46 protein-coding genes, 2 tRNA genes and 1 pseudogene (1 of these 49 cut by a window edge) are annotated in these 57,671 nt (G+C 60.8%); 13 read left to right on the top strand and 36 right to left on the bottom strand.

All coding sequences use genetic code 11. The annotated features are described in order from the left end of the window. Positions 1 to 103: 103 nt before the first annotated feature. Positions 104 to 1,387: an FAD-binding oxidoreductase gene (locus KZX66_RS05905; RefSeq protein WP_248077481.1), complete on the bottom strand. Its 1,284-nt coding sequence runs from the start codon at positions 1,385 to 1,387 to the stop codon at positions 104 to 106. 103 nt (positions 1,388 to 1,490) lie between these two features. Beyond that, positions 1,491 to 2,981, bottom strand: coding sequence for an aldehyde dehydrogenase family protein (locus tag KZX66_RS05900; protein WP_223495273.1), 1,491 nt, complete (start codon positions 2,979 to 2,981; stop codon positions 1,491 to 1,493). A gap of 153 nt (positions 2,982 to 3,134) precedes the next feature. Between KZX66_RS05900 and gcvA the strand changes: the two genes are divergently transcribed. Continuing rightward, complete coding sequence (gene gcvA, locus KZX66_RS05895) at positions 3,135 to 4,022, top strand: LysR family transcriptional regulator (protein ID WP_137220175.1); 888 nt, start codon at positions 3,135 to 3,137, stop codon at positions 4,020 to 4,022. A 114-nt stretch (positions 4,023 to 4,136) separates the two neighbouring features. Here gcvA and KZX66_RS05890 read toward each other — a convergent pair whose 3' ends face one another. From KZX66_RS05890 to KZX66_RS05880, 3 genes and pseudogenes are all read right to left on the bottom strand, one after another. Further along, positions 4,137 to 5,276, bottom strand: coding sequence for a DUF6396 domain-containing protein (locus tag KZX66_RS05890; protein ID WP_248077476.1), 1,140 nt, complete (start codon positions 5,274 to 5,276; stop codon positions 4,137 to 4,139). A gap of 291 nt (positions 5,277 to 5,567) precedes the next feature. Further along, a complete protein-coding gene (locus KZX66_RS05885) occupies positions 5,568 to 6,857 on the bottom strand; it encodes a DUF6396 domain-containing protein (RefSeq protein WP_248077473.1) in 1,290 nt (429 codons plus the stop codon). Then, a pseudogene (locus KZX66_RS05880) lies at positions 6,857 to 8,668 on the bottom strand (phospholipase D-like domain-containing protein). The gene KZX66_RS05885 and the pseudogene KZX66_RS05880 overlap by 1 nt, the downstream one beginning before the upstream one ends. A gap of 306 nt (positions 8,669 to 8,974) precedes the next feature. On the opposite strand from KZX66_RS05880, the gene pncB reads away from it, so the two are divergent. Next, positions 8,975 to 10,189: a nicotinate phosphoribosyltransferase gene (gene pncB, locus KZX66_RS05875; RefSeq protein WP_137220173.1), complete on the top strand. Its 1,215-nt coding sequence runs from the start codon at positions 8,975 to 8,977 to the stop codon at positions 10,187 to 10,189. Between the two features lie 3 nt (positions 10,190 to 10,192). Next, positions 10,193 to 11,020: an ammonia-dependent NAD(+) synthetase gene (nadE, locus tag KZX66_RS05870; RefSeq protein WP_137220172.1), complete on the top strand. Its 828-nt coding sequence runs from the start codon at positions 10,193 to 10,195 to the stop codon at positions 11,018 to 11,020. 90 nt (positions 11,021 to 11,110) lie between these two features. Here nadE and azu read toward each other — a convergent pair whose 3' ends face one another. Then, a complete protein-coding gene (gene azu, locus KZX66_RS05865) occupies positions 11,111 to 11,557 on the bottom strand; it encodes an azurin (protein WP_137220171.1) in 447 nt (148 codons plus the stop codon). Positions 11,558 to 11,888: 331 nt separating this feature from the next. Between azu and KZX66_RS05860 the strand changes: the two genes are divergently transcribed. After that, positions 11,889 to 12,071 (top strand): hypothetical protein, encoded by a 183-nt coding sequence (locus KZX66_RS05860; RefSeq protein ID WP_137220170.1) that lies wholly within the window; start codon positions 11,889 to 11,891, stop codon positions 12,069 to 12,071. An 84-nt stretch (positions 12,072 to 12,155) separates the two neighbouring features. Here KZX66_RS05860 and KZX66_RS05855 read toward each other — a convergent pair whose 3' ends face one another. The 13 genes from KZX66_RS05855 to rnr form a co-directional block, all read right to left on the bottom strand. Beyond that, positions 12,156 to 13,046 (bottom strand): transglutaminase family protein, encoded by an 891-nt coding sequence (locus tag KZX66_RS05855; RefSeq protein ID WP_248077470.1) that lies wholly within the window; start codon positions 13,044 to 13,046, stop codon positions 12,156 to 12,158. Then, positions 13,046 to 15,532: a circularly permuted type 2 ATP-grasp protein gene (locus KZX66_RS05850; protein ID WP_248077464.1), complete on the bottom strand. Its 2,487-nt coding sequence runs from the start codon at positions 15,530 to 15,532 to the stop codon at positions 13,046 to 13,048. The genes KZX66_RS05855 and KZX66_RS05850 overlap by 1 nt, the downstream gene beginning before the upstream one ends. Positions 15,533 to 15,680: 148 nt before the next feature. Further along, positions 15,681 to 18,971 carry a transglutaminase family protein gene (locus KZX66_RS05845; RefSeq protein WP_248077458.1) on the bottom strand — a complete coding sequence of 1,097 codons (3,291 nt, stop codon included), beginning with the start codon at positions 18,969 to 18,971 and terminating at the stop codon, positions 15,681 to 15,683. A gap of 176 nt (positions 18,972 to 19,147) precedes the next feature. Beyond that, entirely contained in the window at positions 19,148 to 19,597 is a 450-nt protein-coding gene (locus KZX66_RS05840; RefSeq protein ID WP_248077456.1) for a hypothetical protein, read from the bottom strand. Then, on the bottom strand, positions 19,590 to 20,513 hold the full coding sequence (locus KZX66_RS05835; RefSeq protein WP_248077454.1) for an NAD synthetase: 924 nt from the start codon (positions 20,511 to 20,513) through the stop codon (positions 19,590 to 19,592). Before KZX66_RS05835 ends, KZX66_RS05840 begins: the two co-directional genes overlap by 8 nt. A 121-nt stretch (positions 20,514 to 20,634) precedes the next feature. Next, positions 20,635 to 22,938, bottom strand: a complete 2,304-nt coding sequence (locus KZX66_RS05830) for a YgiQ family radical SAM protein (protein WP_248077452.1) — start codon at positions 22,936 to 22,938, stop codon at positions 20,635 to 20,637. 96 nt (positions 22,939 to 23,034) lie between these two features. Continuing rightward, complete coding sequence (dnaB, locus tag KZX66_RS05825; RefSeq protein ID WP_017526410.1) at positions 23,035 to 24,432, bottom strand: replicative DNA helicase; 1,398 nt, start codon at positions 24,430 to 24,432, stop codon at positions 23,035 to 23,037. A gap of 110 nt (positions 24,433 to 24,542) precedes the next feature. Next, positions 24,543 to 24,989, bottom strand: a complete 447-nt coding sequence (rplI, locus tag KZX66_RS05820) for a 50S ribosomal protein L9 (RefSeq protein ID WP_003171376.1) — start codon at positions 24,987 to 24,989, stop codon at positions 24,543 to 24,545. Positions 24,990 to 25,007: 18 nt separating this feature from the next. Next, positions 25,008 to 25,901, bottom strand: coding sequence for a hypothetical protein (locus tag KZX66_RS05815; RefSeq protein ID WP_248077450.1), 894 nt, complete (start codon positions 25,899 to 25,901; stop codon positions 25,008 to 25,010). Between the two features lie 36 nt (positions 25,902 to 25,937). Beyond that, positions 25,938 to 26,168 carry a 30S ribosomal protein S18 gene (rpsR, locus tag KZX66_RS05810; protein WP_003171373.1) on the bottom strand — a complete coding sequence of 77 codons (231 nt, stop codon included), beginning with the start codon at positions 26,166 to 26,168 and terminating at the stop codon, positions 25,938 to 25,940. Between the two features lie 29 nt (positions 26,169 to 26,197). Continuing rightward, positions 26,198 to 26,620, bottom strand: coding sequence for a 30S ribosomal protein S6 (rpsF, locus tag KZX66_RS05805; protein ID WP_003171371.1), 423 nt, complete (start codon positions 26,618 to 26,620; stop codon positions 26,198 to 26,200). Between the two features lie 208 nt (positions 26,621 to 26,828). Next, on the bottom strand, positions 26,829 to 27,593 hold the full coding sequence (gene rlmB / locus KZX66_RS05800; RefSeq protein WP_248077446.1) for a 23S rRNA (guanosine(2251)-2'-O)-methyltransferase RlmB: 765 nt from the start codon (positions 27,591 to 27,593) through the stop codon (positions 26,829 to 26,831). Continuing rightward, positions 27,590 to 30,220, bottom strand: coding sequence for a ribonuclease R (rnr, locus tag KZX66_RS05795; protein WP_248077443.1), 2,631 nt, complete (start codon positions 30,218 to 30,220; stop codon positions 27,590 to 27,592). The genes rlmB and rnr overlap by 4 nt, the downstream gene beginning before the upstream one ends. Positions 30,221 to 30,445: 225 nt before the next feature. Between rnr and KZX66_RS05790 the strand changes: the two genes are divergently transcribed. The 4 genes from KZX66_RS05790 (at position 30,446) to KZX66_RS05775 (ending at position 33,507) form a co-directional block, all read left to right on the top strand. Further along, positions 30,446 to 30,532: transfer RNA gene (locus KZX66_RS05790), tRNA-Leu, on the top strand. 153 nt (positions 30,533 to 30,685) lie between these two features. Next, positions 30,686 to 30,772: transfer RNA gene (locus tag KZX66_RS05785), tRNA-Leu, on the top strand. A 144-nt stretch (positions 30,773 to 30,916) separates the two neighbouring features. Continuing rightward, positions 30,917 to 31,942, top strand: coding sequence for an iron ABC transporter substrate-binding protein (locus KZX66_RS05780; RefSeq protein WP_248077440.1), 1,026 nt, complete (start codon positions 30,917 to 30,919; stop codon positions 31,940 to 31,942). Next, positions 31,942 to 33,507, top strand: coding sequence for an iron ABC transporter permease (locus tag KZX66_RS05775; protein WP_248077437.1), 1,566 nt, complete (start codon positions 31,942 to 31,944; stop codon positions 33,505 to 33,507). Before KZX66_RS05780 ends, KZX66_RS05775 begins: the two co-directional genes overlap by 1 nt. Positions 33,508 to 33,587: 80 nt before the next feature. Here KZX66_RS05775 and KZX66_RS05770 read toward each other — a convergent pair whose 3' ends face one another. The 12 genes from KZX66_RS05770 to KZX66_RS05715 form a co-directional block, all read right to left on the bottom strand. After that, positions 33,588 to 35,522, bottom strand: a complete 1,935-nt coding sequence (locus tag KZX66_RS05770; protein ID WP_248077434.1) for a methyl-accepting chemotaxis protein — start codon at positions 35,520 to 35,522, stop codon at positions 33,588 to 33,590. 140 nt (positions 35,523 to 35,662) lie between these two features. Continuing rightward, entirely contained in the window at positions 35,663 to 36,952 is a 1,290-nt protein-coding gene (locus KZX66_RS05765; protein WP_248077431.1) for an adenylosuccinate synthase, read from the bottom strand. Between the two features lie 54 nt (positions 36,953 to 37,006). Further along, positions 37,007 to 38,194, bottom strand: a complete 1,188-nt coding sequence (locus KZX66_RS05760; protein ID WP_248077428.1) for an ATP phosphoribosyltransferase regulatory subunit — start codon at positions 38,192 to 38,194, stop codon at positions 37,007 to 37,009. Between the two features lie 293 nt (positions 38,195 to 38,487). Beyond that, entirely contained in the window at positions 38,488 to 39,354 is an 867-nt protein-coding gene (hflC, locus tag KZX66_RS05755) for a protease modulator HflC (protein ID WP_010213607.1), read from the bottom strand. Further along, positions 39,354 to 40,529, bottom strand: a complete 1,176-nt coding sequence (gene hflK, locus KZX66_RS05750; protein WP_017526418.1) for an FtsH protease activity modulator HflK — start codon at positions 40,527 to 40,529, stop codon at positions 39,354 to 39,356. Before hflK ends, hflC begins: the two co-directional genes overlap by 1 nt. 96 nt (positions 40,530 to 40,625) lie before the next feature. Further along, entirely contained in the window at positions 40,626 to 41,927 is a 1,302-nt protein-coding gene (hflX, locus tag KZX66_RS05745; RefSeq protein ID WP_248077425.1) for a ribosome rescue GTPase HflX, read from the bottom strand. A 12-nt stretch (positions 41,928 to 41,939) separates the two neighbouring features. Continuing rightward, positions 41,940 to 42,200 carry an RNA chaperone Hfq gene (hfq, locus tag KZX66_RS05740; RefSeq protein ID WP_003188059.1) on the bottom strand — a complete coding sequence of 87 codons (261 nt, stop codon included), beginning with the start codon at positions 42,198 to 42,200 and terminating at the stop codon, positions 41,940 to 41,942. 94 nt (positions 42,201 to 42,294) lie between these two features. After that, complete coding sequence (miaA, locus tag KZX66_RS05735; protein ID WP_248077423.1) at positions 42,295 to 43,266, bottom strand: tRNA (adenosine(37)-N6)-dimethylallyltransferase MiaA; 972 nt, start codon at positions 43,264 to 43,266, stop codon at positions 42,295 to 42,297. Continuing rightward, a complete protein-coding gene (gene mutL / locus KZX66_RS05730; protein ID WP_248077717.1) occupies positions 43,266 to 45,167 on the bottom strand; it encodes a DNA mismatch repair endonuclease MutL in 1,902 nt (633 codons plus the stop codon). Before mutL ends, miaA begins: the two co-directional genes overlap by 1 nt. A 14-nt stretch (positions 45,168 to 45,181) precedes the next feature. Next, positions 45,182 to 46,603 carry an N-acetylmuramoyl-L-alanine amidase gene (locus KZX66_RS05725; RefSeq protein ID WP_248077421.1) on the bottom strand — a complete coding sequence of 474 codons (1,422 nt, stop codon included), beginning with the start codon at positions 46,601 to 46,603 and terminating at the stop codon, positions 45,182 to 45,184. Positions 46,604 to 46,618: 15 nt separating this feature from the next. Then, the gene (tsaE, locus tag KZX66_RS05720; RefSeq protein ID WP_068937583.1) at positions 46,619 to 47,089 is read right to left on the bottom strand and encodes a tRNA (adenosine(37)-N6)-threonylcarbamoyltransferase complex ATPase subunit type 1 TsaE; all 471 of its coding nucleotides are present in this window, start codon (positions 47,087 to 47,089) and stop codon (positions 46,619 to 46,621) included. Then, positions 47,077 to 47,937: an NAD(P)H-hydrate dehydratase gene (locus KZX66_RS05715; protein WP_248077419.1), complete on the bottom strand. Its 861-nt coding sequence runs from the start codon at positions 47,935 to 47,937 to the stop codon at positions 47,077 to 47,079. Before KZX66_RS05715 ends, tsaE begins: the two co-directional genes overlap by 13 nt. A gap of 63 nt (positions 47,938 to 48,000) precedes the next feature. Between KZX66_RS05715 and queG the strand changes: the two genes are divergently transcribed. Beyond that, on the top strand, positions 48,001 to 49,065 hold the full coding sequence (gene queG, locus KZX66_RS05710) for a tRNA epoxyqueuosine(34) reductase QueG (protein WP_248077417.1): 1,065 nt from the start codon (positions 48,001 to 48,003) through the stop codon (positions 49,063 to 49,065). Here the strand turns inward: queG and KZX66_RS05705 are convergent. Further along, entirely contained in the window at positions 49,062 to 49,676 is a 615-nt protein-coding gene (locus KZX66_RS05705) for a trimeric intracellular cation channel family protein (RefSeq protein ID WP_124361016.1), read from the bottom strand. The two genes, queG and KZX66_RS05705, sit on opposite strands and share 4 nt — an antisense overlap. Before the next feature lie 70 nt (positions 49,677 to 49,746). Then, a complete protein-coding gene (gene orn / locus KZX66_RS05700; RefSeq protein WP_003188046.1) occupies positions 49,747 to 50,289 on the bottom strand; it encodes an oligoribonuclease in 543 nt (180 codons plus the stop codon). 108 nt (positions 50,290 to 50,397) lie between these two features. Here orn and rsgA point away from each other — a divergent pair, with 108 nt between their 5' ends. Beyond that, the gene (gene rsgA / locus KZX66_RS05695) at positions 50,398 to 51,429 is read left to right on the top strand and encodes a small ribosomal subunit biogenesis GTPase RsgA (protein ID WP_003171340.1); all 1,032 of its coding nucleotides are present in this window, start codon (positions 50,398 to 50,400) and stop codon (positions 51,427 to 51,429) included. Between the two features lie 67 nt (positions 51,430 to 51,496). On the opposite strand, the gene motB is transcribed toward rsgA, so the two are convergent. Together motB and motA are read right to left on the bottom strand one after the other, a co-directional pair. After that, positions 51,497 to 52,513 carry a flagellar motor protein MotB gene (motB, locus tag KZX66_RS05690; protein ID WP_248077416.1) on the bottom strand — a complete coding sequence of 339 codons (1,017 nt, stop codon included), beginning with the start codon at positions 52,511 to 52,513 and terminating at the stop codon, positions 51,497 to 51,499. A gap of 3 nt (positions 52,514 to 52,516) precedes the next feature. Further along, entirely contained in the window at positions 52,517 to 53,368 is an 852-nt protein-coding gene (motA, locus tag KZX66_RS05685) for a flagellar motor stator protein MotA (protein WP_017526429.1), read from the bottom strand. Positions 53,369 to 53,535: 167 nt separating this feature from the next. Between motA and KZX66_RS05680 the strand changes: the two genes are divergently transcribed. From KZX66_RS05680 to asd, 3 genes are read left to right on the top strand one after another with little or no spacing between them, the layout of a single operon-like run. Further along, on the top strand, positions 53,536 to 55,071 hold the full coding sequence (locus KZX66_RS05680) for an HDOD domain-containing protein (RefSeq protein ID WP_248077413.1): 1,536 nt from the start codon (positions 53,536 to 53,538) through the stop codon (positions 55,069 to 55,071). Positions 55,072 to 55,128: 57 nt separating this feature from the next. Further along, the gene (locus KZX66_RS05675; RefSeq protein ID WP_248077410.1) at positions 55,129 to 55,944 is read left to right on the top strand and encodes a rhodanese-like domain-containing protein; all 816 of its coding nucleotides are present in this window, start codon (positions 55,129 to 55,131) and stop codon (positions 55,942 to 55,944) included. A gap of 15 nt (positions 55,945 to 55,959) precedes the next feature. Further along, entirely contained in the window at positions 55,960 to 56,820 is an 861-nt protein-coding gene (asd, locus tag KZX66_RS05670) for an archaetidylserine decarboxylase (RefSeq protein ID WP_248077408.1), read from the top strand. Positions 56,821 to 56,880: 60 nt separating this feature from the next. On the opposite strand, the gene serB is transcribed toward asd, so the two are convergent. After that, positions 56,881 to 57,671 carry the 3' portion of a phosphoserine phosphatase SerB gene (gene serB, locus KZX66_RS05665; RefSeq protein ID WP_248077406.1) on the bottom strand. The gene runs 424 nt beyond the window's last position, so 791 of the gene's 1,215 nt are visible here — the last part of the coding sequence; its start codon lies beyond the right edge, outside the window — the gene reads right to left on this strand; its stop codon occupies positions 56,881 to 56,883.

Here is a 57,671-nt window from a genome sequence, read left to right as displayed (position 1 = left end):
GTAACGGAAGTGCACATTTACAGTGCAGGACTGCTACGACTTGCACCAATACAGATGGGTAGCCGGCTAAGAAAATGCAGGCTTTTGTGCGGTATTTCGCTGATCAGATGACGATCCTCAGGCATTGGCCGGCGTGATACAGCGAAAAACCAGCCTCATACAAGCAACTGCGCAAGCCAACGCCGGCCAACGGCTGCATCGGCGCGAAGGGAATCGGCAGTGCCTGGGGATTCTGGTGACACAAGTAGTCGGCAAACGCCTTGCCGACCAGGCTGCCGGTGGTCACGCCGCGCCCGTTATAACCGGTGACGGCGACCAGGCCGGGGGCCGGCTCGAACAGGCGCATCAAGTGGTCCGGAGTGAAGGCAATGCAACCGGTCCAGGTGTATTCCCATTGCACCGATTTGAGGTACGGGAAGTAGTGCTGCTGCACCCGATCGGCCCACGCTTTGAGGAACCAGGCCGGTTTCTGGTTACCGTTGCCCAGGCTGCCAAGCAACAGACGGCCATCGGCATCGCGGCGGATGCTGCTCAACACCTGGCGTGTGTCCCACGAGCCCTGGCCGCCTGGCAGAATCTGCCGGGCGGCTTCATCGGTCAGCGGGGCCGACGCGACCTGATAGTAATAACCGGGGAAAAAGTTACGCCGCAGTTCGGTCCATTCGCCTTCGGTGTAGGCGTTGGAGGCGATCACCACCTGTGCCGCCTGCACCGCGCCGTGCGGGGTCTGCACCGACCAGCGCGTGCCCTGGCGCTCCACCTGGGTCACCGGGGAATGATCGAACAGTTGCCCGCCGAGGCCGACCGCCGCGTTGGCCAGGCCCGAGGTGTAGGCCATCGGGTTCAACGTACCCGCCCGCCTGTCCAGCAACGCAGCGGCGATTTTTTTAGTGCCGGTAGCGGTCTCGCAGGCCTGCCCGGTGAGCAGTTCGACCGGCGCACCACGGCGCTTCCATTGTTCTTCACGACTGCGCAAGTCCGCCTCGCCACGGGCGTTGTGCGCCATGTGCAAAGTGCCCTCACGGCGCAATTGGCAATCGATGTTGTATTTGTCGATCAGGCTGAACACCAGTGAAGGTGCCGCGCCCAACATGCGGTTGAGCTGGCTGCCCACCGCTTCGCCGAAACCGGCTTCGATGTCATCCGGGGGAATCCATAAACCGGCGTTCACCAGCCCGACGTTGCGCCCCGAGCCGCCGTGGCCGGTGCGATGGGCCTCCAGCACGGTGACGCTTTTACCTTGTTCCAGCAAATGAATGGCCGCCGACAAACCGGTGATGCCGGCGCCGATCACACACACGTCCACCTGGACTTCGCCCTTGAGCGCAGCACGGTCCGGCCGGCTGGGAGTGAGGTGTTCCCACAAACATGTTTCACGTAGTGCCATTGCCAGACTCCGATGAGACCCAACAAACCTCTAACTGCAAATGCGCTCAGCGATGGGAGGTGGCATGCCCCCTCCCACACTCATCTCACTGCGACTTCAGGTATCAGTCGAAGGTAATGCCCTGGGCCAACGGCAACTCCAGTGAATAGTTCACGGTGTTGGTCTGGCGACGCATATACCCACGCCACGCATCCGAGCCCGACTCACGCCCGCCGCCCGTCTCTTTCTCACCGCCAAACGCGCCGCCGATTTCCGCGCCGCTTGGGCCGATGTTGACGTTGGCGATGCCGCAGTCGCTGCCCACCGCCGACATGAACTGCTCGGCCTCGCGCACATCGGTGGTGAAGATGCACGACGACAGGCCTTGGGGTACGGCGTTGTTCAGGCGCAGGGCTTCGGCGAAGTCGGTGTAGCCGACCACGTAGAGAATCGGCGCGAAGGTTTCGGTGCATACCACGTCGCTTTGCTCAGGCATTTCCACAATGGCCGGCGACACGTAGTAAGCGTTAGGGAATGTGTCTTGCAACTGGCGCTTGCCACCGAACACCTTGCCGCCTTCGCTCAGGGCTTGCTCAAGGGCGTCCTGCATGTTGTCGAAGCCGTGCTTGTCGATCAGCGGCCCGATCAGGTTGCCTTGCAGCGGGTGGCCGATGCGCACTTTGGAATAGGCCGCTTTGAGGCGGGTGACGATTTCTTCCTTGACCGACTCATGGGCGATCAGGCGGCGCAGGGTGGTGCAGCGCTGACCAGCGGTGCCGACGGCGCTGAACAGGATGGCGCGCACCGCCATGTCCAGGTCGGCGCTTGGGCCGAGGATCATCGCGTTGTTGCCGCCCAGCTCAAGGATGCTGCGGGCGAAACGTGCCGCGACTTTGGGTGCCACTTCGCGACCCATGCGGGTGCTGCCGGTGGCGCTGATCAGGGCCACGCGTGGGTCATCCACCAGCGCAGCGCCGGCATCGCGGCCGCCGATGATCACCTGGCTCAGGTAGGGCGGCGCGTCACTGAAGTCCTTTAACACGCGCTCGAACAACGCCTGGCAGGCCAGGGCGGTGAGCGGGGTCTTTTCCGACGGTTTCCAGATCACCGCGTTGCCGCACACCAGCGCCAGGGCGGTGTTCCACGCCCATACGGCCACCGGAAAGTTGAAGGCGCTGATCACGCCGACCACGCCCAGGGGGTGCCAGGTTTCACGCATATGGTGGCCGGGGCGCTCGGAAGCGATGGTCAAACCGTACAGCTGACGCGACAGGCCAACGGCGAAGTCGCAGATGTCGATCATTTCCTGCACTTCGCCCAGACCTTCCTGGGTGATCTTGCCGGCTTCCCAGGACACCAGCTCGCCCAAGTCGGCCTTGTATTGGCGCAGCACATCGCCGAATTGGCGTACCAGCTCGCCGCGACGCGGGGCCGGGACTTTGCGCCAGGCCTCGAATGCATGCTCGGCGCGACTGACCTGCTGCTCGACCTCGGCGGCACCTTCCCAGTGCACATTGCCGATACAGCTGCCATCAATCGGCGAATGCACGGGCTGTTTGCCCGCCTGGTACAGCGCCGGGTTCACCCCGAGACGATCAAGCAATGCGGCAACCATGGGTCACTCCTTCAATCTGCAAGCAAAAAATCGCACCGCGCCATGCACGGCGATCCAGGGCTTATTTGTAGCTGGCCCAAGACTTGCCAACAAACGACGATTAGGCGAGATATCATTCCGTTTATTCATGCAAAGCATAAAAAGAGGCACGCCGTGCTGAACAAAAGACATTTGCCCTCGATCACCGCCCTGCAGTGTTTCGAAGCCGCCACCCGCCACCTGAGCTTCACCCGCGCCGCCGAGGAACTGAACCTCACGCAAAGCGCGGTGAGCAAACAGGTGGCGCAGTTGGAGGAGTTGCTGCAGCACCTGCTGTTTCGCCGCGTGCGCCGACGCTTGCAGATGACCCCGGCGGGCGACCTGTACCTGGTGGAAGTGCGCAAGATCCTCACGCAGGTGGAGATGTCCACCCACTACCTGCGCTCCTACGGCGGCGAGACTGAAGTGTTGCGCGTGTCCACGCCCTACACTTTCGGAGCGCGTTGGCTGGTGCCGCGGCTCAAGGGCTGGCGGCTGCGGCATCCACAGATCCATCTGGACCTGTGTAACGAGCAGGAGCCGGACGAGTTGCTGCAAGGCAAGGCCGACATAGCCTTCTATTTCGGCCAGGGCGCGCGTCCCGGCACCGAGAGCCGGAAGCTGTTCAGCGAAGAGCTGGTGCCGGTGTGCGCCCCCGAAAGCCTGCCGACAACGCCTCTGACCGACCCCACCCAACTGAGCCAACTGGTGCTGCTGCAAAACGCTTCACGGCCCCAGGGTTGGCACGACTGGTTCGCCAGCCAGGGTTACCAGACCGAGCACAGCTACCACGGGCCGCGCTTTGACACCTTCTATATGTGCATTCGCGCCGCGCAGGTGGGCTGTGGCGTGGCGCTGTTGCCACGGTTTCTGGTGGAGGAGGAACTGGCCGACGGCAAGCTGGTGATTCCCTGGCAGCACGCGATGCCGAGCCAGGACGCTTATTACCTGGCGTATCCGGAACATTCAGCTGAGGTGCCCAAGGTGCGCGAGTTTGTGAAGTGGATGCTGGCTCAGGTCTGACTTTGGAATGCACTCCAAGTGTGGGAGGGGGTTGCTCCCGATAAGGCCAGCAGCCTCACTGAAAAAATCACTGGCAAAAACCCACAAAGCTGGCGCAGTCCGCTATTGCCGCGCTCAACAGAAAGAATGTAAGGACGTCTTGATCTTCCAGTAACCGCCCTGCGAGCAAGGTTTGCCACTGGAACAGGTCGGCCCGAGAAAACTATTCTCGCTGAAGGCGGGCGAGCCCGGCATGGGTTTGCCCGTCGCCGGGTCGAGGACCATTGCCTTGGCCAACTGCCTGATCAACGACTCGCTGGGCTTTTCTGGCGGGATATTAGCCAGGCGTGCTTCCAGCCATTGCAGCTTGCCGTCCCAGGCGGGCAGTTCTGCGGGAGGTAGCGGGAGGATTTCGTTGATTTCGGGGACTTTGGGGTCGGCGTAGGAGTAATTTGCGAGAATTCGCCAGATTTTTTCATAGCGTTCGGCGCGTTCGAGGTCTTGCTGCTGGTTGAGGTAGTACAGCGTATCGGAGGGAAGAGGACCGCGAAATGCCTCTTCTAGTCGACCCGCAGAAGTTTCATCACCAGCAGCCACTCCCAATTGGAATACCTCAAGAGCAGCCTTGTATTCGCCCTCGATTTTGAGGCCAATACCTAAAGAAACTGCTGCCTCACCATTGCCCTGTTCAGCCGCGCAGCGGCGCATTTGCCGAGCTATATCTGGTGCAACTTTAATCGGCGCCAACTTATCTCCGACGACTTTCTGAGCCACGGCACTGCCCTCATCGGCCGCCTTGCGGAAGTAGCGCAACGACATTTCCTCGTCTTGCTTTAACCCCGCGCCCCCCTGCTGCAGGAATATCCCGACAAAGTAATAACCTGTCGCCACACCCGCATCGATCAGTTGCTGACTCAGGCGCAGATGTTCATCGCCACGGAGCTTGAACTTTCCACGCATCGCGCCGTTCTGCAGATTGATATTGGCCTTGTAATGTTTGTTCTCGGCAGCAATGCGATACAGCCGCTCAATTTCGGCATCGACGGTCTTGTCTTGTTTGAGCTGGTTGTTTTTTTGCAACCAACGGGCGTATTGGAATAGCACATCGGCTTCCCTGGATGGATCGGGAATGGTTTCGTGCACACAGGTAAAGGTCAGTTTTTGCTTGGCCTCAGTAATCGGATTCATTGGAATGTCCTGACTCAGCTGTGTTAGGAGGCCGCCGTTGTTACAGGCCGCCAGCAGCAAGCTTGATAGCAGAAGGGCTGGGCGCATCAATTGAGGTCCTTCAGGGTGGCTTTTTCGTAATAAAAACCGACGAGCGCAGATTTAGGTGTCAACTCTTTCGATTGGCGTTTTTTGTTTTCCTTGATGATGCCCGTGCAATCGGGTCGCGTTGTTCACTGCGTTCAGATAAACCTGCTCGGTATCACGCAGAAAGAAACTACCGCAAACTCGGCATGCCCGACCGCGGCGCAGACAGTCCTGCAAAAATTACTGGCCCCCCCGCAAAGCTGGCGCAGCCTGCTATTGCCGCGCTCAGCAAGAATGTAGGGGCGTAGCCCTTCATCCGAGCAGCCCCCATGTCACGCCTCTATCCGATTGCACGTATTTATCCGACAGGGGCCAACACCGTGGCCGGTAGAAGTCCACCAGGGCCTGCGGCATGATCTCGCCCTGTTCGAAATAGCGGGGCGCGTTTCTTTCCACCAGTTGATAAAACGCGTCAACGCCAGACCACTTGATCTTCCAGTAACCGCTCTGCGGGCAAGGTTTGCCACTGGAACAGGTCGGCCCGAGAAAACTATTCTCGCTGAAGGCGGGCGAGCCCGGCATGGGTTTGCCCGTCGCCGGGTCGAGGACCATTGCCTTGGCCAACTGCCTGATCAACGACTCGCTGGGCTTTTCTGGCGGGATATTGGCCAGGCGTGCTTCCAGCCATTGCAGCTTGCCGTCCCAGGCGGGCAGTTCTGCGGGAGGTAGCGGGAGGATTTCGTTGATTTCGGGGACTTTGGGGTCGGCGTATGAGTAATTTGCGAGAATTCGCCAGATTTTTTCATAGCGTTCGGCGCGTTCGAGGTCTTGCTGTTGACCGAGATAGTAAAGCTGATCGGACGGTGGCGGATTACGAAAGCCTTTGTGCAAGCGGGACGCCGAGGTACTGGTACCTGCAGCCACTCCCATTTGGAATGCTTCGAGGGCATTTTGGTATTCACCTTCAATTTTAAGGTCAATACCTAAAGAATTTGCAGCCTCACCATTACCCTGGGCAGCAGCGCAGCGGTACATTTGAAGTGCAACTTTCGGGGCGATGTCGATAGGCTCGAGCTTTTCTCCAATTAAGTATTGAGCCAGGGCACTGCCCTCATCGGCCGCCTTACGGAAGTAGCGCAACGACATTTCCTCGTCTTGCTTTAACCCCGCGCCCCCCTGCTGCAGGAATATCCCGACAAAGTAATAACCTGTCGCCACACCCGCATCGATCAGTTGCTGACTCAGGCGCAGATGTTCATCGCCACGGAGCTTGAACTTTCCACGCATCGCGCCGTTCTGCAGATTGATATTGGCCTTGTAATGTTTGTTCTCGGCAGCAATGCGATACAGCCGCTCAATTTCGGCATCGACGGTCTTGTCTTGTTTGAGCTGGTTGTTTTTTTGCAACCAACGGGCGTATTGGAATAGCACATCGGCTTCCCTGGATGGATCGGGAATGGTTTCGTGCACACAGGTAAAGGTCAGTTTTTGCTTGGCCTCAGTAATCGGATTCATTGGAATGTCCTGACTCAGCTGTGTTAGGGGGCCGCCGTTGTTACAGGCCGCCAGCAGCAAGCTTGATAGCAGAAGGACTCGTCGCATTAGTCGAGGTCCTTCAGGGTGGCGTTACCGTAATAAAATTCGATGAGCGGAACGCTTGGAGTTATTTTTTTTGATTGGCGTTTTTTGTTTTCGGTAATGATGTCTGTCCAAGCCTCAAACGCATCCTTTGGATCATCCTGCGCCCCCCTCCCGTCCGTATGCAGATCCCACAACCGCCGCCTCAACGCCTGCGTCACACTCATCCACTCATGGGCAATATTCAGCTCGCTATCGACCTGCATGCTGCGAGTGTTGATATTCGCCGAGCCCAAGGTGGTAAATACGTCGTCGACGATCATCAGCTTGGAATGGATGTACACCGGCACCCACGGCTTGCCGGCCGGCGAATCAGGTGCCACCAGTGAGCAGATGTGAACCTTCAAGCCCGGTACCTCCTGCGCAATAATCGTGCTGTCCTCAATTTCCTTGATTTTCTGATCCAGTTCGGCCTGCCACTTGGCCAACTCCCTCTGCCCGACGTGATCGCGCGGATCAGGTGTCGGCCTGGGCGGTGCGGCGCCTTTTACCTGTTAGAGACGCCGTAGTTTGGTTACGTTCGCAATCGTGTCGGCGCGCCCCAGGCTTTCAAGCATGCGCTGGGTATTCACCGTGCCCGCCCCGATGCCGTCATCGGTCGCATTGGTGATCACGAACAGGTGCAAAGCGCCATGCACACCCGGATCGCGCCCCCCGCCGGTCTGATCCGACGCCGCCTTCTTGATAGCCTCGGCCAACGGCGGCCAGCGAAAGTACTGGTTCTCTATGTAGATAAATTGGGTCGCGTTGTTCACTGCGTTTAGATAAACCTGCTCGATATCGCGCTTGCCCGCTTGCGCCTGAGTGCGCAGCACTTGGGCCATTTGGCGAGTGACGCCGGGGCTGCATTGCAGTTGCGGCCCGATTTGCTTGGCTTGGCGAAGATCAAGCAGATCCTCGCCGGTCTCCTTAAGCCAGGCGCTGGCGAAGTTATGGTGCAGGTGTTCCAGAATCGGCCCACTGACCTGGCTGGAAATATCCTGGCGCGGGGTGGCACCTCGCGGGCCGCGATTGGGTGCGGGTTTGCTGCCCTCTGAGCGGTTCAAAGCCGAGTGTTTGTCCGTGTCCCAATATGCATCGAGCATGTTGTGGCCCATGACAAAGCCAACAGCTCGATCCGGCAGTTCGTAATCGACCAGCACGCTCTTTTGGTGATGGCTGGCCGTCCACCTCAGCGCATGACGCATCCTTGTACTGATCTCGGGATCAAGGCGTTCGTCTTTCACACTACGGGCGATCTCGGCCCTTTCATTCAGGTCGAAACCGCGACTTACAAATACCGGAAGTCGCCTCGCCCCCTGCGGGACGGCCTTGTCGTCCGACACCGCGCAATCAGCGAACCATCGACGGTCTTCGTCGTATTGTGCCTGGGTCGATGTCTGCAGCGCCCGATCGCTGATGCGCACCGTACCTTTACCGGGCAGGTTCGCCTCGCCCGCGAAGCCGGCAGAGTTGAGCGGCATTTCCCACACCAATACGCGAACCTTGACCCCTTCACGAGCCTTGTTTTTGAGCAGTTCACCGATGCTCGGGGCAATGCCATTGCGGACAAAGTACATCGACGGTTGGAAGCCCCAGCAGATGATGTCGACCGTTTTGGTGGCCTGGGCGATCGCTGAATGCACGGCCTTGAAGGTTTCTTCGCCATTGATCAGAGGTTGATAGGTGGCTATCGCGGGCGGGTATTCAGTGTTCTGCACGTACCAGCGCGGGGTGCAGGTCACTTGCTGGGTATGTCGCAGCGCGACGGGGCTAACGATGTCGGGTCCATTCATTGCTCTGTTCCCTGGACTTAGTGAAAGCCCAGAGAGTAAAGAGAGGTTATCCGTGACGAATGTCAGACGGTTCGCCTTTCCCAGCGGGACGCGTCTCGATTCTTAATGTTTGACGCGTTTATCTTGCTGAGGGAATAGCCCATATCAGAAAGAAACTACCGCAAAACTCGGCATGCCCAACTGCGGCGCAGGCAGCCATGCAAAAAATCACTGGCAAAACCCCACAGGTCTATGCGCCACTAGCCCCCTTCCCTAATCGTGCGTAAAGGCTGGCGCCCAGCGCCGACCCGTCTGGAGATTCCCGTTATGAGCGAGAGTGTGTTTGCCGATCGCATCGTGCAGAACCTGCTCGACACCGACTTCTACAAGCTGACCATGATGCAGGCGGTGCTGCACAACTATCCCAACGTGGAAGTTGAATGGGAGTTTCGTTGCCGCAACAGCGAAGACCTGCGCCCGTACCTGGCGGAGATCCGCTACCAGATCGAGCGCCTCGCCGAGCTGAGCCTGAGCCCGGATCAGTTGGGCTTCCTGGAACGCATCAGCTTTATGAAGCCGGACTTTTTGCGCTTTCTGGGGCTGTTCCGCTTCAACCTGCGCTACGTGCAGACCGGTATCGAGAACGGCGAGTTGTTCATCCGCCTGCGCGGGCCGTGGCTGCATGTGATCCTGTTCGAAGTGCCGATGCTGGCCATCGTCAGCGAAGTGCGTAACCGCTACCGCTATCAGACCGTAATCCTCGAACAGGCGCGCGAGCAGCTGTACCGCAAGTTCGACTGGCTGACGGCCAATGCCGGCAGCGATGAACTGTCGGAGCTGCAAGTCGCTGACTTCGGCACCCGCCGGCGTTTCTCGTACCGGGTGCAGGAAGAAGTGGTGAATGTGCTCAAGCACGACTTCCCCGGTCGCTTCGTCGGCACCAGCAACGTGCACCTGGCCCGCGAGCTGGACATGAAACCCCTGGGCACCATGGCCCACGAATGGATCATGGCCCACCAGCAACTCGGCCCGCGCCTGATCGACAGCCAGATCGCCGCCCTCGACTGCTGGGTCCGCGAGTACCGTGGCCTGCTGGGCATCGCCCTGACCGATTGCATCACCACCGACGCGTTCCTGGGCGACTTCGATTTGTACTTCGCCAAGCTGTTCGACGGCCTGCGTCACGACTCCGGTGACCCGGTGCAGTGGGCCGAAAAAGCCATCGCCCACTATCACAAGCTCGGGATCGAGCCGATGAGCAAGACCCTGGTGTTCTCCGACAGCCTGTCGCTGCCCAAGGCCCTGGAGATTTTCCGCGCGTTGCGTGGTCGCATTAATGTAAGTTTCGGGATCGGCACCAACCTGACCTGTGACATTCCAGGGGTGGAACCGATGAGCATCGTGCTTAAAATGACCGCCTGCAATGGTCAGCCCGTCGCGAAAATCTCCGATGAAGCGGGCAAGACCCACTGCAGCGATCCGAATTTTGTCGCCTATTTGCGTCACGTTTTCAAAGTACCTGCCATCGCCAGCAAGGAGTGAATCATGCAAGCCGTACAGCGCGAGATTGCGCAGCAGCTCAAGGTGCAAGCACCGTTCAAAGACCAGGCCGCCCTTGAGGCCGAGGTGGCCCGGCGCGTGGCCTTTATCCAGGACTGCCTGCGCAACTCCGGCCTCAAGACGTTGGTGCTGGGCATCAGCGGCGGTGTCGACTCCCTTACCGCCGGCCTGTTGGCCCAGCGTGCCATGCAGGAACTGCGCGCCAGCACCGGTGACCAGGCGTATACATTCATTGCCGTGCGCCTGCCCTACGAAACCCAGTTCGACGAAATCGACGCCCAGGCCTCGGTGGACTTTATCGATCCGGACGAACGCCACACCGTAAACATCGGCCCGGCGGTGAAAGCCCTGGCCAATGAAGTGGCGGCGTTTGAAGGCAAGGCCGCGGTGTCGCGGGACTTCGTGCTGGGCAACACCAAGGCACGCATGCGCATGGTGGCGCAGTACACCATCGCCGGCGCGGCCGGTGGGCTGGTGATTGGTACTGATCATGCTGCGGAAGCGGTGATGGGCTTTTTCACCAAGTTCGGTGATGGCGCCTGCGACCTGGCACCGTTGAGCGGGCTGGTGAAAAACCAGGTGCGCGCGATTGCGCGTCACTTTGGTGCGCCGGAATCGCTGGTGGAGAAGGTGCCGACGGCCGACCTGGAAGATCTGTCACCGGGCAAGCCGGACGAAGCGTCACATGGCGTGACCTACGCCGAGATCGATGCGTTCCTGCACGGTGAGCCAGTACGGGAAGAAGCGTTCCGGATCATCTGCGAGACGTACCGCAAGACCGAACACAAGCGGGTGATGCCGTTTGCGCCGTGAGGTGAGCCAGATCGTTCTGTGTTGATTGTCAGATAGCATTCGCGAGCAAGTCGAAGCGTCGGCTTGCTCGCGACACACCATAACGCGGTGTTACTTGATGACCACAGTGCCTTTCATCATCGAGATGTGGCCTGGGAACGAGCAGAAGAACATGTAATCCGTACCGGCAGCCAGCTTCGACACATCGAAGGTCACCGAGTCTTTTTCGCCGGCACCGATGATCTTGGTATGGGCGATGATGCGGGTGTCACCTTCTTTCAGGTAGTTCTTGTCGATACCGGCAGCCATGCCGTCAGTGGCCACCGGCTGCATGTCGGCAGCGCTGGTCAGCACCCAGTTATGGCCCATGACGTTCTTCGGCAAGCTGCCGGAGTGTTCCAGGTTCACGGTGAACGTCTTGCAGCTTTTGTCGATCGTGATTTCTTTGGTGTTGAAAGACATTTGGTCAGTGGAGTCGACAGTCACTTTGCACTCTGCAGCAAGCAACTGGCCGCTCGCCAGAGTCAGCAGGGAAACAGCAACGAGTTTGGCAAACATGTGAATCTCCAAGGCAGGGTTTAAAAAACGCGGATTGCGGTAGGGTGCCTCAAGCAGGCTTGAATTCTTATGATCTGAATCAACAGATTGTATACAACTTTAGGCTATCAGACTTATCAACACAATCTACCAGCCAAAGTCGCAGGACCCGCCTATGATCGGCCCATCACCCACCGGAGCCTGAGCCATGCACTTCAATCAATTCTTCAACGGCCTGCTGGCCGCATATGCCTGCGGTAAGTGAAGGCCAAGCGCGCTGCTAAGCTGCTACCATAGCGACCCAAGGCAGCTGCGCGCCGCCACCCTCACCTTCGACCCTAGAGGATCGCCCATGGCCAAACCTAATTACTCCTTCGCCAAACGTCAGAGAGACTTGGCCAAGGAACAGAAGAAAGAGGAAAAGCTGCAACGCAAGAAAGCCGCTGCTGATGAAGAAGCCGGCGCACTGAACGCAGACGTCGATGCTGAAGAAACGAGCGACGAGACAGAAACACCAAAAGATCCGGCTGAATAATTTCTTGATGGTGAGCGGGTTGTCGAATCGTCGCGCCGCCCGCTCGCTATAAAAACCTCCACAGAAACGGCTGCGCCGCGTGGATCACTCCAGTGGCATCACCGTCACCCGCACTTCCGGGTCATGGCTGCCGCCCCCCAGAATCACCCCGCGCAACGGCGACACATCGGAAAAATCCCGGCCCCAGGCCAGGGTGATATGTTCCAGTGCCGGCTGCACGTTGTTCGTCGGGTCAAAATCCACCCAGCCCGCCATCGGACAAAACACCGAAACCCATGCATGGGATGCGTCGGCGCCGATCAGCCGTGGCTGGCCGGGCGGTGGCTGGGTGAGCAGATAACCGCTGATATAACGCGCCGCCAGGCCCCGTGAGCGCAGGCAGGCGAGCATCAGGTGGGCGAAGTCCTGGCACACGCCACGACGGCGCTCCAGCACTTCCACCAACGGCGTGGCGACCTGAGTGGCCTCGGCGTCGAAGGTGAATTCGCTGAAGATCTTTTGCATCAATGCCTGCACGCCCACCAGCAAAGGCTCGCCGGGCGGAAAGCAGCTTTCGGAGAACTCGACGAAGGTTTTCTTCAGGTGCACGTAGGGCGATTCGAAGCGATAGCGGCAGGCTTCGATCGCCTCGGGTGACAGCGGCTGGCTGCTGTAGGTCAGGCTGTCCCGGGTCTGGTCCCAAGGCGGCGACTGCTGAAAGTCCAGCACCGGCCGCGCCAGCACTTCTACGGTCAGCGCGGCATTGACCAGCAATTCATCATGGGGCCGCTCGAACGCCAACCGCGTGATCGGGTTGCCGAACACATCCAGTTCATCCCGGCGCGACGACGGCAGCGGGCTGATATCCAGCTGCTGAGCGCTGCAACGCTGCCAGGCGCAAGGGCGCGGCCACAAGTGCGCCAATTGCTGGGCCAGGGACACCGGACTGTCGTAGTGGTAATGGGTATCGTGAAAAATCTGGTAGCGCGCACTCATCACAACGACACCGTTTGCTGGCTGACATCATCCACATGGGCAAAATGGCGCAGCGCCAGGCGATCCGACACTTGCCCGCTTTCATCGGCGACCGCTTGCAGCAGGTCGGCCAGGCCATCCAAGGCGGCGTGTACGCTGACCTCGCCAAACAGCGCGTTCTCCAGGCAGCCCAGGTCGAAGCGCGCCAGGCGCTCCACCAACGGCGCCAGGCCGGTCTCACGGGGTACGCCAAAATCATCATTGAGACGACGCAGGGTGCGATTGACCAGCTTGAGCTGGAACAGCACCGCATGGGGGTTCTGCTCGTCAAGCAGCAACAGGTCGAGCACCGGGATCAACTGTGGCACCGCCAGGTAGCGTGAGCGGTAAGTGATGCTGCTGTTGCCCAGTTCCAGCAACCACTCCAGCCCGGCCTGATCGAACACGGCCACGCCGCGCAGGAACGCGGCCAGGCTGCTGCTGAGAAACTGCAGGCGCTCGATGCGCCGGCCCATCATCAAAAAGCGCCAGCCTTCGTCGCGGGTCATGTCATCCAGGGCAAACCCGGACAACGCCGCCAACGACATCACCAGGCGGTTTAAAAAGTCGAGCAACTCGCCAAAGTCCGGGGCTTCGCTTTCCAGCTCCAGGGCTTCTCGCTGCAACTCAACCAGGGCCTGCCAGTTCTCACGGGACAGTTTGCCGCGCACCTGGGAGGCGGCCCACTGCAAGCGTTGCAGGTTGGCGCGCAGGCTTTGCGGCCAGTCATCACCGAGCAACGCAGCGAGCAGGCGCTCGGGCAGCTCACCCTCTTCCGGCAACAGGCGCAGGTTCTCACCCAACTCCACCGCCGCCTGCAACGCCAACGGGTCATCCCCGTCGACATAGCGCGCCAGCACAATGCGCAACCAGCGCGCGCTGTCATCGCAGCGCTCACAATAGCGGCCGAACCAGAACAGATTTTCCACCACCCGCGACGGCAGATAGGGATCGCGGCGCACCAGGTCGTGGGCGCCGATCGTGCGCTGGGCGCGCCACTGCTCACCACCCGGCGCACGCTCGCCGAGCACCCAGGTGTCCTTGCTCGCGCCACCGCGCTGCATCGACACCACTTCGGCGTCGGCCTCGGCCGCCACACGGGTCAGGCCCCCCGGTAACACTCGGTAGCCGTCGGCGCTGGCCACGGCGTACACGCGCATGCCAATGGCACGGTGCTGCAAGTGGTCATCCACGGTGTGCCAGACCGGCGCCTGGGACAATTGCGCCAGCTCCTGGGCGACATACGCGTAAGGCCGCGCCCGCATGCGTTCGGCCAGGGCCTGGCGCTGCTCATCGTCGAGGTCGCGCCCGAATACCGGAGCGAAGCTTTGCGAGGGGAATGCCGGTTTGATCAACAACTCCGGCAGCTTCTCCAAGGCTTCGGCCAGTACCGGCGCTTCACCGCACCACCAGGTGGCGATGGACGGCAGGATCAGTGCTTCGCCAAATAAAAACTCATTGATCTTCGGCAGGAACCCCAGCAGACCGGGGGATTCGAGCACGCCGCTGCCCAAGGCGTTGGCCACCAGCACATTGCCTTGGCGCACGGCATCCAGCAGGCCGGGCACGCCGAGGGCCGAGTCGGTGCGCAGCTCCAACGGGTCGCAGAAGTCGTCGTCCAGGCGCCGCATGATCGCGTGCACCCGACGCAGGCCGCTGAGGGTTTTGAGGAACACGGTGCTGTCGCGCACGGTCAGGTCGCCGCCTTCCACCAACGGGTAACCGAGCTGGCGCGCGAGGTAGAGGTGTTCGAAATAGCTTTCGTTGAAACGGCCGGGGGTGAGCAGCACGATCAGCGGCGGCTGGTTATCGTGCGGCGCCTGGCGGGCCAGGGTTTCCTGGAGTGTGCGGAAGAAGCCGGTGAGGTGCTGCACTTGCAGGTCGCGGTACAAATCCGGAAAGGCACGGGACACGATGGTGCGGTTTTCCAAGGCATAACCGGCGCCCGACGGGGCCTGGGTACGGTCAGCCGTCACCCACCAACGACCGTCCGGGGTGCGCGCCAGGTCCACGGCGTACAGGTGCAAAAACGCCCCATCCGGTGGCTGTATGCCCTGGCACGGCCACAGGAAATTGTTATGCCCGAACACCAGCTCCGCCGGCAGCAAGCCTTCTTTGATCAGGCGTTGTGGGCCGTAGAGGTCGGCGAGCACGGCATTGAGCAGGCGCGCACGCTGGGCGATACCGGCCGACAAGTGCTGCCATTCATCAGCCGCCAGCACATGGGGCAACAAATCCAGCTCCCACGGGCGGTCGGCGCCCTTGGGGTCGGCGTAGACGTTGTAGGTCACACCGTTTTCCTGGATCTGCCGCATCAGCAGCGCCTGGCGCTGGGCCAGTTGCGCGGGGGTACTGCGTTGCAGGTGATCGAGCAAGCGCCGCCAATGGGCACGCACCGCGCCGCCGTCATCCAGCAGTTCGTGATAGGTGCCCGCGGTCAGCGGGTAACGGTCGAGCAAGTCGGACATGGAACGCTCGGCAGGGCAAAGGGGGCTCAGATTAACTCAACAAACACTGCAAATCCCCGTGGCCTCCAGGCTTTTGTGGTGAGCGGGCCGGCCCCGCGCGAGGCAAGCTCGCTCACTACAAAGGCCTGAGGCCACAGTGAGATGGCGTTCAGTCTTTTTTATTGGGGAAACGTCGCAGATCCAGAGTCATCGGCAGCTCGTCGTTAATCTCAAGGGCTGGCACAGGTAATTTTCCAGGCGTATGCCCCAACCGGAAGAACCGTGCCATGCGCCGGCTCTCGGCTTCGTTGGCGTTCACCGGCAAGCTGTCGTAGTTACGCCCGCCCGGATGCGCCACGTGATACTGACAGCCGCCCAGAGAACGTTGCATCCAGGTATCGAGCAGATCGAACACCAACGGTGCGTGCACCGCGATGGTCGGTTGCAGGCAGTTGGCGGGCTGCCAGGCGCGGTAGCGCACACCGGCAACGAACTCGCCCACGCGGCCGGTCGGTTGCAGCGGCACCGGGATGCCGTTGCAGGTCAGCAGGTAGCGCTGCGGCGGCAGGCCGCTGAGTTTGACTTGCAGGCGCTCCAGGGACGAATCCACATAGCGCACCGTGCCGCCCACCGCCCCCTCCTCGCCCAGCACGTGCCAGGGCTCCAGGGCTTGGCGCAGTTCCAGTTCGATACCGCTGACGGTGTAGTCGCCGACCTTGGGGAAGCGGAACGCCAAGTGCGCCGCAAACCATTCGGCACGCAGCGGGTAGCCTGCGGCGTTGAGTTCGACGATTACGTCGGCGAAGTCCTGCTCGATAAAATGCGGCAGCAAAAAGCGGTCATGCAGCTCAGTGCCCCAGCGCGCCAGTTTCGGCGGTGCGTAGGGTTCACGCCAGAAGCGCGCGACCAGCGCCCGCAGCAACAGTTGCTGGGTCAGGCTCATGCGCGCGTGGGGCGGCATTTCAAAGGCGCGCAGTTCGAGCAGGCCCAGGCGGCCTGTGGCGCCGTCGGGCGAGTAGAGCTTGTCGATGCAGAACTCGGCGCGGTGAGTGTTGCCTGTCACGTCGATCAGCAGGTTGCGCAGCAGGCGGTCTACCAGCCATGGCGGGCATTCTTCGCCGGGCGCGGGCATTTGGGCGAAGGCTATTTCCAGCTCATACAGCGCATCGTTACGCGCTTCATCCACCCGTGGCGCCTGGGAGGTCGGGCCGATAAACAAGCCGGAGAACAGGTAGGACAACGACGGATGGTTATGCCAATAGCTGATCAGACTGCGCAGCAAATCGGGACGACGCAAGAACGGTGAGTCCTTTGGCGTGGCGCCGCCGAGCACAAAGTGGTTACCGCCGCCGGTGCCGGTGTGGCGCCCGTCGATCATGAACTTTTCGGTGGTCAGGCGGGTTTGCCGCGCCTCTTCGTAGAGGAATTCGGTGCGCTCAACCAACTCGTCCCAGGTTGCGGACGGCTGCACGTTGACTTCGATCACACCTGGATCCGGCGTGACCCGGAAGTTACTCAAGCGCATGTCGAAGGGTGGCTCGTAGCCTTCGAGCAGCACCGGGCACTGCAGCTCTTCGGCAGTGGCCTCAATTGCGGCGACCAGCTCCAGGTAATCCTCGACGCGCTCCAGGGGCGGCATGAACAGGTACAGGCGCCCTTCCCGCGCTTCGGCACACAGCGCGGTGCGCGTGAGCCAGTCGGCGGACTCATCCACCTTCGGCACGCGCTCTTCGCTTGGCGCCGGCTCGGCGTGATTGTGCAGTTGCGCGGTGCTCGGCAATGGCGCCTGATCCTGGTTCGGATCAGTGGGGTGCACGAACGGGTATTCCGCCGCCGTCACCCAAGGCTGCGAGGCCAAGGGCAGGCGATAGCCCAACGGCGAATCCCCCGGCACCAGCCGGCAATGGTTATCGCGCAGGTACCAGCGGCCACTTTGCCAGCGGTCATTGGCCGCGGTGCGGGCCAGCGGCAGTACTTGGCCGATGACTTTATCAAGGCCCTGGCTGAACACTTTACGCAGGCGTTCGCGCTCCAGGTCATCGCTCAGACGCGGGTCCTGGGCGGTGACGTTTTGCGGCAGCGCGCCTTCGCGCCACAGGTAGTAGAAGTTGTCTTCGAACGCCGGGAATACAAACCGCGCAGGCAGTTTGAGGCGCTCGGCGACGCCTGCGAGGAAGCGCCCGGCCATGACGCCATCGGCGCCGTAGTCCTGCTGCTCATCGGCGATCAGCGCGCTGTTGTGCCAGATCGGCTCGCCGTCGCGGCGCCAGTAACAGTTGAGGGACCAACGCGGCAGTTGCTCGCCGGGGTACCACTTGCCCTGGCCGAAGTGCACCAGGCCCTGGGGCGCGTAGTGTTTGCGCATGCGCTGAAACAACTCGGCCGACAAACGCCGCTTGTCCGGGCCGAGCGCGGCGGTGTTCCATTCGGCGCCGTCGGGGTCGTCGATGGACACGAAGGTCGGTTCGCCGCCCATGGTCAGGCGCACGTCGTCCTTGAGCAGGTCGGCGTCGATCTGCCGGCCCAGGGCCTGGATCGCCAGCCATTGCTCTTCGGTGTAGGGCTTGGTGACGCGCGGCGCCTCCCAAATGCGCTCTACCGACATCTCGTGGGTGAACTCACACTCGCACGGCTCCACCAGCCCGCTGATCGGCGCGGCAGACGAAGGATCAGGGCTACAAGCCAACGGAATATGGCCTTCACCGGCAAACAACCCCGAGGTGGCGTCCAGGCCGATCCAGCCGGCGCCGGGCAAATACACTTCGCACCAGGCGTGCAGGTCGGTGAAGTCCACTTCGGTGCCAGACGGGCCATCGAGGGCTTTGACGTCGGCCGTCAGTTGGATCAAGTAGCCGGACACGAAACGTGCCGCCAGGCCCAGGTTGCGCAGCAATTGCACCAGCAGCCAGGCCGAGTCGCGGCAGGAGCCGGACGCGTTTTCCAGAGTGAACTCCGGGGTTTGCACGCCCGGCTCCATGCGGATCAGGTAACCGATGTCGGCGGCCAAACGCTGATTGAGCCCCACCAGAAAATCCACGGCGGGCAGCGGCGTGCGGTCGATGCCGGCCAGGTAAGCGGCGAACTTCGGCGTCAGCGGCAGGGTTTCCAGGTACGGCGCCAACTCGCGCTGCTCATCGGCGGCGTAGCTGAAGGGGATTTTTTCAGCGTAGGGCTCAAGGAAAAAGTCGAACGGATTGAACACCGCCATCTCGGCGACCAGATCGACTTCGATGCGTAACTCGTCGGTTTTTTCCGGGAACACCAGGCGCGCCAGGTAATTGCCCTGGGGGTCCTGCTGCCAATTGATGAAGTGCTGCTCGGGCAGCACCTTGAGTGCGTAAGACAAAATCCGCGTACGGCTGTGGGCCGCCGGGCGCAAACGCACGATTTGTGGGCCGAGTTCGACAGCGCGGTCATAGCGGTAATGCGTAACGTGGTGCAACGCGACATGAATCGACACGGCGGCCTCCTGCTAGCCTGGGCATGGGCACAACGCGCGCAAGACTTATGCCAGAGCGGAGGTCATTGCGCTTTATCGTCAGACCCGGTGCAGTAGAGCACCAAAACGGCGCCAATGTACCTACCCTGGTGCAAGAGCTGCACATATTTGTGGCGCAGGGTGGCGAATCTTCCCACCTAGCGTGCTTTGTGTGTCGCAATGATAGCTTGGCGCAGCCGTCTCACTTCAACGAGTTTCTGGCGCATTTCGCGGTGACGCTTACTGTTGAGCAGCAGCAACCCCAACAGCGGGAACAGCAGGCTCAAGCCATAGGAAAGCGGATGCGGACCAAATGCGATGGTGGGCAGTACCCCCAGCACGCAGAGCGCAAGCAACGTCACCAGCGGCCAGACCCATTGCGGCCGCCCGCGCGCGATCATGAAATTGCACTGCACGATGCCCCACGTCAGCGCGAGGCCACCGAGGAAGGAATACTTGAGGTTGTCGTTCATCGGCAAGCGCGGGAAATAACTGTCGAAAATCAGTGGCACCGCAAACACCAGGCTGAACACCGCCGCGAAAATCGCCCCCATGAAGACCGGAAAGTACTGCGCCAGAAAACTGCGAATACCGGGCAGCTCATTCATTGCTCATTTCCTCATACAGTCCCACGGCAATCGTGCGCACATTCCCCGAGATTGCACTGCCGGTGAAGCCGATGGCCGCGCCCAGGGCATCCCGTATCTGGGTCACCGTTGCATGCTTGACCTGGGCGGGGGTAAACCGCTTGGTCGCCTCGCCGGACAGTTGCTTCAACTTGAGCATTTTGGCGGTCATGCGCGGGTCCTGGATGCTGAGCAGCTCCTTCGTGAGCTTGGCGCGCTCTTGCCGGGTCAATCCTCGCAATACGTCCCGCACACTTTTGCCGGTGGTGGCCTGGTTCAGCCGCACCAGCTTTATCGTGGTCAACGTCGATGCGCCGACCCCGATCAACGACGCCGCATCCAGTGCGATCATCGTGTACTGATACCACTCCGAGCTGTCGAGCTTGTCGTTTTTGGACGGGTCACTGATCTCATTGCTGACGCGATAGCCACTGGCAAAACACTGCAACGTGCTGGCCGTGGCCGCGGTATAGCCGATGGCCGTGATCACGCTGCTGGCGCCCGCCGTGAACGGCACGGCGACGGTGCCGCTGAGCACGACGATCCAACCGATGATCGCGCCTGCGCAGGACAGCGATGTGTTGATCGCCTCTCCCACCAGGCGCGATTCACGAGGGTTGTCCTGGACCTGTTGCGCAAACTGCGCCGGGGCAATGTACTTCTGCGCTTCACGCAAAATAATGCGTTTGGGCGCGATGCTGCAGATCGGCTGGAACTCACGCAGGGTGACCACGTTGAAATCGGCGTCGATGTACACCACGCCCGCGCCGACAATACTAGGGTCGGCGTCGATCGCCGCAAACAGGCGTGGCAGGTTGATCTGGCTCTCGATGCGCTGGCGCGCCATGAACTGGGAACGGTTGGAGTCCATGCCGATGCCGGCCAGGGGGTTGCCCATGGGGGTGATCTTCCTTGAAATGGGTGATGACTGAACTGACGCCACCTTAACAAACAGGCTACCCACCGACTAGAAAGCAAAACGCCAGCACGAGGCTGGCGTTTTGTATTTCAGGCGGCGATCAACGCGGCACGACGGGCTTGCGTGCAGGCTTGCCGCCCTTGCCCTTGGCCGCATCACTGCGCTCTTTGGCCGCCTGTTTGTTACGTGCCTGCGCCGCGGCCTTGGCTTGTTCGCGCTTGTCCCACGGGTTGCTGCCGTCGCTGCCACGGGGCGGCAAACCGGTGTGCTGGGTGAGGATTTTGGTAGTGGTTTCCTTGGCGACCTTGTGGCTGCCGGCCGGCGTCGAGTTTTTACGACGGGCGCTCTGGTAGCTGTCGGTGCTCGGCTGGTGCAGCGGGATCAACTGGTCCTTGCCCGGCCCGATCAGGTCCGCGCGGCCCATGCGGGTCAACGCTTCACGCAGCATCGGCCAGCCTTTCGGGTCGTGGTAGCGCAGGAACGCCTTGTGCAGACGGCGCTGCTCTTCGCTCTTGACGATGGTCACCGCGTCGCTCTTGTAGGTCACCTTGCGCAGCGGGTTCTTGCCCGAGTGGTACATCGCGGTGGCGGTGGCCATCGGCGACGGGTAGAACGCCTGCACCTGGTCGGCACGGAAACCGTTGCCCTTGAGCCACAGGGCCAGGTTCATCATGTCTTCATCGGTTGTGCCGGGGTGGGCGGCGATGAAGTAGGGAATCAGGTACTGCTCTTTGCCCGCTTCCTTGGTGTACTTCTCGAACATGCGCTTGAACTTGTCATAGCTGCCGATGCCCGGTTTCATCATCTGGTTGAGCGGACCTTCCTCGGTGTGTTCCGGGGCGATCTTGAGGTAGCCACCAACGTGGTGCGTCACCAGCTCCTTCACGTATTCCGGCGACTCAACAGCAAGGTCATAGCGCAGGCCGGAAGCGATCAGGATCTTCTTCACGCCCGGCAATGCACGCGCGCTGCGGTACAGCTGGATCAGCGACGAGTGGTCGGTGTTCAGGTTCGGGCAGATACCCGGGAACACGCAGGAAGGCTTGCGGCACGCGGATTCGATTTCCGGGCTCTTGCAGGCGATGCGGTACATGTTCGCGGTCGGGCCGCCGAGGTCGGAGATCACGCCGGTGAAGCCTGGCACCTTGTCGCGGATCTCTTCGATCTCGCGAATGATCGACTCTTCTGAACGGTTCTGGATGATGCGGCCTTCGTGCTCGGTGATCGAGCAGAAGGTACAGCCGCCGAAGCAGCCACGCATGATGTTCACCGAGAAGCGGATCATGTCGTAGGCCGGGATTTTTTCCTTGCCGTACGTCGGGTGCGGAACACGTGCGTAGGGCATGCCGAACACGTAGTCCATTTCTTCGGTGGTCATAGGGATGGGTGGCGGGTTGAACCACACGTCCACTTCACCGTGCTTCTGCACCAGGGCGCGGGCGTTGCCTGGGTTGGTCTCCAGGTGCAACACGCGGTTGGCGTGGGCATACAGCACCGCGTCGCCGCGCACCTTTTCCACCGACGGCAGACGGATCACGGTCTTGTCGCGGGTCATGCGCGGGCTGGCCAGGATCTGCACGACCTTGGCTTCTTCCGGATCATCCACCGGGCCTTTCTCTTGCTCGATGGCGCAGGCCTGGGTGTCCTGGGTGTTGACGTAGGGGTTGATGATCTTGTCGATCTTGCCCGGACGGTCAATACGCGTGGAGTCCACTTCGTACCAGCCCGCCGGCGTGTCACGACGAATGAACGCAGTACCGCGCACGTCGGTGATGTCTTCGATTTTGTGGCCCCACGACAGGCGCTGGGCGACTTCGACAATAGCCCGCTCGGCGTTGCCGTACAGCAGGATATCGGCTGTGGCGTCGATCAGGATCGAGTTGCGCACCCGGTCCTGCCAGTAGTCGTAGTGAGCGATACGGCGCAGGGAGGCTTCGATGCCGCCGAGCACGATCGGCACGTTCTTGTAGGCTTCCTTGCACCGCTGGCTGTACACCAGGCTGGCGCGGTCCGGGCGTTTGCCGGCCATGCCGCCAGGGGTGTAGGCGTCATCGGAGCGGATTTTCTTGTCGGCGGTGTAGCGGTTGATCATCGAGTCCATGTTGCCGGCCGCGACGCCGAAGAACAGGTTCGGCTCTCCGAGCTTCATGAAGTCGTCTTTGGACTGCCAGTTCGGCTGGGCAATGATCCCGACGCGAAAGCCCTGGGACTCCAGCAGCCGGCCGATGATCGCCATGCCGAACGACGGGTGGTCAACGTAGGCATCACCGGTGACGATGATGATGTCGCACGAATCCCAGCCAAGCTGATCCATCTCCTCCCTGCTCATGGGCAGGAATGGCGCAGGACCGAAACATTCGGCCCAGTACTTGGGATAGTCAAATAACGGCTTGGCTGTTTGCATGACGGTGACCGGTGTTGAGATGAAAAATCGCGGGCGCGGAATATAGCACAAAATTTAACCAATTCCGACGGTAATGGTCGGAATTAAGCAGCTGAGTTATTCGTCGTCGTCAAAGTTGTAACTGCCCGGCGCCAGGTTCTCGAAGCGCGTGTACTTGCCGATGAACGCCAGCCGGATAAACCCGATCGGGCCGTTCCGCTGCTTGCCGATGATGATTTCGGCAATGCCCTTGTGTTCCGTTTCAGGGTGGTACACCTCGTCGCGGTACACGAACATGATGACGTCGGCGTCCTGCTCGATCGCTCCGGATTCACGCAAGTCGGAGTTCACCGGACGCTTGTTGGGGCGTTGCTCCAGGGAACGGTTGAGCTGGGACAGGGCCACCACCGGGCAGTTGAACTCCTTGGCCAGGGCCTTGAGGGACCGGGAAATCTCGGAAATCTCGTTGGTTCGGTTGTCACCGCTGGAACCAGGGATCTGCATCAACTGCAGGTAGTCGATCATGATCAGCGCGATATCACCGTGTTCACGCACCAGACGCCGGGTACGCGCACGCATCTCGGAGGGGCTGATGCCCGCGGTGTCATCAATAAACAGCTTGCGGTCGTTGAGCAGGTTGACCGCCGAGGTCAGGCGCGGCCAATCGTCGTCTTCCAGCCGACCGGCACGCACCTTGGTCTGATCGATACGGCCCAGCGACGAGAGCATACGCATGATCAGCGATTCGCCTGGCATCTCCAGGGAGTACACCAACACCGTCTTGTCGCTGCGCAACACGGCGTTTTCCACCAGGTTCATCGCAAAGGTGGTCTTACCCATGGAAGGACGGCCGGCGACGATGATCAAGTCGGACGGCTGCAGGCCACTGGTCTTCTCATCGAGGTCGGTATAGCCGGTGGAAATACCGGTGATGGCGTTGTCGGTGTTGAACAAGGTGTCGATGCGGTCGATGGCTTTGGTCAGCAAGTCGTTGACGCTGACCGGGCCACCGGTTTTCGGACGAGCTTCGGCGATCTGGAAGATCTGGCGCTCAGCTTCGTCGAGAATCTCTGCGGCAGTGCGGCCTTCGGGGTTGAAGGCGCTATCGGCAATTTCAGTGCTGATGCCGATCAACTGGCGCAGCGTGGCGCGTTCGCGGACGATCTGGGCATACGCCTTGATGTTGGCGACGGACGGCGTGTTTTTCGCCAGCTCACCGAGGTAGCCGAGACCGCCGACCTGGGAGGTCTGGCCTTCTTTGTCCAGCTGTTCGGCGAGGGTCACCACGTCGATCGGCGAGTTCTGATCGGCCAGCTTGGCAATCGCGCGGAAGATCAGGCGGTGGTCATGACGATAGAAGTCACCGTCCGAGACTTGATCCAGCACGCGCTCCCAGGCGTTGTTGTCCAGCATCAAACCACCGAGCACGGCCTGTTCGGCCTCGATGGAGTGCGGCGGCACCTTCAGGGCAGCGGTTTGCAGATCGTATTGCTCAGGAGCTGAAATATCGTTCATGGCCACTTGGAATTAGGGGATTGTAGAAAAACAAAAGGCACGACCTGTAAACAGGATCGTGCCCGATGTTAACCGTCCGACACGCGAGGTGCCAGCCGGTTAGGTGCTGCTTAAGCTGCTACCACGACAACGCGTACGGTGGCTTCAACTTCAGCGTGCAGGTGCACGGCTACGTCGAATTCGCCTACGTTGCGGATGGTGCCGTTCGGCAGACGAACTTCGCTCTTCTGCACTTCAACGCCGGAGGCGGTCAGTGCATCAGCGATGTCGTGAGTGCCGATCGAACCGAACAGCTTGCCTTCGTCACCGGCGGTGGCAGTGATAGTCACTTCCAGCTCAGCCAGTTGGGCAGCGCGAGTTTCGGCCGAAGCTTTTTTGTCTGCTGCTGCTTTTTCCAGCTCAGCGCGACGCTCTTCAAACGCAGCCAGGTTGGCAGCGGTTGCAGCGGTGGCTTTGCCGTATGGCAGCAGGTAGTTACGACCGTAACCGGCCTTAACGTTCACTTTGTCGCCCAGGTTGCCCAGGTTGGCGACTTTTTCCAGAAGGATCAGTTGCATGTGAAAATCCTCTAACTTTTAACCTTCACCGTTCGCGTTATCGGCGTCTTTCGGCGCCAGACGACCGCGAAAATCAATCAGGCCGTCGACAATGGCCAAAACCACGAGTAACGGATAGATCAGCTGCATGAACAGCAACAGCGTGACGTACAACCCCACCAGCCAAAACCTGGCCAGGCGCTTCTGCGCGGCGAGCCCATGAATCAGGGCCAGCCCGGCAAACACCAGCGGTACGCTGCAAATCGGCGCCAGCAAGGCCATCTGTGGACCGAAGTTCGGTCCGACAACCATGCACGCCAGCAGCAACATCGCGGGGCCCACGGGGATTCTGATACTGCGAAACTCGCGACCAAAACCACCCGGGTTGTACAACAACGCCTGCCAATAACGCCCAAGAATCAGGCTCAGCACGCTGACGATCTGCAGCAACGCCGCAATCAGGCCGGTCAGGACCGGGGCAATCAGTGACGCAAACCGCGCTCGCTCATCTACCGACAATTGCTGGTAGAGATCCCCGAGGGCCAGGGGCAGGATCTTGACGATCTCCTGCGCCAGCGCCTCGATTTGCGGGCGGAAAGCCGCGCCAAGCATCACTGAGTACACCAACCCCAATGCCACGCTGACCAGCAGCGTGCGGACCCAGGACTCACTTGCGCGTAAAACCAACGCAAGGCTCGATGACCCCAGCAGTACCAGAAGTACCCGTGGATCACCCATTTGCAGCCACCAGATCAAGGCCGGCAACAATCCCAGGGCAAGAACGCCAAGAGCGTCCTTCAAACCGCGCCGCAGGAGCACAAGGCAACCTGCGGCAGCACCCAACCAATAAAGCAACGGCAATGCCGCACATACAGCCACTACCAGAGTGGCCTGCACACGACCGCGCATGATGAACTCAGCTAAGGCGCGCATGCATTCAATCCCTTACTACTTGTCGACTGCCCGGTCTCAGCGGCCGTGGCTGTCGGTGTAGGCCAGCAGGGCCAGGAAGCGGGCGCGCTTGATAGCGGTAGCCAGCTGACGCTGATAACGTGCTTTAGTACCGGTGATACGGCTTGGAACGATTTTGCCGGTCTCGGATACATAGGCTTTCAGAGTGTTGAGATCTTTGTAATCGATCTCCTTCACTTCTTCAGCGGTGAAGCGGCAAAACTTACGACGACGGAAGAAACGTGCCATTTGATAGGCTCCTTAATAAGGTCCGTGGATTACTCGTCAGCGTTATCGCTGCTGTCGCTGTCATCACTATCAGCGCTATCAGCGCCTTCGTGCTCAGGACGGTCGCGACGCTCACGGCGCTCACTGCGGTTTTCTTCAGCCTTGAGCATCTCGGATTGGCCGGTAACGGCTTCTTCGCGACGGATGACCAGGTTACGGATCACTGCATCGTTGTAGCGGAAGTTGTCTTCCAGCTCGGCCAGGGCCTTGCCAGTGCACTCAACGTTCAGCATCACGTAGTGAGCCTTGTGAACATTGTTGATTGCGTAGGCCAGTTGACGACGGCCCCAATCTTCCAGACGGTGGATTTTGCCGCCGTCTTCTTCGATCAGCTTGGTGTAACGCTCAACCATGCCGCCGACTTGCTCGCTTTGATCCGGGTGGACCAAAAAGATGATTTCGTAATGACGCATGAATGCTCCTTACGGGTTGTAGCCTGCCGCTCAAAAACGGTCAGACAAGGAGTGAATGACACTTATGGATCTCGCCGCAGGGGAGGCACATGCGTGCCTGCCGAGTGGGCAAGGGGCGCAATAGTAGAGGAGCAGGGGGGAAGCTGCAAGCTGCAAGCTACAAGTGGTCACCCACCCCGCTGTGAACTTGCAGCTTGAAGCCAGCCGCTTACGACTTGCGCGAAGCGACTGCGTTCTTGGCACCACGTTGGCGCTGGGCTTCGAACAGGCACACGCCGGTCGCAACCGACACGTTGAGACTGCTGACGCTACCGGCCATCGGCAGGTGCACCAGGTAATCGCAATGCTCACGGGTCAGGCGACGCATACCCTTGCCTTCTGCGCCCATGATCAGGATGGTTGGGCCGGTGAGGTCCTGGTCATAAATGCTGACCTGCGCCTCCCCCGCCGTGCCCACGATCCACAAGCCGCGCTGCTGGAGTTTCTCCAGGGTGCGCGCCAGGTTGGTCACGGCTACCAGGGGAATCACTTCCGCCGCGCCGCAGGCCACTTTACGCACGACGGGCGTCAGGGTAGCCGACTTATCCTTGGGCACGATCACCGCCAGCGCACCGGCCGCATCGGCCGAACGCAGGCAAGCGCCAAGGTTGTGCGGGTCGGTCACGCCGTCCAGCACCAACAGCAGCGGAGCACCCTCGGTACGATCGAGGAGTTCATCGAGCATCGCCTCACCCCAGACCTGGCTTGGACTGACGTCCGCAACCACACCCTGGTGAACGCCTTCTACCCACACGTCCATTTCACGACGCTCGGCCTGACCGATGGCAACCTTGTTTTGGGTTGCCAGCTCAACCAGCGCTTGTACGCGTGGCTCGCTGCGCCCTTCGGCCAGCCATACTTGCTTGACGCGTTTTGGGTGGTGACGCAGCAGTGCTTCTACGGCATGCACGCCGTAGATTTTTTCCAGACTCATGACTTGGCCTTAGGTTTGCGCGACCCGCCGCTTTTCGCGGGGGCCGAACCCGCTTTTGGCGGGCCTTTACGATGCTTACTGGGTTTGCTCGACGGTTTTTCCGCCGCGTGGGACTTTCCCCCAGACGCCGCTTTACCACCGCTTTTGGCTTCGTTGAGCAACTGCTGCTTCAACTCGCGGCTTTTGCGCAATTCAGCATTTTTAGCCGCTGCGTCGCTGGGGCGGTAGGCTTCAGGGGCCTTGTCCTTGGCCGACGAACGCCGACCGGCCTTGGCCGGTTCAGGCTCAGCGGTTTTAGCAGGAGCACCTTTACCTTTGGTCGCCGGCGCTGCGGTTTCGCTGCCGCGCTTTTTACGGCCCGTCGGCGATTCGGCAGGCTTGTCAGGCATACCGAAGTCGATCTTGCGCTCGTCAAGATCGACACGCATGACCTGCACTTCCACGGTGTCGCCCAGGCGGAAGCTGCGACCAGTGCGCTCGCCCGCCAGGCGGTGGTGCACAGGGTCAAAGTGGTAGTAGTCACCCGGCAACGCGGTGACATGCACCAGGCCTTCGACGTAAATATCGGTCAGTTCGACGAACAGGCCAAAGCCGGTCACGGCGGTGATCACACCCGGGAACGACTCGCCCACGCGGTCCTTCATGAACTCGCACTTGAGCCAGTTCACGACGTCACGGGTGGCTTCGTCGGCGCGGCGCTCGCTCATGGAGCACTGCTCACCCAACTGTTCCAGGGCCGCTTCGTCGTACGGGTAGATACGCGCCTTCGGAATGGTCATGGCACCAGCACGCTGGACGTGCGGGGTGTTCTGCTTGGAATGGATCACGCTGCGGATGGCGCGGTGCGTGAGCAAGTCCGGGTAACGACGAATCGGCGACGTGAAGTGGGTGTACGCCTCGTAATTCAGGCCGAAGTGGCCTTGGTTATCGGCGCTGTACACCGCCTGACTCAACGAACGCAGCATCACGGTCTGAATCACGTGGTAATCCGGACGATCCTTGATGCTTGCCAGCAGTGCCTGATAGTCCTTCGGCGTCGGGCCGTCCTTGCCTTTGTGCAGGGACAGGCCGAGTTCGCCGAGGAAGGCACGCAGTTTTTCCAGGCGCTCCGGCGGCGGGCCGTCGTGCACGCGGTACAACGCAGGAATTTCGTGCTTTTTGAGGAATTCAGCAGTGGCTACGTTGGCTGCCAGCATGCACTCTTCGATCAGCTTGTGCGCATCGTTGCGGGTCGTCGGAGTGATCGCGGCGATCTTGCGCTCGGACCCGAAGACAATCCGGGTTTCCTGGGTCTCAAAATCGATCGCGCCACGGGTATGACGAGCGCCCAGCAGCACTTTATACAGCGAGTAAAGCTGCTTGAGGTGCGGCACGACACCGGCGTACTCGGTACGCAGGGCTTTGGCTTCGCTGGTCTTCGGCGTTTCCAGGATGGTGCTGACCTTGTTGTAGGTCAGGCGCGCCTGGGAATGAATCACCGCCTCGTAGAACTGGTAGTCGGTCATTTCGCCGGTTTTCGAGATGGTCATCTCGCACACCATGGCCAAACGGTCGACTTTCGGGTTCAGGGAGCACAGGCCGTTGGACAGCTGCTCAGGCAGCATCGGGATCACCCGCTCAGGGAAATACACGGAGTTGCCGCGTACCTGAGCTTCATTATCCAGGGCCGAACCGATCTTCACGTAGCTGGACACGTCGGCAATCGCGACGAACAACTTCCAGCCGCCGGAGAACAGGCGCAGTTTGCCAGGCTTGGCTTCGCAGTAAACCGCATCGTCGAAGTCGCGGGCATCTTCGCCGTCAATGGTGACGAACGGCAGATGACGCAGATCGATGCGCTTCTCTTTGTCTTTATCTTCGACTTCCGGCTTGAGCTTGGCGGCTTCTTTGAGCACAGCCTCAGGCCAGACGTGAGGAATATCGTAGGTGCGCAAGGCAACATCGATTTCCATGCCAGGCGCCATGTAATTGCCAACCACTTCGACGATATCGCCCTGTGGCTGGAAGCGCGCAGTCGGCCAGTGGGTGATTTTCACCTCGACGAACTGACCGACCTTGGCGGCGCCATTGCGGCCAGGCGTGATCAGCACTTCCTGCTGGACCTTTGGGTTGTCCGGCACGACGAAGCCGATACCGCCTTCTTCGAAGTAACGGCCGACGATGGACTCGTGGGCACGGGACACCACTTCAACGATCACGCCTTCACGACGACCGCGACGGTCCAGGCCGGAAACGCGCGCCAGGGCACGGTCGCCATCGAACACCAGACGCATTTGCGCCGGGCTCATGAACAAGTCGTCACTGCCGTCGTCCGGGATCAGGAAGCCGAAGCCATCACGGTGACCGGCGATGCGACCGAGGATCAGGTCGAGCTTGTCTACCGGCGCATAGGTGCCACGGCGGGTGTAGATCAGTTGCGCGTCGCGCTCCATGGCACGCAAACGGCGGCGCAGGGCTTCGAGCTGGTCTTCGGTGGTCAAACCGAACTCTTCAACCAACTGCTCACGGCTAGCAGGCGAACCCCGATCGGCGAGGTGCGCCAGGATCAGTTCGCGGCTAGGAATAGGGTTTTCATATTTTTCCGCTTCACGAGCGGCCTCTGGATCGAGGGACTGCCAATCGGCCATTAGAGAGTTTTCACCTTGTCTATATGCGGGTTAGTTTGGCATACGCGTATTGAAACGGGAAATTTCAGGCTTCAACAAGCCTTTTAAAGCCCTTTATGACCCTCTGAGCGTACCTTGCACGACCATTGGCGAAATTTTCCAGCCTTTTTTGATGCCGGGGGTTTACAGCGCAAAAGCTGCTCCGTATAGTGCGCGCCATCGACGACGGCAACGTTGTTTGATAATGCCCAGGTGGTGAAATTGGTAGACACGCCAGCTTCAGGTGCTGGTGATCGCAAGGTCGTGGAAGTTCGAGTCTTCTCCTGGGCACCAAATTCAGATCAAACCCGCGAAAGCGGGTTTTTTCGTTTCAGGCCTTTGATTTTTAACGTGAATCTCGATTTATTTTTTTGAATCAGGGGTTTACAGATCAAAAAGCCCGCCGTATAGTTCGCCACATCAACAGCGGCAACGTTGCTTGATAATGCCCAGGTGGTGAAATTGGTAGACACGCCAGCTTCAGGTGCTGGTGATCGCAAGGTCGTGGAAGTTCGAGTCTTCTCCTGGGCACCAAATTCAGATCAAACCCGCGAAAGCGGGTTTTTTCGTTTCCGGGGTTCAAAAACGCCTGCAGCAATTCCCCCCTCCTCCGCACTTGAGAAGTTTTATCGTTTATCCTTGCAATGATTTGTTGCACTCAAGTGAGGAAAACCCCGGATGATGATCCGCGATACCCGTTCCAAGACATCCCTTCTGCGTGGCCTGACCATCACTCTGCTCGGCCTGACCCTGCTCTCACCCACCGCCTATAGCGCCGACAAGGTTTCCCTGACCCTGTACAACGGCCAACATAAAGAAGTCGGCGATGAACTCGCCAAAGCCTTCGAAGCCAAGACCGGTATTCACGTCAACGTGCGCAAAGGCAGCAGCAACCAGTTGGCCAGCCAGGTCGTCGAAGAAGGCGAGCGCTCACCCGCCGACGTGATCTACACCGAAGAATCGCCGCCACTGAACAAACTCGGCGAGCAAGGCCTGCTGGCGAAGATCGACGCCAGCACCCTCAACGTTCTGCCCAAGGATTACGTAGGCCGCAACGGCGACTGGATGGGCGTGACCGCACGCACCCGCGTCGTAGCGTTCAACCCCAAACTGATCGCCGAAAAAGACCTGCCCAAGTCGGTGCTCGATTTCGCCGGCCCCGAATGGCAAGGCAAAGTCGGCTTCGTACCCACCAGCGGCGCATTCCAGGAACAGGCCGTGGCGATCATCAAGTTGCACGGGCGTGAAGCGGCCGAAGAATGGCTCACCGGCCTGCGCGCGTTCGGCAAGGTCTACAGCAACAATATGGTCGCCCTTAAAGCCGTGGAGAACGGCGAAGTGGCTACCGTACTGGTGAACAACTACTACTGGTTTGCCCTGAAGAAGGAAAAAACCAACCTGGACTCCCAACTGCACTACTTCACCGGCGGCGATGCCGGCGGCCTGATCACCGTGTCTTCCGCTGCTGCACTCAAATCCAACAAGCACCCCAAGGAAGCCCAGCAACTGCTGGCGTTCATGACCAGCGAAGAAGGCCAGCGCGTCATCACCAACACCTCGGCGGAATACCCGCTACGCAAGGGCATGGAGTCCAATCGTGGACTCAAACCGTTCAATGAACTGCAGCCGCCGAAAGTCACCCCGGCGGACCTTGGCAACGCTGAAGAAGCCTTGGATCTGGAACGTGAGGTTGGCTTGAACTGATGAACCCATCGCTACCCGCCCCCGCCCTGCGCGGGGGTTTTAGTCCGCGACGCAAGCGCCCGTCGATCTGGCTGCTGTTGCCAGTACTGTTTCTGGTGGGCTTGAGCCTGCTGCCACTGGCCTATGTCGGCCTTAAGGCCTGGCAGGCAGGGTGGCAAGAGGCCGTACATTTGCTATGGCGCCCCTATGTGTTCGGATTGTTGCGCAACACCCTGGCGCTGATGGTCGGCGTAACCGTGACCTGCGGCGTGATCGGTTTGTCCCTGGCCTGGCTGCTCGAGCGCAGCAACCTGCCAGGGCGGCGCATCTGGGGGGTGATCCTGTGCCTGCCGTTTGCGGTACCGGCGTTTGTCAGCAGTTTTACCTGGGTGTCGCTGAGCGCTTCCTTCGAAGGGTTGGGCGGCGCGATTCTGGTGATGAGCCTGTCCAAATACCCGCTGGTGTTTTTGCCGGTGGCGGCGACCTTGCGCAATCTTGACCCCTCCCTGGAAGAATCCGCCCGCACGCTGGGGCTGAATCGCTGGGGCGTGTTCCGACGCATCACGCTGCCGTTGCTGTGGCCTTCGTTGCTGGCCGGTGCGCTGCTGATCGCGTTGCACATGCTGGTGGAGTTCGGCGCGCTGTCGATCATCGGCCTGCAAACCTTCACCACCGCGATCTATCAGCAGTTCGAATTGGAATTCAGCAACGCCAACGCAGCGATGCTCTCGGCGGTGCTGCTGGTGATGTGCCTGACACTGCTGTGGCTGGAGCTGCGTGTGCGCGGCAAGGGCCGTCATGTGCGTATCGGCCAGGGTGCGGCGCGGCATGCCGAGCAGGTCAAACTGGGCAAGTGGGCGCCCGTGGGCCAGCTGTATTGCCTGGCGTTGGCTGTTATTGGCAGCGGCATCCCTCTGGCGATGCTCGGTTATTGGCTGGCGGTGGGTTCGTCCGCCGCGTTTCCCGTGGCCCAGATCACTGAAGCACTGTTGTCCTCGCTGGCGTTGTCACTGGGTGGCGCCGCGCTGTGCCTGGTGCTGGCAGTGCCGGTGGGACTGCTGGTGGTGCGCTACAAAGGCCAATTGGCGATCTGGGCCGAACGCTTGCCGTACCTGCTGCACGCCCTGCCCGGCCTGGTGATCGCTCTGACACTGGTGTATTTCGCCCTGCATTACGTGCCCGCGCTCTACCAGACGTCAGGCCTGCTGCTGATCGCTTACGCGCTGCTGTTTCTGCCGCTGGCCCAGGCGCCGATCCGCACCGCATTGAACAAAGCGGCGCCGCAATTGGAAGAGGCCGCACGCACATTGGGCGCGTCATCATTCAGCGCGTTTTGCCGGGTGACCCTGCCGATTATCTTCCCGGCATTGGGCGCGGCGTTTGCGCTGGTGTTCCTGGACGCGATGAAGGAATTGACGGCGACGCTGCTGCTCAGTCCGACCGGGTTGAATACCCTGGCGACGGCAGTATGGGCACACACTTCGAATGTGGAGTTTGCGGCGGCAGCGCCTTATGCGGCGCTGTTGATTCTGGTGTCGGGGTTGCCGGTCTATTTGCTGACGACACGGATGTACCTGAGTCGCTGAAGGGGCTATCGGAGGCAAGCCTCCTCCCACATTTTGAATGCCTTTCAACCTGTGGGAGGGGCTTACCCCCGATAACGACGCTAGGCCCTGAACTGCCCCAGGCTCGCCTTCAACTGCGCCGCCAGGCCATCCAGCACCTTGCCACTGGCGGTGGTCTCCACCACCGCCTGGGCCGCGCGCTCGGCCTGGGCGTGGATCACCTCAACCCGGCCACGCACCGCGTGCGCGCCCTGGGCCTGATGCTCAGCGGCGCGGGTAGCCAGGCCGATCGCGGCATGCACTTGCTCCACCGATGCCTGCACCGTCTGCTGCAAACGCACGCTGTCACGCAACACCAATAACCCTTCGTTCGCCTGCCGCCCGGCTTTGCCGATGGTCTCTACCGCCTCCCGCGCGCCTTGCTGCAAAGCGACGATATGCGCCTGGATATCTCCGGTGGAGCTTTGAGTTTTGCTCGCCAGCGCCCGTACTTCGTCGGCCACCACTGCAAAGCCGCGTCCGGTTTCACCGGCACGGGCCGCCTCAATGGCCGCATTGAGGGCCAGCAAATTGGTTTGCTCGGCGATGCCATGGATGACCGTCAACACCACCTCGATCTGTTCGCTTTGCTGGGCTAGGCGCTCGATCACCTGAGACCCTGCCTGAACCTGCCCCGCCAGCGCTTCGATCAATCCACCGACTTCAGCCGACGTGCGCGCGTTTTCATCCGTTGCCTGGCGGATATCCACCACCTGCTGCAACGCGGCCTGCATGGCATGGCTTTCGGCCTGGGCCTCGTCGGCCATTTGCGACAGCGCGCGCAAGCTTTCGGCCACTTCGTCGCGTTGCAGGCCCGCCGCCGCATCAGCCCCCGAATTGCGCAGGGTCATGGCGCCGATTTCCACACCGGTACGCTGAGCGACATCCCCGGCTTCACGCACGATCGGCTGCAACTTATCCACAAAGCGATTGACCGCCGAGGCCATATCGCCGATTTCATCCTTGCTGCTGATCTGCACACGCTTGGTCAGGTCGCCCTCACCCGCCGCCAGGTCATCCATGGCCGCGATCAACAGTTTGAGGCGGTTGACCACACGACGACCGAGCACGACCGCGATCAGCAGCAATACGCCGAAACCGACCACGGCCAGCCCCATTCCGATGCGCCAGCGCAAAGTGCCCGCAGCCTCCTGAACGGCACCGGTGGTGTTGGCGGCCATTTGAGTGGCGGTGGCTTGCGCCGATTGCAGACGGGCCCCCATCGCCGCCGCGCTATCTGCCGCGGCGCCCTTGAGACTGTCACCGACCAACTGATCACCACTGGCGATCAGGGCGGCGAAACGCTTGTCCAGCGCTTGCAGGTCCGCCTCGACCGACGCGGTGGACACGCCCATCAGCACCTTGCCAATCTCTACGCCATTGGGGCTGATGGACGCCTCGACGTAAAACACCGAAGGGTCGTTTTTGGCAGCACTGAGCACCTTGTCCAAGGCGCGGTCGCCCTGGCCTTTTTCCAGCAGTGCCTTGTTGATCGGATTTTCGCGATTCAGGTAGCGGGTCAAATGCTCACCCGCCGCGTCGTCGTAGACCACAAACAACACGTTGGGGTTGCGCTGGGCACGCCGGGCAAACTCCGACAGGGTCGGCACGTCACTGTCCCACATGGCACGGGGCGCCACCGAGGCCAGCAACTGCGCCATGTCGTTGGCGGAGTCTTGCAGGTCTTTCTCCAGCGTCGCACGCAACTGCTTCTGCTCTTGCTGCAAACGCGTGGAAAGCCCGGCGGTCAGACGCTGCCGGGTACTGGCGGACAAGCTGTCCAGACTGGAGGTGACTTCCTTGCCGGCTTGGGCCAACTCGCCCGACAACTTCTGGCTATCGATACCCAGGCGACTGCCCAACTCTGCTTCCAGTGCAGTGACGGTGCTCCGGGTTAGCGCGACCGCGACCAGCACTTGCACCAAAAGTGCGATACCGAGGGTAACGAACACAGGCCGCAACAGACGGCTTTGTAACAATGAGAGAACGGCAGACATCGGGAATCCCTCCACCACGGGTGCCAGTAAATTGATAGCACCGCGAAAAAGAGAAACACAGCAAGGGTCGTGCCGCTTAGTGAGCGACTACGAAAAAGGGCTCCCGAGGGAGCCCTTTTGCTATTTACATCAACGGCTTATTAAGCGAACGGATGACGCAAAACGATGGTCTCGTTGCGGTCCGGGCCCGTCGAAATAATGTCAATCGGCGCACCGATCAGCTCTTCGACACGCTTGATGTAGGCACGCGCATTGGCCGGCAGCTCTTCCAGGGTTTTGGCACCCACGGTCGACTCGGTCCAACCCGGCACTTCTTCGTACACAGGCTGCAGGCCCACGTAGCTGTCAGCGTCGGTCGGCGCAACGTTGTTGCCTTGTGCATCTTGGTAGCCGACGCAGATGTTGATGGTTTCCAGGCCGTCGAGTACGTCCAGCTTGGTCAGGCAGATGCCCGAGATGCTGTTCACATCGATGGCACGACGCAGGATGACAGCGTCGAACCAGCCACAACGACGAGCACGGCCGGTGGTCGCGCCGAATTCGTGACCCTGCTTGGCCAGGTGCGCACCGACGGCGTCGAACAGCTCAGTCGGGAACGGGCCCGAACCTACACGGGTGGTGTAAGCCTTGGTGATGCCGAGGATGTAGTCCAGGAACATCGGCCCCACGCCCGAACCGGTCGCAACGCCACCAGCAGTAGTGTTGGAGCTGGTCACGTACGGGTAGGTGCCGTGGTCGATGTCCAGCAACGAACCCTGGGCGCCTTCGAACATGATGTCTTTGCCGGCGCGGCGCAGGTCGTGCAGCTCGGCCGTCACATCCAGCATCAGCGGCTTGAGCAGCTCCGCGTATTCCTTGCACTCGGCCAGGGTCTTGTCGAATTCAATGGCCGGTTCTTTGTAGTAACCGACCAGCATGAAGTTGTGGTAGTCCACCAGTTCACGCAGTTTGTCTTCAAAACGCGGCATGTTGAGCAGATCGCCCACACGCAGGCCGCGACGAGCCACCTTGTCTTCGTAGGCCGGACCGATACCGCGACCGGTGGTACCGATCTTCAGCTCGCCACGCGCCTTTTCACGGGCCTGGTCCAGCGCAACGTGGAAGGACAGGATCAGCGGGCAAGACGGGCTGATACGCAGGCGCTCGCGCACCGGTACGCCTTTCTCTTCCAGCTTGGTGATCTCGCGCAGCAGGGCATCGGGTGCAACCACCACGCCGTTGCCGATCAGGCACTGCACGCCTTCGCGCAGCACGCCCGACGGGATCAGGTGCAAAACGGTTTTTTCGCCATCGATGACCAGGGTGTGGCCAGCGTTGTGACCACCTTGGTAGCGCACTACGGCGGCAGCATGTTCGGTCAGCAGATCAACGATCTTGCCTTTGCCCTCATCACCCCATTGGGTGCCCAGGACTACGACATTCTTACCCATAACACTTGTCCTCATTCGCGCAAACTTGGTGCCGGCGATGGCCGGCAGGAAAACTCAAGAAGCCAGTGGCGTTACTTGCCAAAGCCCGTTCTGCAGAATCAATTGCTGGTCGCAGTCCGCTTCACGGGCGGCGGCCAATGGCTGACCAGGCAAGGCCTGGACAACACGTTGACCCTCACTGCGCAACTGGCAAACCTGCTGCCAGAGTGCTGCGTCCGTACTGTCGGGCATCCAGATGCCACCGGACGGCAGCTCGACCTCAGCACGCCCCAGGGTCACCAGGGTTTTCAAATCGGTGGAAAAGCCAGTCGCCGGACGGGCGCGCCCGAAGTCGGCGCCGATATCGTCATAACGACCGCCTTGGGCGATGGCCTGGCCAACACCCGGGACAAACACCGCGAACACCACACCGGTGTGATAGTGGTAGCCGCGCAATTCGCCCAAATCAAAGTACAGCGGCAACTGCGGGAAGCGTGCCGACAGCCGCTCGGCAATCGCCAGCACATCGTCCAGCGCAGCCAGCACCGGCGCCGGCGCGTTAGCCAGGCGCTCACGGGCAGCCACCAGCACCTCGCGGCCGCCGCACAGGTTCACCAGTGAACGCAGCATGCCGGCTAGGTCGGCAGGTACGCCTTCGGTCAACGCGATGACTTCATCGATAGCCTTGCGTTGCAGAGCATCGAACAACTGTTGCTCCACTTCACCGGACAAACCGGCCGCACGGGCCAGGCCACGGTAGATACCAACATGGCCAAGGTCCATGTGGACATCGGGCACGTCGGCCAGTTGCAACATGGCCAGCATCAAGCTGATCACTTCAACATCGCTGCTCGGGCTGGCGTCGCCGTACAACTCGGCGCCCAGCTGGATCGGGCTGCGGGAAGACGACAAGGCACGCGGCTGCGCATGCAACACGCTGCCGGCATAGCACAGGCGGCTCGGGCCTTCACGGCGCAAGGTGTGCGCATCAATGCGCGCAACCTGCGGCGTGATGTCCGCACGGAAACCCATTTGCCGGCCCGATTGCGGGTCGATGACCTTGAAGGTGCGCAGATCCAGGTCCTGGCCCGCGCCGGTCAGCAGGGATTCCAGGTACTCGATATGGGGGGTCACGACAAACTCGTAACCCCAGCTCTGGAACAGATCCAACACCTGGCGGCGCGCTACTTCGATGCGCGCAGCTTCCGGTGGCAGTACTTCTTCGATGCCATCTGGCAGCAGCCAGCGGTCTACCGTTGCCATTACGCCATTCCCCTATGATCCGGGCGGCCAGCCCTCGGCCGAGCCTTGAGTGAAGCAGAAAATACCCGCCACCTGCATAAACCACGCGCAAGAGCGACGTGACGAACGACCTGTAACCGGCCTCGTCGGGCACTTTCCTCGAAAAACCTGTCACGCCTGCCGAATCAAACATGCAGACGCAAAAAAGCCGGGAATTTCCCGGCTGCCGCATCATACACCCGTTTTCTGAAAGGATCACCCCGCCAGGCGTTTTAGCCGCCCGACGGAGTGCGTCCTACACAGTGACGAGCTGATTACTTGGATTTTTCCAGGTAGCGGAAGAAGTCGCTACTTGGGTCCAGCACCATGACGTCGGTTTTGTTCGCGAAGCTTTCACGGTAGGCACGCAGGCTACGATAGAACGCATAGAACTCCTGGTCCTGACCGTAAGCCTTGGCATAGATAGCCGCGGCTTGAGCATCACCATCACCACGGGCCTCTTCAGACTCGCGATAAGCCTCTGCCAGCAGGACACGACGCTGACGGTCAGCGTCCGCACGGATACCTTCGGCCAGTTCGTTACCCTTGGCGCGGTGCTCACGAGCCTCACGCTCACGCTCGGTGCTCATACGTTCGAACACACTGCGGTTCACTTCTTTGGGCAGGTCGATCGCCTTGACCCGGACATCGACCACTTCGATACCCAGCTCTTTTTCAGCCATCGTGTTCAGCGAACGCGTGATATCAGCCATCAGCGCGTCACGCTCACCGGATACAACCTCGTGCAGGGTGCGCTTACCAAACTGGTCACGCAGGCCCGACTCCAGACGGCGCGACAAGCGCTCGTCGGCAATCTGCTTGAGGCCGGAGGTCGCGGTGTAGAAGCGCTCGGCATCCTTGACGCGCCACTTGGCGTAGGCATCAACCATCACGGCTTTCTTTTCCAGCGTCAGGAAGCGCTGTGTCGGTGCATCCAGAGTCATCAGGCGAGCGTCGAACTTGCGCACCTGGTTGACGTAGGGGACCTTCACGTGCAGGCCTGGCTGGACATCCGCCTGGACCACGCGACCGAATTGCAGCAGCACCGCACGCTCGGTCTGAGCCACGATGTAGAAGCAGTTCCAGGCAGCGATGACCACGACGACGCCCACAATCAGGGCGGTCAGCGATTTATTGCTCATCAACGACTCTCCCTGGTACGTGTTTGCTGTTGCAGCAAGTCAGCGGCCGCACGGGCGCTCGCTTCATTGGCAGCGGCATTCGAACCGGTGGACGGCGCGCTGGTGCCGCTACGACCACCTTCGATCATCTTGTCTAGCGGCAGGTACAGCAGGTTGTTCTGCCCACCTTTGCTGCCGGTCACGAGGACCTTGCTGGTGTTACTGAAGACTTCCTGCATGGTGTCCAGATACAGACGCTGGCGCGTGACTTCAGGGGCCTTGCGGTACTCCACGACCAGCTTGGTAAAGCGATCCGCCTCACCTTTGGCACGGGAGACCACTTCGTCGCGGTAACCGTTGGCATCTTCAATGATGCGCTGGGCCTGACCACGGGCTTCCGGCACGACGCCGTTGGCGTAGGTTTCAGCCTGGTTACGCGAACGCTGCTCGTCTTCACGGGCGCGGATCACGTCGTCGAAGGCTTCCTGCACTTCACGCGGTGCGGCTGCGCTCTGTACGTTCACCTGGGTCACGGTGATACCGGTGCGATAGGTATCGAGGAACCGTTGCAGGCGCTCCTTGATTTCGCTGGCCATCAGTTCACGACCTTCGGTCAACACCTGGTCCATGGCGGTGGAACCCACCACGTGGCGCAAGGCGCTTTCGGTTGCGTGTTGCAGGCTGATTTCCGGCTGATCAACGTTCAGCACGAAGTCCTGCAGATTGCTGATCTTGTACTGCACGGTCAGCGGCACTTCGACGATGTTCTCGTCTTCGGTCAGCATCTGGCCCTGCTTGGTGTAGGCACGCTCACGCGTGACGTTCTCCATGTACTTCTTGTCGATCGGCGGGAAGTAGATGTTCAGGCCTGGCCCGACCGTCTCGTAGTACTTGCCGAAGCGCAGCACCACGGCCTGCTCCTGCTCGTCCACCACATAGACGGCGCTGTACAGCCAAACGGCCGCCAGCACGACAAGACCAAGGCCCAGCAGGCCATAGCCACCGCCCTTGCTTGTGCGACCGCCGTCGTCACCACCACGTTTTTTCCCACCACCGAACAACCCATTCAGGCTTTCCTGCAGCTTTCGGAAGGCCTCGTCGAGATCTGGTGGCCCCTTGCGGTCGCCATTATTGCGGCGTTTACCACCCCAAGGATCCTGATTATTCGAGTTGCCACCCGGCTCATTCCAAGCCATAGCGCTCTCCATCTGATAAAGCAAAGACGCACCCACGGCGCGCCGACCAATGCTACAGAATGCCTGCTACTGCGGCACAACCGCTTTAGGAGGCTTTTATTGCAAAGTGTGTTGTTCGATGAACTCTGTCGGTACAACGCCTTCGCGGCTGACCAGCCGATTGAGCTCCGAGCGCGGCAATCGAACGGCCAGCAAGCTGACACCTTCTTCGTCGTGTTCTTCTTTCTGTACCGCGCCCAGCTCGAAAAACTGTGCACGCAGTCGAGCAAAACGCTGAGGCAAGCGCAAGGTGCCGACAAACAAATCGCTGCCGAGCAATTCGGCAATGGCCTGTTCAAGCAGCTCCAAACCACTGCCATCTCGCGCCGACAGCCAGACCCGCTGGGGTTTGCCGTTCTCGTCGCGCTGGATTTGTGGCTCAACGCCTTCAAGCAAATCGAGTTTGTTATAGACCTCAAGGATCGGCAAGTCCTGGGCGCCAATCTCGCCCAGCACCACCATGACCTGTTCAATCTGCAGCATGCGATCCGGTTCGGCCGCATCGATCACGTGCAACAGCAGGTCGGAATTGCTCGACTCTTCGAGCGTAGACCGAAATGCCTCGACCAGCTTGTGGGGCAGGTGACGAATGAAACCCACGGTATCGGCCAGAACGATCGGCCCCAGGTCGTCGATGTCCAGACGGCGCAAAGTCGGGTCGAGGGTGGCAAACAATTGGTCAGCCGCGTACACGTCGGACTTTGTCACGTTGTTGAAGAGCGTGGACTTGCCAGCGTTGGTGTAGCCCACCAGGGAAACGGTAGGGATATCCGCACGGAAACGTCCACGTCGCGATTGTTCGCGCTGGCTGCGCACTTTTTCCAGGCGACCCTTGATCTGACGCAACCGGACCCGCAGCAGACGCCGGTCGGTTTCCAGCTGGGTTTCACCCGGACCACGCATGCCGATACCGCCACCCTGACGCTCAAGGTGAGTCCAGCCGCGAACCAGGCGGGTGCTCATGTGATCAAGCTGGGCCAGTTCGACCTGGAGCTTGCCTTCATGAGTACGGGCGCGCTGGGCGAAAATATCGAGGATCAGGCCGGTACGGTCGATCACGCGACACTCGAAAACCCGTTCGAGGTTACGTTCCTGACTCGGCGTGAGGGTGTGATTGAAGATCACCAGATCGGCTTCTTCGGCGTGGACCAGGTCGCGCAGTTCCTCGACCTTGCCGCTGCCAATCAGAAATTTGGCGGTTGGCCGATGACGCGGCACGTTAAAAAACGCAACGGTCTCGGCGCCGGCCGAATTTGCCAACTCCTGAAACTCCTGCGGATCTTCGCGCGCCTCAGGGTCCTGTCCATCCAAGTGAACGAGGATGACTCGCTCACCACCACCGTGGCGCTCAAAGAACAAAGGAGACTCCTATCAGGCGTTACCTGGCTCAGCGTCACCTTGTTCGTCGCCCGCTGCGCTAGGCAGACGGATTGGACGCACTGGGACTACTGTCGAGATAGCGTGCTTGTAAACCATCTGGCTTACGGTGTTTTTCAGCAGGATCACGAACTGGTCGAACGATTCGATCGTGCCTTGCAGCTTGATACCGTTGACCAGATAGATGGAAACCCCCACTTTCTCTTTACGTAAAGTATTCAAGTAAGGGTCTTGTAGCGAATGCCCTTTTGACATGTGCCGCACTCCTTTAAGGATCAATAATAAAAAATCGGAAAATAGGTAGCTTATGGCCGTCGCACCCCCAAGGATAGACGGCAATTGCAAGGACTCAGCTCAATATGGAGACCGTTCCCAAGTATTTCAAGGCGCGTGACAGATTGTCGCTGTCCAGGCTGTCCAACCAGTGCAAATCGCTCCAGCTGCGCAACCAGGTGAACTGGCGTTTTGCCAATTGGCGCGTGGCAATGATGCCGCGCTCCTGCATTTCGGCTGACGTCAGCTTGCCATCCAGATGATCCCAGACTTGGCGGTAGCCTACAGCACGTATCGAAGGCAACCCCGGATGCAGGTCACCTCGTGAACGCAGTGCTACGACCTCGTCGATAAACCCCTGTTCCAACATAATTGTGAATCTTTGCGCAATTCGTTCATGCAGCACCTGGCGATTTGCCGGAGCGATGGCCAGATTCGCCACAGTATAGGGCAATTGTGACTGTCCAGATGCGCCTGGATCAGCACTTTGCGCAGATTGTTTCAGCCGCAGTTCAGTCATGGTCTGACCGCTGACGCGCCAGACTTCCAACGCGCGACTCAGGCGTTGAGGGTCATTCGGGTGAATCCGCGCAGCCGACACCGGATCTACCGCCGTCAACTCGTCGTGGAGGGCTTGCCAGCCAAGACGTGCGGCCTGCTCTTCAAGCTCGGCGCGGACCTGGGCGTCAGCCGGCGGCATATCCGCCAGGCCGTCCTGCAAAGCCCTGTAGTAGAGCATCGTGCCGCCCACCAGCAGCGGAATATTGCCCCGCGCGGTGATCTCAGTCATAGCCGCCAGGGCGTCGGTGCGAAAGTCGGCCGCAGAATAGCTCTGGGCTGGATCGATAATGTCGATCAGCCGATGCGGATGCTGGGCCAGCAGTTCTTTGGACGGCTTGGCCGTGCCGATGTCCATGTCCCGGTATACCAGGGCGGAATCGACGCTGATCAGTTCGCACGGCAACACTTTGGTCAGCTCGATAGCCAGGTCGGTCTTGCCGGCGGCAGTGGGGCCCATCAGGAAAATAGCGGGGGGCAAGGCACTCATCAGCGGCCGCGCAAGAACAGTTTGTCCAGATCGTCCAGGCCCATTTGGGTCCAGGTCGGTCGGCCATGGTTGCATTGCCCGCTGCGCTCGGTGTTTTCCATGTCGCGCAGCAGGCCATTCATTTCCGGCAAGGCCAGGCGACGATTGGCGCGAATGGCACCGTGGCAGGCCATGGTGCCGAGCAGTTCGTTGATGTGCGCCTGGATACGGTCACTGGTGCCATATTCCATCAGGTCTGCCAGCACGTCAGCCACCAGCCGGTTGGCTTCAGCTTGCTTGAGCAGCGCAGGAATCTGGCGGATCGCCAGGGTTTCCGGACCCAGCCGCTGCAGCTCGAAACCCAGCTTCTGGAACACGCTGTGGTGCTCTTCGGCGCAGTCGGCTTCACGCTGGCTGACCGCCAGGGACTCCGGCACCAGCAGCGGCTGGCCGCTGAGGCCTTCGCTGGCCATGGCGATCTTCAAGCGTTCGTACATGATCCGCTCGTGGGCGGCGTGCATGTCCACCAACACCAGGCCATGGGCGTTTTCGGCGAGGATATAGATGCCTTTGAGTTGCGCCAGCGCATAACCCAACGGCGGAATATCACCGCCGCCTTCCGGCAAGGCCGCGGCAGCGCCGGACTCAGCCCCCGGCAATGGCGCAAAAAATTCGCGATAGGCCGCACGGGCCTCGGCCACCGGCACCGCCGATTGCGGGCGCGGCGTGTATTGGTATTGATAGCCCGCACCCGCACCGGAACCCGACGCCGTATACGCAGGCTGCGGAGGCGGCGATTGCAGCAAGTTGCCCGCCAGGCTCATTTCGCCTTGAGGACCAAACTCACCGGCCTCGGGGCCGCTCGGGCGCACCACCGCTGTGACGATCGGCGCCGCCAGTTGGTCATCTGGGCGCACGTCACCCAGGGCGCGGTGCAAGGTGCCATAGAGGAAGTCATGCACCATGCGCCCGTCGCGGAAGCGCACTTCGTGCTTGGTCGGGTGCACATTCACGTCGACCACAGCCGGATCGACTTCAAAAAACAGTACAAACGTCGGATGCCGGCCATTGAACAGCACATCGCGATACGCCTGGCGCACCGCGTGGGCCACCAGCTTGTCGCGCACCGCGCGACCGTTCACAAAGAAATACTGCAAGTCCGCCTGGCTACGGGAGAACGTCGGCAACCCGACCCAGCCCCACAAGCGCAGGCCATTGCGCTCGATCTCGATCGGCAGCGCCTGCTCCAAAAAGCCCGCGCCGCAGATCGCCGACACACGCCGCGCGCGCGCCGCGTCGTCATGGGCTTCGTGCAGGCTGAGAATGGTCTTGCCGTTATGGCGCAGGTGAAACGCCACGTCGAAACGGGCCAGGGCCAGGCGTTTGATCACTTCCTGCAGGTGATCGAATTCGGTTTTTTCGGCTTTGAGAAATTTGCGCCGCGCCGGGGTGTTGAAGAACAGGTCACGCACCTCTACGGACGTACCCACAGGGTGCGCCGCCGGTTGAACTCGAGGCGCCATGTCGCGGCCTTCGGTTTCCACTTGCCAGGCCTGGTCGGCGCTGCGGGTGCGTGAGGTCAGGGTCAGGCGGGCCACGGAGCTGATGGAGGCCAGGGCCTCACCGCGAAAGCCCAGGCTCATCACCCGTTCAAGGTCTTCCAGGTCGCGGATCTTGCTGGTGGCATGGCGGGCCAGCGCCAGCGGCAGGTCATCGGAGGATATGCCACTGCCGTCGTCACGCACCCGCAGCAGCTTGACGCCACCCTGCTCCACGTCGACATCAATGCGCTTGGCGCCGGAGTCGATACTGTTTTCAAGCAGCTCCTTGATCACCGACGCAGGACGCTCGACAACTTCGCCAGCGGCAATCTGGTTGGCCAGGCGCGGACTGAGCAGCTCAATGCGCGACCCGTTATTCAAGGTTGATTCGCTCATTACTGCGCCGCCAATTCAGTGCCGGGGATAGTCAACACCTGGCCCACTTTCAGCTCATCGGTCTTCAGGTTATTGGCGTTGCGCAAGGCTGCCGCCGACACCTGGAAACGCACCGCCAGCATCGCCAGCGTGTCACCGGGCTGTACGCGATGGTCACGCGGGCCCTGGGCGATTTTGCCGGAGTCACGCAGCCAGGCGATGTAGGTGCCCGGCGGTGGATTCTGCTGGAAGAACTGGCGCACACCGGCGCTGATCGAGCGCGCCAACGCCTGCTGGTGACTGGCACTGGCGAGCTTGGACGCTTCGTTGGCGTTGGAAATAAACCCGGTTTCCACCAGGATCGACGGGATGTCAGGCGACTTCAGCACCATAAACCCGGCCTGCTCCACCCGCTGTTTGTGCAGCGAAGTCACACGGCCGATGTTGCTCAGCACCTTTTGGCCCACGTTCAGGCTGGAGGTCAGCGAGGCGGTCATCGACAGGTCGAGCAGTACCCCGGCGAGCATCTTGTCCTTGTCATCGAGGGACACGTTGCCGGCGCCGCCGATCAAGTCGGAACGGTTTTCACTGTCGGCCAGCCAACGAGCGGTCTCGGAGGTGGCACCGCGATCAGACAAGGCAAACACCGAGGCGCCGAACGCAGCGGTGGACGGTGCGGCATCGGCGTGGATCGAGACAAACAGGTCGGCGCCCTTCTTGCGGGCGATTTCGGTACGCCCGCGCAGCGGAATGAAGTAGTCACCCGTACGGGTCAGCTCCGCGCGGTAGCCTTTCATGCCGTTGATCTGGCGTTGCAGCTCACGGGCGATGGCCAATACCACGTCTTTTTCATGCTGGCCGCGCGAGCCGGAGGCACCCGGATCTTCACCGCCGTGGCCGGCGTCGATCACCACGATGATGTCGCGTTTGCCGGCCGGGGCTGGTGGCGGTGGTGGCAACTTGACCTGGGGCTGCGACGGGTTGACCGGCACGGCCGGCACCGTCGCCACGCTCGGCGTCGGCGCAGGCGGCGGAGCGGCATCAGCGGCGTTGTCGAACAAGTCGACCACCAGGCGATTGCCATATTGGGCGTTTGGCGCCAGAGAGAAGCTCTTAGGGGTCACGACCTTTTTCAGATCGATGACCACCCGCAGGTCGGTCGGCGTGCGCTGGGCCGAGCGCATGGCAGTGATCGGGGTATTGGCGGTGGACACCTTCAGCGGCGCGGCCAGGGTCGCACCGTTGATATCGATCACCAGGCGATCGGGCGCCGTGAGGGTAAAGACGCTGTGCTGGACCGGGCCAGACAGGTCGAACACCAGTCGCGTGTTATCCGGCGCTCGCCACAGGCGCACACTTTTCACCTGTGAAGCAGCCAGAACATTGACAGTCATTGCCGCAAGCAACACCCCTACGACAGCAACCAACGCGCGAAAGCGCATACCTAACCCCACCAATTATTTGAATTCCAATGCCAAAGCGGCGCACCACGACTGGCCGCGCGCGCTCTGGGGCAACAACTTCAACTGACGTCCTGTTTCATGCGGCGTAATGGTAATGGTCAGGTCCGGCTTTGGCAAAAAGCCTGTGCCTTTATCTGGCCACTCGATCAAACACAGCGCGTCTTCGTCGAAGTAATCACGGATACCCATGTACTCCAGCTCTTCAGGGTCTACCAAGCGATAGAGGTCGAAGTGAAAAGCGCGCACGCCGTCGATTTCGTAGGGTTCAACCAAGGTAAACGTGGGGCTTTTCACCGCGCCTGTATGGCCTAACCCACGAATAATCCCCCGCGACAGCGTGGTCTTGCCGGCGCCAAGGTCGCCCTCCAGAAACACCAGCCCCTTACCTTTCGTGGCCTGGGCAATACGATTACCAAACGCCACCATGGCTTCTTCATCGGCCAGAAAAAGGATTACTTCAGACACGGAGACTGCTCCTCCAACAATTGACGAATGGCAGGTATCAGATCACTGGCAGCCAGGCCGCGCCCCGAGAGACCCTGGCGCTCCCCGGCGGTGGCGTGCAACCACACGGCCAGGCAACTGGCCTCATAAGCCGGCATGCCCTGGGCCAGCAACGCACCCACCAGGCCGGCCAGCACATCGCCAAGACCCGCCGTCGCCATCGCCGGATGACCCTGGTCACAGCGGGCGACCCGCCCGTCCGGGCTGGCAATCAAACTGCCAGCTCCCTTGAGAATCGCGACGGCGTTGAATCTCTGGCTCAACGCGCGCGCCACCTTAAGGCGGTCGGCCTGAACTTCGGCTGTCGACACCCCCAACAGTCGCGCAGCCTCGCCTGGGTGCGGGGTAATCACGCTGCCGGCGGGAAGGCTCACGCAGCCCTTGGCCAACTGATTCAAGGCATCGGCATCCCACACCTGGGGTTGTTTCGTATTGGCAGCAAGCGATAACAGGCTTTTGCCCCAAGCGGCCTCGCCCAGGCCCGGACCTATGACGATGACCGAAATCTTCTCCAGCAAGCCCATCAACTGGTTAGCCGAACTCACGCCCACAGTCATGACCTCCGGCAAACGCGCCAAGGCCGCCGGCACGTGCTCAATACGAGTTGCCAGCGACACCATGCCCGCACCCGCGCGCAACGCACTTTCGGCGCTCAGCAACGCCGCGCCACCCACGCCGCGGTCGCCGCCGACGACCAACAGGTGGCCGAACTGGCCTTTGTGGGCGCTGGCGGAACGTGCAGGCAGTTGTGGCAAATGGCCAGGCAACAGCGACTGAACGTCGGTTATTTCGTGTTTTGTCTGCGGCATGCGTCTTCAAGCTCCGATGTCTGGCAGAATTATACGCATCTCACCTGTGGTTTCCCGCGTCTCATGCCTGCTATTACCTCCGATCTGCCCGCCCTCGCCCAATCGATCAAAGACTGGGGCCGCGAGCTGGGCTTTCAACAAGTCGGCATCAGCGGCCTGGACCTGGCTGAGCATGAACAGCATCTGCAACGCTGGCTCGACGCGGGCTACCACGGCGAGATGGACTACATGGGCGCCCATGGCAGCAAGCGCTCCCACCCCGAAGAGTTAGTGCCAGGCACACTGCGCGTGGTGTCGCTGCGCATGGATTATCTGCCAGGCGACACGCAAATGGCGCAGTTGCTGGCACAGCCGGATAAAGCCTACATCTCGCGCTACGCCCTGGGCCGCGACTACCACAAGCTGATCCGCAAGCGCGTGCAGCAACTGGCCGATCGCATACAAGCTCAGATCGGCCCGTTTGGCTTTCGTGCCTTTGTCGACAGCGCACCGGTCCTGGAAAAAGCCATTGCCGAGAAAGCCGGGCTGGGCTGGATCGGTAAAAACACCCTGGTGCTCAATCGCAAGGCCGGCAGTTACTTCTTTTTGAGCGAGCTGTTTGTCGACTTGCCGCTGCCGGTGGATGCTCCCCACAGCACCGAACACTGCGGCCGCTGCACCGCTTGCCTGGACATCTGCCCGACCAATGCCTTTATCGGCCCCTACGTGCTGGACGCCCGGCGCTGCATTTCATACCTGACCATCGAACTCAAGAGCGCGATCCCTGAAGACCTGCGCCCGCTGATCGGCAATCGGGTATTCGGCTGCGATGACTGTCAGATCGTTTGTCCGTGGAATCGTTTCGCTCGCCCCACCACCGAAAGCGATTTCAAACCACGGCATAACCTGGATAACGCTGAACTGGCCGAGTTGTTTATGTGGGATGAGGATAAATTTCTCAGCAGCACCGAAGGCTCCCCCCTGCGCCGCGCCGGTTACGAGCGTTGGCTGCGTAACCTGGCGGTGGGCCTGGGCAATGCGCCTTCGAGTATTCCGGTGCTGGAAGCCTTGAAGGCGCGCAGGGACTATCCATCGGAGTTGGTGCGCGAACACGTGGAATGGGCGCTGAACAGACACGCTACGCGTTAGTGCACATCATCGTTGTAGACGAACTTGGGCATTTCCCAGTGAAAGCGGATCGCCAGCAGTCGCAATAGAAAGCCGCTGAACAGCGTCAGCAGAATCGCCTGCTCGCTGGGCAGTTCCAGATACAGGCACAGCAAGTAGAACCAGGCAGCGAGGAACGACACGCTGGCGTACAACTCACGACGGAAAATCAGCGGAATGTCGTTACAGAAGATATCCCGCAGGATGCCGCCGAACACCCCGGTGATCACACCGCTGACCGACGCCACCAGCATGCCGTGGCCCATTTCCAGGGCGGTCATGCAGCCGATCAGGGTGAACGCCACCAAACCCACCGCATCCAGCGCCAGGAACAGCGAGCGCAGATGCCGCATCAGCGGCGCAATAAAGATCGTCACCAGCGCCGCAACCGAGGTCAGCACCAGGTATTCCGGGTGCTTGACCCACGTCAACGGGTAATGCCCCAACAACATATCGCGCACCGAACCGCCACCCAGCGCCGTCACGCAGGCAATCAACACCACGCCAAACCAGTCCATGCCGCGACGTCCCGCAGACAGGGCTCCGGTCATGGCTTCGGCGGTGATAGCGATGAGGTAGAGCATTAACAGCATGAAGGCGATCCTTGCGCAATTGTCATAGGCCCGCTCAAGACCGCAAGGCCGCTCATTAAGAAGGCGCGCGTCATGCCTTGATGAAATGCTTGCGGTAATGCTGCAGCTCGGCGATCGACTCGCGGATATCGTCCAATGCCAGGTGAGTGCTGCCTTTATGGAAGCTGTCTTTGACTTCCGGGGCCCAGCGCGCCGCCAGCTCTTTGAGCGTGGACACGTCCAGATTGCGGTAGTGGAAGTAGCTCTCCAACCCCTTCATGTGGGTATAGAGAAAGCGACGATCCTGACAAATGCTGTTGCCGCAGATCGGCGACTTGCCCTTGGGCACCCATTTTTCCAGGAAGGCGATGGTTTGGGCCTCGGCCTCGGCCATGCTGATGCGGCTGTCGCGTACGCGCTGGGTCAGGCCGGAGTTGCCGTGGGTGCGGGTGTTCCACTCATCCATGGTGGCGAGCACGGCATCGCTGTGGTGGATGGCGATCACCGGACCTTCGGCCAAGGTATTGAGATTACTGTCGGTGACAATCGTCGCCATCTCGATGATGACATCGGTGTCGGGGTTCAGACCGGTCATTTCCAGATCGATCCAAATCAGGTTCTGTGGGTTTTGCATGGCTTGATTCTCTTGGCACCTTGGCGTAGCTGCGCAGTTTAGCAGGCGGGGGCGTGCTAGACTCGCGACCGTTTCACCCAACCTTTGCATTATCGACACGGAACACCAATGGCCAAACGCCAGCTCAATCGTCGCCAAAACTGGCGCATCGAAAAGATTCAAGGTGAGCGCGCCGCACGCGCCGCCAAACGTGAGTCCTCCGCCGTGGAAGCGCTCGAGGGCGGCGACCTGGGCCCCGAGCAGACAGGCCTGGTGATCGCGCACTTTGGTGTGCAGGTCGAAGTCGAGGCGCTGGAAGGCGAGCTCGCCGGCTCCGTTTCCCGCTGCCACTTACGCGCCAACCTGCCTGCGCTGGTCACCGGCGACAAGGTGGTCTGGCGTGCCGGCAACCAGGGCATCGGCGTGATCGTCGCCCAGTTGCCGCGCACCACCGAACTGCGCCGCCCCGACAGCCGTGGCCAACTCAAGCCGGTCGCGGCCAACGTCGACATGATCGTGATCGTGTTCGCGCCGCTGCCCGAGCCCCATGCCAACTTGATCGACCGCTACCTGGTGGCAGCCGAGCATGCCGGCATTCGCCCGCTGTTGCTGCTGAACAAATTCGACTTGATCGACGAACAGAACGCGCCGGCGCTCAACGCGCTGCTGGCGGTCTACCGCACCCTGGGTTACCCAGTGCTGGAAGTCTCCGCCCATCACGGCAATGGCATGGAACAGCTGCAACAGCAGTTGGACGGGCGCATCAGCGTGTTTGTCGGCCAGTCCGGCGTGGGCAAGTCATCGCTGGTCAACAGCTTGCTGCCTGAGGTCGACACCCGTGTAGGCCCGCTGTCGGAGCTGTCCGGCCAGGGCACCCACACCACCACCACCGCACGGTTGTTCCACTTCCCAGGCGGCGGTGAGCTGATTGACTCCCCTGGTATTCGCGAATTCGGCCTGGGCCACGTGAGCCGCAGCGATGTGGAAGCGGGTTTCATCGAGTTCAACGACCTGATCGGCACGTGCCGCTTCCGCGACTGCAAACACGACCGCGAGCCGGGGTGTGCGTTGCTCAAGGCGCTGGAAGACGGCCGTGTGCAGCAGCAGCGGATGAACAGCTATCGGTCGATTATTGCGAGCTTGCCTGAGAGCAGTTACTAAACTGCATAGATGGCCTGTGGCGAGCGGGTTGCCCGCTCACCACAACCAACCCTTCCATCAGAGCACCTTAGGAACCCGCCTTAGGTGCCGTAGGGTCTTTCACCCCACCATCATCAAACAGATTCAACTTCTGACGCAGTTCGTGGGCCGGCAATGGTTCCTGACCCGGCGGGATCGCGTTCGGGTCGGCCGGCACTTCGCCTGGCGCACCGGCACCTGGGGTCGGTTGCGCTGGCGGCTGGTCACCTTCAATCGCGCGCTGGGCCTTTTTGGTCAGCACGACAATGTCGATGCGCCGGTTGGCCGGGTTGAACGGGTCTTTGTGATCAAACAACTGCGATGAGGCGAAACCCACTACCCGCGCGACTTGCGGATCCGGGTAGCTGCCGGCCACCAGTGCACGGCGTGCAGCGTTGGCGCGGTTGGCCGACAGCTCCCAGTTGCCGAAATCGCCCTGGCCTGCATACGGTTTGGCGTCAGTATGACCACTGATACTGATCTTGTTCGGCACCGTCTTGATGGTGTCGGCCATGGCCAGCAGGATGTCTTCAAAGTACGGCTTCAAGCGCGCGCTGCCAGAGTCGAACATCGGCCGGTTGGCGGCATCGGTGATCTGGATGCGCAAGCCTTCGGGCGTGATTTCGAACGAAATCTGGTCCTTGAACTTGAGCAACTGCGGGTTCTCCTCGACCTTGTTCTGCAACTCCTGCAGCAGCAATTCCAGGCGTTCCTGCTCGACCTGCTCGGCCATGGCCTCGACCGTGTCGCGCTCGATCGGGATTTTTTCCTGTGGTGCTTCAGTCTTGACCTCGGGGTTGATGGTGCGCTCAGGCGCCAACTGCGGCGAGCCGCCCAGGTCGATCACAAAAGGCGTGCCGCTTTCGGAAAAGCCAATCGGGTCTTTGAAGTAACCGGCGATGGCGATTTTCTGTTCGGGCGTGGCGGTGGACATCAGCCACAACACCAGGAAGAACGCCATCATCGCCGTCGCAAAGTCGGCGAAGGCGATTTTCCAGGCGCCGCCATGGTGCCCCGCAGCGAAGCGCTTGACGCGCTTGATGATTATCGGCTGGTTGTTTTCCATGACTTAGCGACCGCGAACCGCTTGTTCCAGCTCGGCGAAACTTGGGCGGTGCTTGGGGTACAGCACTTTGCGACCAAATTCCACTGCCAGCGACGGCGGCATGCCGGACGCGGACGCCACCAGGCTGGCCTTGATCGACTCGTACAGGTTAATTTCTTCCTTGGCATCGTGGGCCAGGGAGGTCGCCAGCGGGCCGAAGAAGCCGTACGCCGCGAGAATACCGAAGAAGGTACCCACCAGCGCCGCACCTACGTGCATGCCGATCGCGGCCTGGTCACCTTCGCCCAGAGAAGCCATGGTCACCACGATACCCAGTACCGCCGCGACGATACCGAAACCTGGCATGCCGTCGGCGACGCCAGTTACGGCATGGGACGGGTGCTCCAGCTCTTCCTTGAGGCTGAACAACTCCATGTCGAACAGGCCTTCCAGCTCGTGAGGGGCCATGTTGCCGGAGGACATGATGCGCAGGTAATCGCAGATGTAGGCGGTCATGCGCTCGTCTTTGAGCACGGCCGGGTACTTGGCGAAAATCGGGCTGGCCGCAGCGTCTTCGATGTCGGCCTCAATCGCCATCATGCCTTCGCGGCGGCTCTTGTTGAGGATCTCGTACACCAGGCCCAGCACTTCCAGGTAGAAAGTGTGGGTGAAGCGTGAACCGAACATGGCCAACGACTTCTTGATCACGTGCATGGTCATGTAGCCAGGGTTGGCCTGCAAAAAGGCACCCAGTGCCGCACCACCAATAATCATCACCTCGAAAGGCTGAATCAGTGCCGCAATTTTACCGTGGGACAGGACGTACCCGCCGAGCACGCTCGCGAAGACGACGATGATGCCGATAATTTTAGCCATAGGAGATGAGTACTTGCGCCGTCGGGTTCATGGACATATTTGGGGGAACTGAAAAACTCTTGTTCTACTTATCGGCAAAACTGCGCCAGACTATAGCCCGTTAAGGCGAAAAGCCAGTTCGGCCCACTCCGGGCGTGTTGACCGCAAGTGATGATCGCGCCCCAATCATGGCTAATGAAACGACAGTCCCAACTGCAAAACCCACTTCTCTGGCCGCTTGGATCAAGCGCCTGGACGATGTGCCGCTGCCTGTTCCCCAGGCCAGCCACGACCGTGTGTGCAAGGCAATCCGCGACAGCCGCAGTTCGTTGCGAGATATTGCCGAGCTGATGCAAGACAGCCCGGCGCTGGTGCTCAGCGTGATGCGCGAAGCCAACAGCCATACCCATGGCAGCCTGGCCGAACCTGCGGAAAACCTCGAAGTGGCGCTTAATCGCCTGGGCCTCAAGCGCGCTGAAGAACTGCTGGCGCGCCTGCCCTCGGTGCCTGCCCAGGAGATTCCCGTTGCGTTGCGCCAGTTGTTGCTGGTGAGCCAGCATGCGTCGCAACAAGCCAACGGCTTGTTCGGCAGCCGCCTCGCACGGCTGTGGCAAGACATCCACTGGGGCAGCCTGCTGTTTTTGTCGCCGCTGTGGCCGATGGCCGTTGCGTACCCCAAGCTTCTTGAAGAGTGGGAGCTGCGCGTGATCCACAAAGGCGAGCCGGCGCGCAAGGTCGAGCAGGCCTTGTTCGGCGTGCGCCTGCTGGACCTGTGCCTCGGCCTGACCGAAGCCTGGCATTTGCCGATCTGGGTTTCCCAGGGCTACACCCTGCTGTTGAACGAGCAACGTTTGCTGGTCAGGGCGCTGCATATCGCCCGCGAAGACGACCCGTTGCGCCACCAGCAATTGCTCGATGCGGAACCCAACCTGCGCCGCTGGCTGAACCAGCCGGCCAATACCGTGCTGCTGGCCAACGGCCTGGCGATGTCGGCCCAGGAGTCCTGGACCTGCCCGCACACCCAGCGCTGGCAGTACCTGACCGCCCTGTATTTGCAGCAATCGCTGGCTGAGGTGCAGCAACAATCTCACCAGCAAGCCGTCACCAGCGCTCGCACTACCCTGATGCCCGACCTCTGGCACCCGGCGCTGTCGCTGATCTGGCCGTGGCATGTGCAAAAGGTCCATCGAGGCTTGCTGCCCGCACCGCCCCCCACTGCCGAAGCCCTCGCGGTCTGGCGCAACCGCTGCACCGAACTGCTGGAAGAGCCGAGCCGCTTCGCCAACGCCATGCATTTGACCACCTGCGCCAAGGAAGCCCTGGTCGCCAGTGGCATGCAGCGGGTCCTGTTGTTCATGGCCGATCGCGCCCTGAGCACCTTGCGCGTACACCAGGCCGACGGCCTGCCCAAAGACGCCACCAACCTGAGCCTCGACGTGGTCAACAGCACGCTGCTGCAGCGCCTGCTGGAGAAATCCGCTCAGGTGCGCCTCACACCCGACAACCACGCACAGTTCTCAGCCTTGCTGCCGCCGATCCTGCGTCGCCTGTTCAATGGTGAACACCTGTTGTTGCGCTCCATGAGCTGCAACGGTCGCGTGGTGATGGTGATGGTTGCCGACCAGGGCGGTGGGCCGTTCTCGGAAACCACCGTGCAAGCCTTCGGCAAAACCGCCCAGTGCATCGAGAAAGCGCTGCACAGCTTTACCAACCGCAGCGTCTGATGCTTGCGCTACAATCGCCGTCCTTTATCGCCAACATTTGTGCCCAGGAGACCTCACATGCCTGACTTCTCTGGCTTGCCGCTGGTGATCGAATCTGCCGACCTGCTGAGTCGCCTGGATGCCGAACACCTGATTGTGGTGGACCTCACCAGTGCCGCCCGCTACGCCGAAGGGCATATCCCCGGCGCGCATTTCGTTGACCCCAAGCGCACCCAATTGGGCCAGGCGCCGGCACCCGGACTGCTGCCCCACCAGGCAGACCTGGAAAAACTGTTCGGTGAAATCGGCCACACCCCAGATGCCACCTACGTGGTGTACGACGACGAAGGCGGTGGCTGGGCCGGGCGCTTTATCTGGATGCTCGACGTGATCGGCCACCCGAAATATCACTACCTCGACGGCGGCCTGCTGGCCTGGCTGGAGGGTGAGCATCCGGTTTCCACCGAGGTGCCCGCTACCGTCGGCGGCCCGGTCAGCCTCACACTGCACGATGGCCCTACTGCCACCCGCGAATACCTGCAAAGCCGCCTCGGCGCCGCCGACCTGGGCATCTGGGATGCGCGCGGTCCGCTGGAATACTCCGGCCAGAAGGTGCTCGCGACCAAAGGCGGGCACATTCCCGGCGCGGTGAACTTTGAGTGGACCGCCGGCATGGACAAGGCGCGTAACCTGCGTATTCGCCGCGACATGCCGCAGATCCTCGAAGACCTCGGGCTGACCCGCGATAAAGAAATCATCACCCACTGCCAGACTCACCACCGCTCTGGCTTCACCTACCTGGTGGCCAAGGCGCTCGGTTATCCGCGAGTCAAAGGTTATGCCGGTTCCTGGGGCGAATGGGGCAACCACCCCGACACCCCCGTTGAGATTTAAGGTTTAAGGACAGTTATGAAAAAGCAGTTGTTTATCCTCAGCCAATACTTGCTGCCGCACCACTTGCTGTCGCGCCTGGCAGGCTGCATTGCCGAATGCCGTGTGCGCTGGTTCAAGAACGCGTTCACCACCTGGTTCGCCAAGCGCTATCAAGTGGACATGTCCCAGGCACTGGTTGAAGACGTGACCGCTTACGAGCACTTCAACGCCTTCTTCACCCGTGCTCTCAAAGACGGCGCGCGGCCGATGGACCAGACCCCAGGCGCGGTGCTGAGCCCCGCCGATGGCGCGGTCAGCCAACTGGGTCCAATCGAGCACGGCCGAGTGTTCCAGGCCAAGGGCCACAGCTTCAGCGTGCTGGAATTGCTGGGCGGCGATGCGGCGGTCGCGGCACCGTTCATGGGCGGCGACTTCGCCACCATCTACCTGTCGCCGAAGGACTACCACCGCGTGCACATGCCACTGGCTGGCACCCTGCGCGAAATGGTCTACGTGCCCGGCCGGATCTTCTCGGTCAACCAGACCACCGCCGAAAACGTACCGGAACTGTTTGCACGTAATGAGCGTGTTGTCTGCCTGTTCGACACCGAACGCGGCCCGATGGCCGTGGTGTTGGTGGGGGCGATGATTGTCGCGTCGATTGAAACCGTGTGGGCCGGCCTGGTGACACCACCGAAGCGCGAGCTGAAAACCTTCCGCTACGACGAAGCCGCTCGTGCACCGATTCACTTGGAAAAAGGCGCCGAACTGGGCCGCTTCAAGCTAGGTTCGACCGCGATCGTGCTGTTCGGGCCGGATCAGGTGAAGTGGGCTGAAGAGCTGGTAGCGGGTGCGCCAGTGCAGATGGGCCAGGGCATCGCACTGCCGAAAGCCTGATTCCAGGTCTGCAAAGACCCAAATGTGAGAGGGGGCAATCCCCCTCCCACATTTTTTCAATTACAGCTGACCGTCGCGGTCGCGAAAGCCCAACAGATACAACACCCCATCCAGCCCCAGCGTTGAAATCGCCTGCTTTGCCGACTGCTTGACCAGCGGCTTGGCACGGAACGCCACCCCCAGCCCGGCAATCGCCAGCATCGGCAAGTCATTCGCCCCGTCGCCGACCGCAATGGTCTGCTCCAGACGCAAACCTTCCTTGTGGGCCAGTTCCTTGAGCAAATCCGCCTTGCGTTGTGCGTCGACAATCGGCTCGACCGCCACGCCGGTCACCTTGCCATCCACCACTTCCAGCTCGTTGGCGAACACGTAGTCGATGCCCAGCTTGGCCTGCAACTGCTTGGCAAAGTAGGTAAAGCCACCGGATAGGATCGCGGTTTTGTAACCCAGGCGCTTGAGCTCGGCGAACAGGGTTTCGGCGCCTTCGGTCAGGCGCAGGGACGCGCCGATGGAATCCAGCACGCTCACATCCAGGCCTTTGAGCAGCGCCAGACGCTCTTTGAAACTGGCGCGGAAATCCAGCTCACCGGCCATGGCACGTTCGGTGATCGCGGACACCTGCTCGCCCACGCCGGCGGCCTTGGCCAGTTCGTCGATCACTTCGGCTTCAATCAGGGTGGAGTCCATATCGAATACCGCGAGGCGACGGTTACGACGGAACAGCGAGTCTTCCTGGAACGCGATGTCGACATTCAGTTCCTGGGCAACGCTGAGAAACTCGGCGCGCAGGGCCTGCGGGTCGGCCGGTTCGCCGCGCACGGAGAACTCGATGCAACCCTTGCCCTGGTCAG

The sequence above is a fragment of the Pseudomonas sp. EYE_354 genome (assembly GCF_023148575.1).
GTDB lineage: Bacteria > Pseudomonadota > Gammaproteobacteria > Pseudomonadales > Pseudomonadaceae > Aquipseudomonas.
Note: the sequence above shows the minus strand (reverse complement) of the source record. Positions and strands in the feature narration are given on the sequence as shown.

What these genes read in the sequence shown, in the direction of transcription:
- KZX66_RS05905 (WP_248077481.1), bottom strand. Translation starts at nt 1,387, where the DNA reads ATGGCACTACGTGAAACATGTTTGTGGGAACACCTCACTCCCAGCCGG.
- KZX66_RS05900 (WP_223495273.1), bottom strand. Translation starts at nt 2,981, where the DNA reads ATGGTTGCCGCATTGCTTGATCGTCTCGGGGTGAACCCGGCGCTGTAC.
- KZX66_RS05890 (WP_248077476.1), bottom strand. Translation starts at nt 5,276, where the DNA reads ATGCGCCCAGCCCTTCTGCTATCAAGCTTGCTGCTGGCGGCCTGTAAC.
- KZX66_RS05885 (WP_248077473.1), bottom strand. Translation starts at nt 6,857, where the DNA reads ATGCGACGAGTCCTTCTGCTATCAAGCTTGCTGCTGGCGGCCTGTAAC.
- pncB (WP_137220173.1), top strand. Translation starts at nt 8,975, where the DNA reads ATGAGCGAGAGTGTGTTTGCCGATCGCATCGTGCAGAACCTGCTCGAC.
- nadE (WP_137220172.1), top strand. Translation starts at nt 10,193, where the DNA reads ATGCAAGCCGTACAGCGCGAGATTGCGCAGCAGCTCAAGGTGCAAGCA.
- azu (WP_137220171.1), bottom strand. Translation starts at nt 11,557, where the DNA reads ATGTTTGCCAAACTCGTTGCTGTTTCCCTGCTGACTCTGGCGAGCGGC.
- KZX66_RS05860 (WP_137220170.1), top strand. Translation starts at nt 11,889, where the DNA reads ATGGCCAAACCTAATTACTCCTTCGCCAAACGTCAGAGAGACTTGGCC.
- KZX66_RS05855 (WP_248077470.1), bottom strand. Translation starts at nt 13,046, where the DNA reads ATGAGTGCGCGCTACCAGATTTTTCACGATACCCATTACCACTACGAC.
- KZX66_RS05850 (WP_248077464.1), bottom strand. Translation starts at nt 15,532, where the DNA reads ATGTCCGACTTGCTCGACCGTTACCCGCTGACCGCGGGCACCTATCAC.
- KZX66_RS05840 (WP_248077456.1), bottom strand. Translation starts at nt 19,597, where the DNA reads ATGAATGAGCTGCCCGGTATTCGCAGTTTTCTGGCGCAGTACTTTCCG.
- KZX66_RS05835 (WP_248077454.1), bottom strand. Translation starts at nt 20,513, where the DNA reads ATGGGCAACCCCCTGGCCGGCATCGGCATGGACTCCAACCGTTCCCAG.
- KZX66_RS05830 (WP_248077452.1), bottom strand. Translation starts at nt 22,938, where the DNA reads ATGCAAACAGCCAAGCCGTTATTTGACTATCCCAAGTACTGGGCCGAA.
- dnaB (WP_017526410.1), bottom strand. Translation starts at nt 24,432, where the DNA reads ATGAACGATATTTCAGCTCCTGAGCAATACGATCTGCAAACCGCTGCC.
- rplI (WP_003171376.1), bottom strand. Translation starts at nt 24,989, where the DNA reads ATGCAACTGATCCTTCTGGAAAAAGTCGCCAACCTGGGCAACCTGGGC.
- KZX66_RS05815 (WP_248077450.1), bottom strand. Translation starts at nt 25,901, where the DNA reads ATGCGCGCCTTAGCTGAGTTCATCATGCGCGGTCGTGTGCAGGCCACT.
- rpsR (WP_003171373.1), bottom strand. Translation starts at nt 26,168, where the DNA reads ATGGCACGTTTCTTCCGTCGTCGTAAGTTTTGCCGCTTCACCGCTGAA.
- rpsF (WP_003171371.1), bottom strand. Translation starts at nt 26,620, where the DNA reads ATGCGTCATTACGAAATCATCTTTTTGGTCCACCCGGATCAAAGCGAG.
- rlmB (WP_248077446.1), bottom strand. Translation starts at nt 27,593, where the DNA reads ATGAGTCTGGAAAAAATCTACGGCGTGCATGCCGTAGAAGCACTGCTG.
- rnr (WP_248077443.1), bottom strand. Translation starts at nt 30,220, where the DNA reads ATGGCCGATTGGCAGTCCCTCGATCCAGAGGCCGCTCGTGAAGCGGAA.
- KZX66_RS05780 (WP_248077440.1), top strand. Translation starts at nt 30,917, where the DNA reads ATGATGATCCGCGATACCCGTTCCAAGACATCCCTTCTGCGTGGCCTG.
- KZX66_RS05775 (WP_248077437.1), top strand. Translation starts at nt 31,942, where the DNA reads ATGAACCCATCGCTACCCGCCCCCGCCCTGCGCGGGGGTTTTAGTCCG.
- KZX66_RS05770 (WP_248077434.1), bottom strand. Translation starts at nt 35,522, where the DNA reads ATGTCTGCCGTTCTCTCATTGTTACAAAGCCGTCTGTTGCGGCCTGTG.
- KZX66_RS05765 (WP_248077431.1), bottom strand. Translation starts at nt 36,952, where the DNA reads ATGGGTAAGAATGTCGTAGTCCTGGGCACCCAATGGGGTGATGAGGGC.
- KZX66_RS05760 (WP_248077428.1), bottom strand. Translation starts at nt 38,194, where the DNA reads ATGGCAACGGTAGACCGCTGGCTGCTGCCAGATGGCATCGAAGAAGTA.
- hflC (WP_010213607.1), bottom strand. Translation starts at nt 39,354, where the DNA reads ATGAGCAATAAATCGCTGACCGCCCTGATTGTGGGCGTCGTCGTGGTC.
- hflK (WP_017526418.1), bottom strand. Translation starts at nt 40,529, where the DNA reads ATGGCTTGGAATGAGCCGGGTGGCAACTCGAATAATCAGGATCCTTGG.
- hfq (WP_003188059.1), bottom strand. Translation starts at nt 42,200, where the DNA reads ATGTCAAAAGGGCATTCGCTACAAGACCCTTACTTGAATACTTTACGT.
- miaA (WP_248077423.1), bottom strand. Translation starts at nt 43,266, where the DNA reads ATGAGTGCCTTGCCCCCCGCTATTTTCCTGATGGGCCCCACTGCCGCC.
- KZX66_RS05725 (WP_248077421.1), bottom strand. Translation starts at nt 46,603, where the DNA reads ATGCGCTTTCGCGCGTTGGTTGCTGTCGTAGGGGTGTTGCTTGCGGCA.
- KZX66_RS05715 (WP_248077419.1), bottom strand. Translation starts at nt 47,937, where the DNA reads ATGCCGCAGACAAAACACGAAATAACCGACGTTCAGTCGCTGTTGCCT.
- queG (WP_248077417.1), top strand. Translation starts at nt 48,001, where the DNA reads ATGCCTGCTATTACCTCCGATCTGCCCGCCCTCGCCCAATCGATCAAA.
- KZX66_RS05705 (WP_124361016.1), bottom strand. Translation starts at nt 49,676, where the DNA reads ATGCTGTTAATGCTCTACCTCATCGCTATCACCGCCGAAGCCATGACC.
- orn (WP_003188046.1), bottom strand. Translation starts at nt 50,289, where the DNA reads ATGCAAAACCCACAGAACCTGATTTGGATCGATCTGGAAATGACCGGT.
- rsgA (WP_003171340.1), top strand. Translation starts at nt 50,398, where the DNA reads ATGGCCAAACGCCAGCTCAATCGTCGCCAAAACTGGCGCATCGAAAAG.
- motB (WP_248077416.1), bottom strand. Translation starts at nt 52,513, where the DNA reads ATGGAAAACAACCAGCCGATAATCATCAAGCGCGTCAAGCGCTTCGCT.
- motA (WP_017526429.1), bottom strand. Translation starts at nt 53,368, where the DNA reads ATGGCTAAAATTATCGGCATCATCGTCGTCTTCGCGAGCGTGCTCGGC.
- KZX66_RS05680 (WP_248077413.1), top strand. Translation starts at nt 53,536, where the DNA reads ATGGCTAATGAAACGACAGTCCCAACTGCAAAACCCACTTCTCTGGCC.
- KZX66_RS05675 (WP_248077410.1), top strand. Translation starts at nt 55,129, where the DNA reads ATGCCTGACTTCTCTGGCTTGCCGCTGGTGATCGAATCTGCCGACCTG.
- asd (WP_248077408.1), top strand. Translation starts at nt 55,960, where the DNA reads ATGAAAAAGCAGTTGTTTATCCTCAGCCAATACTTGCTGCCGCACCAC.